The 54,449-nt window shown below is 73.1% G+C and carries 59 protein-coding genes (1 of these 59 running past the window's edge); 17 read left to right on the top strand and 42 right to left on the bottom strand.

Going from position 1 to position 54,449, the window contains the following annotated elements:
* Both O7607_RS12830 and O7607_RS12835 read right to left on the bottom strand, forming a co-directional pair.
* A protein-coding gene (locus O7607_RS12830; RefSeq protein WP_269703390.1) for a glycosyltransferase 87 family protein crosses the window boundary here: on the bottom strand, positions 1–70 show its 5' portion. 1,355 nt of this gene lie to the left of the window's left edge; only the first 70 of its 1,425 coding nucleotides appear in the window; the start codon lies at positions 68–70; the stop codon falls past the left edge of the window.
* A gap of 207 nt (positions 71–277) precedes the next feature.
* Positions 278–823, bottom strand: coding sequence for a DoxX family protein (locus O7607_RS12835; RefSeq protein ID WP_269703391.1), 546 nt, complete (start codon positions 821–823; stop codon positions 278–280).
* Between the two features lie 135 nt (positions 824–958).
* On the opposite strand from O7607_RS12835, the gene O7607_RS12840 reads away from it, so the two are divergent.
* Entirely contained in the window at positions 959–1,507 is a 549-nt protein-coding gene (locus tag O7607_RS12840) for a GNAT family N-acetyltransferase (RefSeq protein WP_269703392.1), read from the top strand.
* Between the two features lie 19 nt (positions 1,508–1,526).
* Here O7607_RS12840 and O7607_RS12845 read toward each other — a convergent pair whose 3' ends face one another.
* Both O7607_RS12845 and O7607_RS12850 read right to left on the bottom strand, forming a co-directional pair.
* Entirely contained in the window at positions 1,527–2,762 is a 1,236-nt protein-coding gene (locus O7607_RS12845) for an ATP-binding protein (protein ID WP_269703393.1), read from the bottom strand.
* A 143-nt stretch (positions 2,763–2,905) separates the two neighbouring features.
* A complete protein-coding gene (locus tag O7607_RS12850; RefSeq protein WP_269703394.1) occupies positions 2,906–3,751 on the bottom strand; it encodes an LppU/SCO3897 family protein in 846 nt (281 codons plus the stop codon).
* Between the two features lie 85 nt (positions 3,752–3,836).
* Between O7607_RS12850 and O7607_RS12855 the strand changes: the two genes are divergently transcribed.
* A complete protein-coding gene (locus O7607_RS12855) occupies positions 3,837–4,844 on the top strand; it encodes an EamA family transporter (protein ID WP_269703396.1) in 1,008 nt (335 codons plus the stop codon).
* An 11-nt stretch (positions 4,845–4,855) separates the two neighbouring features.
* Positions 4,856–5,485, top strand: a complete 630-nt coding sequence (locus O7607_RS12860; protein WP_269703398.1) for a prepilin peptidase — start codon at positions 4,856–4,858, stop codon at positions 5,483–5,485.
* A 51-nt stretch (positions 5,486–5,536) separates the two neighbouring features.
* Here O7607_RS12860 and O7607_RS12865 read toward each other — a convergent pair whose 3' ends face one another.
* The 5 genes from O7607_RS12865 to O7607_RS12885 form a co-directional block, all read right to left on the bottom strand.
* Complete coding sequence (locus O7607_RS12865) at positions 5,537–8,722, bottom strand: UvrD-helicase domain-containing protein (RefSeq protein ID WP_269703399.1); 3,186 nt, start codon at positions 8,720–8,722, stop codon at positions 5,537–5,539.
* A gap of 94 nt (positions 8,723–8,816) precedes the next feature.
* Positions 8,817–10,079 carry a metallophosphoesterase gene (locus O7607_RS12870; RefSeq protein ID WP_269706963.1) on the bottom strand — a complete coding sequence of 421 codons (1,263 nt, stop codon included), beginning with the start codon at positions 10,077–10,079 and terminating at the stop codon, positions 8,817–8,819.
* A gap of 20 nt (positions 10,080–10,099) precedes the next feature.
* The gene (locus O7607_RS12875; protein ID WP_269703400.1) at positions 10,100–10,345 is read right to left on the bottom strand and encodes a MoaD/ThiS family protein; all 246 of its coding nucleotides are present in this window, start codon (positions 10,343–10,345) and stop codon (positions 10,100–10,102) included.
* A gap of 2 nt (positions 10,346–10,347) precedes the next feature.
* Positions 10,348–11,361 carry a GTP 3',8-cyclase MoaA gene (gene moaA, locus O7607_RS12880; protein WP_269703402.1) on the bottom strand — a complete coding sequence of 338 codons (1,014 nt, stop codon included), beginning with the start codon at positions 11,359–11,361 and terminating at the stop codon, positions 10,348–10,350.
* A complete protein-coding gene (locus O7607_RS12885) occupies positions 11,358–12,272 on the bottom strand; it encodes a fructosamine kinase family protein (protein WP_269703404.1) in 915 nt (304 codons plus the stop codon). The genes moaA and O7607_RS12885 overlap by 4 nt, the downstream gene beginning before the upstream one ends.
* A 152-nt stretch (positions 12,273–12,424) precedes the next feature.
* On the opposite strand from O7607_RS12885, the gene O7607_RS12890 reads away from it, so the two are divergent.
* A complete protein-coding gene (locus tag O7607_RS12890) occupies positions 12,425–13,585 on the top strand; it encodes a DUF4192 domain-containing protein (RefSeq protein ID WP_269703406.1) in 1,161 nt (386 codons plus the stop codon).
* 83 nt (positions 13,586–13,668) lie between these two features.
* Here the strand turns inward: O7607_RS12890 and fdhD are convergent, their stop codons facing one another.
* Positions 13,669–14,523, bottom strand: coding sequence for a formate dehydrogenase accessory sulfurtransferase FdhD (gene fdhD, locus O7607_RS12895; RefSeq protein WP_269703408.1), 855 nt, complete (start codon positions 14,521–14,523; stop codon positions 13,669–13,671).
* 126 nt (positions 14,524–14,649) lie between these two features.
* Between fdhD and mobA the strand changes: the two genes are divergently transcribed.
* From mobA to O7607_RS12910, 3 genes are all read left to right on the top strand, one after another.
* Positions 14,650–15,297: a molybdenum cofactor guanylyltransferase gene (gene mobA, locus O7607_RS12900; protein ID WP_269703411.1), complete on the top strand. Its 648-nt coding sequence runs from the start codon at positions 14,650–14,652 to the stop codon at positions 15,295–15,297.
* Positions 15,294–15,551, top strand: a complete 258-nt coding sequence (locus O7607_RS12905) for a DUF6457 domain-containing protein (RefSeq protein ID WP_091415945.1) — start codon at positions 15,294–15,296, stop codon at positions 15,549–15,551. The genes mobA and O7607_RS12905 overlap by 4 nt, the downstream gene beginning before the upstream one ends.
* A gap of 65 nt (positions 15,552–15,616) precedes the next feature.
* Positions 15,617–16,717, top strand: a complete 1,101-nt coding sequence (locus O7607_RS12910) for a T3SS (YopN, CesT) and YbjN peptide-binding chaperone 1 (protein WP_269703413.1) — start codon at positions 15,617–15,619, stop codon at positions 16,715–16,717.
* 7 nt (positions 16,718–16,724) lie between these two features.
* Here O7607_RS12910 and O7607_RS12915 read toward each other — a convergent pair whose 3' ends face one another.
* Positions 16,725–17,681, bottom strand: a complete 957-nt coding sequence (locus tag O7607_RS12915; protein ID WP_269703414.1) for a zinc-binding dehydrogenase — start codon at positions 17,679–17,681, stop codon at positions 16,725–16,727.
* Positions 17,682–17,736: 55 nt separating this feature from the next.
* Positions 17,737–18,195, bottom strand: coding sequence for an Lrp/AsnC family transcriptional regulator (locus tag O7607_RS12920; RefSeq protein ID WP_091413428.1), 459 nt, complete (start codon positions 18,193–18,195; stop codon positions 17,737–17,739).
* Between the two features lie 59 nt (positions 18,196–18,254).
* On the opposite strand from O7607_RS12920, the gene ddaH reads away from it, so the two are divergent.
* Positions 18,255–19,088, top strand: a complete 834-nt coding sequence (gene ddaH / locus O7607_RS12925) for a dimethylargininase (protein ID WP_269703417.1) — start codon at positions 18,255–18,257, stop codon at positions 19,086–19,088.
* A gap of 64 nt (positions 19,089–19,152) precedes the next feature.
* On the opposite strand, the gene O7607_RS12930 is transcribed toward ddaH, so the two are convergent.
* Together O7607_RS12930 and O7607_RS12935 are read right to left on the bottom strand one after the other, a co-directional pair.
* Positions 19,153–20,373, bottom strand: a complete 1,221-nt coding sequence (locus O7607_RS12930; RefSeq protein WP_269703419.1) for an ABC transporter substrate-binding protein — start codon at positions 20,371–20,373, stop codon at positions 19,153–19,155.
* 48 nt (positions 20,374–20,421) lie between these two features.
* Positions 20,422–21,249 carry an alpha/beta hydrolase family protein gene (locus O7607_RS12935; protein WP_269703421.1) on the bottom strand — a complete coding sequence of 276 codons (828 nt, stop codon included), beginning with the start codon at positions 21,247–21,249 and terminating at the stop codon, positions 20,422–20,424.
* 58 nt (positions 21,250–21,307) lie between these two features.
* Here O7607_RS12935 and O7607_RS12940 point away from each other — a divergent pair, with 58 nt between their 5' ends.
* Positions 21,308–21,898 (top strand): bacterial proteasome activator family protein, encoded by a 591-nt coding sequence (locus tag O7607_RS12940; RefSeq protein WP_269703423.1) that lies wholly within the window; start codon positions 21,308–21,310, stop codon positions 21,896–21,898.
* A gap of 37 nt (positions 21,899–21,935) precedes the next feature.
* Here O7607_RS12940 and O7607_RS12945 read toward each other — a convergent pair whose 3' ends face one another.
* The 3 genes from O7607_RS12945 to O7607_RS12955 all read right to left on the bottom strand — a co-directional run bounded on the left by O7607_RS12945 (position 21,936) and on the right by O7607_RS12955 (position 24,471).
* A complete protein-coding gene (locus O7607_RS12945; RefSeq protein ID WP_269703424.1) occupies positions 21,936–22,748 on the bottom strand; it encodes an HAD family hydrolase in 813 nt (270 codons plus the stop codon).
* On the bottom strand, positions 22,748–23,569 hold the full coding sequence (locus O7607_RS12950; protein WP_269703425.1) for an HAD family hydrolase: 822 nt from the start codon (positions 23,567–23,569) through the stop codon (positions 22,748–22,750). The genes O7607_RS12945 and O7607_RS12950 overlap by 1 nt, the downstream gene beginning before the upstream one ends.
* 167 nt (positions 23,570–23,736) lie before the next feature.
* Complete coding sequence (locus tag O7607_RS12955; protein WP_269703426.1) at positions 23,737–24,471, bottom strand: hypothetical protein; 735 nt, start codon at positions 24,469–24,471, stop codon at positions 23,737–23,739.
* A gap of 118 nt (positions 24,472–24,589) precedes the next feature.
* Between O7607_RS12955 and O7607_RS12960 the strand changes: the two genes are divergently transcribed.
* The 3 genes from O7607_RS12960 (at position 24,590) to O7607_RS12970 (ending at position 26,266) form a co-directional block, all read left to right on the top strand.
* Positions 24,590–25,018 carry an OsmC family protein gene (locus O7607_RS12960; protein ID WP_013289315.1) on the top strand — a complete coding sequence of 143 codons (429 nt, stop codon included), beginning with the start codon at positions 24,590–24,592 and terminating at the stop codon, positions 25,016–25,018.
* Positions 25,019–25,106: 88 nt separating this feature from the next.
* Positions 25,107–25,451, top strand: coding sequence for a metallopeptidase family protein (locus O7607_RS12965; RefSeq protein WP_181726620.1), 345 nt, complete (start codon positions 25,107–25,109; stop codon positions 25,449–25,451).
* Between the two features lie 95 nt (positions 25,452–25,546).
* Positions 25,547–26,266, top strand: coding sequence for an AIM24 family protein (locus tag O7607_RS12970; RefSeq protein ID WP_269703427.1), 720 nt, complete (start codon positions 25,547–25,549; stop codon positions 26,264–26,266).
* Between the two features lie 43 nt (positions 26,267–26,309).
* Here O7607_RS12970 and pheA read toward each other — a convergent pair whose 3' ends face one another.
* The 4 genes from pheA to O7607_RS12990 form a co-directional block, all read right to left on the bottom strand.
* The gene (gene pheA, locus O7607_RS12975; RefSeq protein ID WP_269703429.1) at positions 26,310–27,266 is read right to left on the bottom strand and encodes a prephenate dehydratase; all 957 of its coding nucleotides are present in this window, start codon (positions 27,264–27,266) and stop codon (positions 26,310–26,312) included.
* Between the two features lie 10 nt (positions 27,267–27,276).
* A complete protein-coding gene (locus O7607_RS12980; protein ID WP_269703430.1) occupies positions 27,277–27,852 on the bottom strand; it encodes a hypothetical protein in 576 nt (191 codons plus the stop codon).
* 50 nt (positions 27,853–27,902) lie between these two features.
* Complete coding sequence (locus O7607_RS12985; RefSeq protein WP_269703432.1) at positions 27,903–28,352, bottom strand: hypothetical protein; 450 nt, start codon at positions 28,350–28,352, stop codon at positions 27,903–27,905.
* A gap of 144 nt (positions 28,353–28,496) precedes the next feature.
* Positions 28,497–29,234, bottom strand: a complete 738-nt coding sequence (locus O7607_RS12990) for a hypothetical protein (protein WP_269703433.1) — start codon at positions 29,232–29,234, stop codon at positions 28,497–28,499.
* Between the two features lie 162 nt (positions 29,235–29,396).
* On the opposite strand from O7607_RS12990, the gene O7607_RS12995 reads away from it, so the two are divergent.
* Entirely contained in the window at positions 29,397–30,611 is a 1,215-nt protein-coding gene (locus tag O7607_RS12995; RefSeq protein WP_269703435.1) for an arginine deiminase, read from the top strand.
* A 10-nt stretch (positions 30,612–30,621) separates the two neighbouring features.
* On the opposite strand, the gene O7607_RS13000 is transcribed toward O7607_RS12995, so the two are convergent.
* The 12 genes from O7607_RS13000 to O7607_RS13055 form a co-directional block, all read right to left on the bottom strand.
* Positions 30,622–31,506: a DUF5926 family protein gene (locus tag O7607_RS13000; RefSeq protein WP_269703436.1), complete on the bottom strand. Its 885-nt coding sequence runs from the start codon at positions 31,504–31,506 to the stop codon at positions 30,622–30,624.
* 86 nt (positions 31,507–31,592) lie between these two features.
* On the bottom strand, positions 31,593–32,009 hold the full coding sequence (locus O7607_RS13005) for an ATP-binding protein (protein ID WP_433496231.1): 417 nt from the start codon (positions 32,007–32,009) through the stop codon (positions 31,593–31,595).
* 64 nt (positions 32,010–32,073) lie between these two features.
* Positions 32,074–33,528, bottom strand: coding sequence for a sensor histidine kinase (locus O7607_RS13010; RefSeq protein ID WP_269703440.1), 1,455 nt, complete (start codon positions 33,526–33,528; stop codon positions 32,074–32,076).
* Between the two features lie 76 nt (positions 33,529–33,604).
* On the bottom strand, positions 33,605–34,399 hold the full coding sequence (locus tag O7607_RS13015) for a glycerophosphodiester phosphodiesterase (RefSeq protein WP_269703441.1): 795 nt from the start codon (positions 34,397–34,399) through the stop codon (positions 33,605–33,607).
* Positions 34,400–34,415: 16 nt separating this feature from the next.
* Positions 34,416–34,751 carry a rhodanese-like domain-containing protein gene (locus tag O7607_RS13020; protein WP_013289303.1) on the bottom strand — a complete coding sequence of 112 codons (336 nt, stop codon included), beginning with the start codon at positions 34,749–34,751 and terminating at the stop codon, positions 34,416–34,418.
* Between the two features lie 28 nt (positions 34,752–34,779).
* Positions 34,780–35,724 carry an LCP family protein gene (locus tag O7607_RS13025; RefSeq protein ID WP_442929480.1) on the bottom strand — a complete coding sequence of 315 codons (945 nt, stop codon included), beginning with the start codon at positions 35,722–35,724 and terminating at the stop codon, positions 34,780–34,782.
* 170 nt (positions 35,725–35,894) lie between these two features.
* Entirely contained in the window at positions 35,895–37,109 is a 1,215-nt protein-coding gene (locus O7607_RS13030; RefSeq protein WP_269703443.1) for an LCP family protein, read from the bottom strand.
* 203 nt (positions 37,110–37,312) lie between these two features.
* The gene (locus O7607_RS13035) at positions 37,313–38,560 is read right to left on the bottom strand and encodes an LCP family protein (protein ID WP_269703444.1); all 1,248 of its coding nucleotides are present in this window, start codon (positions 38,558–38,560) and stop codon (positions 37,313–37,315) included.
* Positions 38,561–38,634: 74 nt separating this feature from the next.
* Positions 38,635–39,612, bottom strand: a complete 978-nt coding sequence (locus tag O7607_RS13040; protein WP_269703445.1) for an NAD-dependent epimerase/dehydratase family protein — start codon at positions 39,610–39,612, stop codon at positions 38,635–38,637.
* Between the two features lie 67 nt (positions 39,613–39,679).
* Complete coding sequence (locus tag O7607_RS13045) at positions 39,680–41,353, bottom strand: solute symporter family protein (protein ID WP_269703447.1); 1,674 nt, start codon at positions 41,351–41,353, stop codon at positions 39,680–39,682.
* On the bottom strand, positions 41,331–41,699 hold the full coding sequence (locus O7607_RS13050; RefSeq protein ID WP_269703448.1) for a DUF485 domain-containing protein: 369 nt from the start codon (positions 41,697–41,699) through the stop codon (positions 41,331–41,333). Before O7607_RS13050 ends, O7607_RS13045 begins: the two co-directional genes overlap by 23 nt.
* Before the next feature lie 237 nt (positions 41,700–41,936).
* Complete coding sequence (locus O7607_RS13055) at positions 41,937–42,533, bottom strand: flavin reductase family protein (RefSeq protein WP_442929481.1); 597 nt, start codon at positions 42,531–42,533, stop codon at positions 41,937–41,939.
* Between O7607_RS13055 and O7607_RS13060 the strand changes: the two genes are divergently transcribed.
* Positions 42,523–42,780 carry a hypothetical protein gene (locus tag O7607_RS13060; RefSeq protein WP_269703451.1) on the top strand — a complete coding sequence of 86 codons (258 nt, stop codon included), beginning with the start codon at positions 42,523–42,525 and terminating at the stop codon, positions 42,778–42,780. The genes O7607_RS13055 and O7607_RS13060 overlap by 11 nt on opposite strands.
* 21 nt (positions 42,781–42,801) lie before the next feature.
* Here the strand turns inward: O7607_RS13060 and O7607_RS13065 are convergent, their stop codons facing one another.
* From O7607_RS13065 to O7607_RS13075, 3 genes are read right to left on the bottom strand one after another with little or no spacing between them, the layout of a single operon-like run.
* Positions 42,802–43,293: an SRPBCC family protein gene (locus tag O7607_RS13065; protein ID WP_269703452.1), complete on the bottom strand. Its 492-nt coding sequence runs from the start codon at positions 43,291–43,293 to the stop codon at positions 42,802–42,804.
* Positions 43,293–44,987, bottom strand: a complete 1,695-nt coding sequence (locus O7607_RS13070) for an ABC transporter permease (protein ID WP_269703453.1) — start codon at positions 44,985–44,987, stop codon at positions 43,293–43,295. The genes O7607_RS13065 and O7607_RS13070 overlap by 1 nt, the downstream gene beginning before the upstream one ends.
* Positions 44,972–45,736 carry an ABC transporter ATP-binding protein gene (locus tag O7607_RS13075; protein WP_269703454.1) on the bottom strand — a complete coding sequence of 255 codons (765 nt, stop codon included), beginning with the start codon at positions 45,734–45,736 and terminating at the stop codon, positions 44,972–44,974. Before O7607_RS13075 ends, O7607_RS13070 begins: the two co-directional genes overlap by 16 nt.
* Before the next feature lie 151 nt (positions 45,737–45,887).
* Here O7607_RS13075 and O7607_RS13080 point away from each other — a divergent pair, with 151 nt between their 5' ends.
* Both O7607_RS13080 and O7607_RS13085 read left to right on the top strand, forming a co-directional pair.
* Positions 45,888–46,388 (top strand): SigE family RNA polymerase sigma factor, encoded by a 501-nt coding sequence (locus tag O7607_RS13080; protein ID WP_269703455.1) that lies wholly within the window; start codon positions 45,888–45,890, stop codon positions 46,386–46,388.
* Positions 46,381–47,238 carry a hypothetical protein gene (locus O7607_RS13085; protein ID WP_269703457.1) on the top strand — a complete coding sequence of 286 codons (858 nt, stop codon included), beginning with the start codon at positions 46,381–46,383 and terminating at the stop codon, positions 47,236–47,238. Before O7607_RS13080 ends, O7607_RS13085 begins: the two co-directional genes overlap by 8 nt.
* 44 nt (positions 47,239–47,282) lie before the next feature.
* On the opposite strand, the gene O7607_RS13090 is transcribed toward O7607_RS13085, so the two are convergent.
* Positions 47,283–48,923 (bottom strand): sodium/solute symporter, encoded by a 1,641-nt coding sequence (locus O7607_RS13090; RefSeq protein ID WP_269703458.1) that lies wholly within the window; start codon positions 48,921–48,923, stop codon positions 47,283–47,285.
* On the bottom strand, positions 48,923–49,330 hold the full coding sequence (locus tag O7607_RS13095) for a hypothetical protein (RefSeq protein ID WP_269703460.1): 408 nt from the start codon (positions 49,328–49,330) through the stop codon (positions 48,923–48,925). Before O7607_RS13095 ends, O7607_RS13090 begins: the two co-directional genes overlap by 1 nt.
* A 169-nt stretch (positions 49,331–49,499) precedes the next feature.
* Between O7607_RS13095 and O7607_RS13100 the strand changes: the two genes are divergently transcribed.
* Entirely contained in the window at positions 49,500–50,051 is a 552-nt protein-coding gene (locus O7607_RS13100) for a Uma2 family endonuclease (protein ID WP_269703462.1), read from the top strand.
* Positions 50,052–50,073: 22 nt separating this feature from the next.
* Here O7607_RS13100 and O7607_RS13105 read toward each other — a convergent pair whose 3' ends face one another.
* The 4 genes from O7607_RS13105 to O7607_RS13120 all read right to left on the bottom strand — a co-directional run bounded on the left by O7607_RS13105 (position 50,074) and on the right by O7607_RS13120 (position 54,332).
* Complete coding sequence (locus tag O7607_RS13105; protein ID WP_269703463.1) at positions 50,074–50,736, bottom strand: DUF5701 family protein; 663 nt, start codon at positions 50,734–50,736, stop codon at positions 50,074–50,076.
* 66 nt (positions 50,737–50,802) lie between these two features.
* On the bottom strand, positions 50,803–51,570 hold the full coding sequence (locus tag O7607_RS13110; protein WP_269703464.1) for a LytR/AlgR family response regulator transcription factor: 768 nt from the start codon (positions 51,568–51,570) through the stop codon (positions 50,803–50,805).
* Complete coding sequence (locus O7607_RS13115) at positions 51,567–52,790, bottom strand: histidine kinase (RefSeq protein ID WP_269703465.1); 1,224 nt, start codon at positions 52,788–52,790, stop codon at positions 51,567–51,569. Before O7607_RS13115 ends, O7607_RS13110 begins: the two co-directional genes overlap by 4 nt.
* Before the next feature lie 33 nt (positions 52,791–52,823).
* Positions 52,824–54,332, bottom strand: a complete 1,509-nt coding sequence (locus O7607_RS13120; protein WP_064448099.1) for a sugar transferase — start codon at positions 54,330–54,332, stop codon at positions 52,824–52,826.
* Positions 54,333–54,449 lie beyond the last annotated feature (117 nt).

The following is a 54,449-nucleotide window of genomic DNA, read 5'->3' on the forward strand; positions in this document are numbered from 1 at the left end:
CGACGATCCGGCGGTCGACGCGGGAGGTCGGAGCGAGGCGGTTGGTCCGTCTACCGACTGTCGTCGGCATGGCGTGGCCACCCCCGTACCAAGGTCGTCGTACCCGTCCAGGTCCAGCACGGAGCCTAGAACGGCGCCTCACGTTGCTGCCTCCCGCGTTACGCGACCGTGTCCGATCCCACACGTGTTTGCGACATTTCCACCGCGTTAACGGGTCTCGGATGGTTCAGGTGATTGGTGGCCTTGCGGGGGGTGGTGGGCCGTACGAAATGCCTGGTCAGCCGGGCATGCGGCGGGCGGTGGCCGCGGAGCGTACCGCGATCTTCGCCTCGCGACGCGCGGTACGGACCGCGCGCTTGACCGACCGGCGCGAGTGGTCGATCTGGTGGCCGGCGCGCCAGCGCAGGCCCGGCTTGCCCTCGGTGTCGGCGGCGGCGAGGAGGAGGCCACCGAGCAGGCCGACGTTCTTCAGGAAGTGAACCTGGTTGTTGTTGCGGGCGGCCGGGTCGTCGTTGGTCCAGAAGGGGTGACCGGCGGCGGTCGTCGGAACCAGCGTGCCCGCGAGCACCAGCGCGGCCGGGCGGGTGAACCGGCCGGTCGCGAGCATCAGGCCGCCGACGAGCTGGGTGGCGGCGTTGGCCCGGATGAGCGAGACCGTGTCGGTGGGGATGCGGGGGTGCACGTTCCGGATGAGCGGAGCGACCTTCCCGGTGACCGGTTCCGCGGCCTGCACCAGACGTTCCGGGTTGCGCAGGTTGCGGGCGCCGCTGACCACGAAGATGCCGCTCAACATGACTCGGGCGAGGGAGCGCACGGGCTTCATGGCTCAGTCTTACCCCGTCGAGGGCGTCGTCATCCCCGCAACACACGAAAGGTATCGGCCGACGTGGACGTCCGAACGGTATCGATTTCAGCGACCGTCGCGGATGGACCGGTCGCGTTCGGTAAGGTCGCGCGGGTGACGACGCTGCGACTGCGCCCGGAGGGCCCCGCCGACGAGGCGCCGGTGGCCCGGGTGCTGGCCGCCGCCTTCGCCCGCCCCGACGTGGCCACCCCACCGGAGGTCGGCCTGGTCGAGGAGTTGCGGCACAGCCCGGCGTGGATCCCGGAGCTGGCCATGGTCGCCGAGTACGGCGGCGAGGTGGTGGCGTACGCGCTGCTCACGCGCGTGGGCGTACGCACCGACGACGGTCGTACGTGGCCGGCGCTGGCCCTGGGTCCGGTGGCTGTGGCACGGCACCGGCAGCGGCTGGGGCACGGCACGGCGGCGGTGCAGGCGGCGCTGGACGCGGCAGCCGAGTTGGGCGAGCGGCTGGTGGTGGTGCTGGGGGATCCGGCGTACTACCGGCGGTTCGGGTTCGGCCCGGCGGACCGGCTGGGCCTGACCAGCCCCTGGTCCGGGCTGGGTGAGCCGTGGCAGGCGCTGGTGCTGCCGCCGACGGTGAGCGAGGAGCCGCCACCGCCGGCCGGCGAGGTGGTCTTCCCGCCACCGTGGTCGCGCGTCTGAGGCCGTTTCAGAGCAGCCGTCAGGCGGGCTGGGTGCGCAGGTAGCGGCCGAAGTGCGGCACGGTGAACGCCACCGTCCCCCGCTCGCCGGAGTAGATCAGCCCCTTCTTGATCAGCGCGTCCCGGGCCGGGGACAGGCTGGCCGGCTTGCGGCCGAGCGCGCGGGCGATCTCGGCGGTCGGCACCGCCGCGTCCATGTCGTCCCGGCCGCCCTCCTCGCCGTCGACCAGCGCCAGCGTGGCCATCGCGCGCATGTACTCGCGTTCGGCCGGCGTGGCCCGCTCGAACCGGGAACCGAAGAACCCCACCGCCAGCTCGGCCTCGGCCTCGGGCGCGGCGACCCGGACGTCCGCCGCGGTGATCGGCGAGCGGGGCGCGTGGTCCCAGGTTGCCTTGCCGTACGCCTGGACGAAGTAGGGATAGCCGCCGGACTTCTCGTAGAGCAGGTCGAGGGCTTTCTGCTCGTACTCGACCTCCTCCCGCTCGGCCGGGGCGCAGAGTGCCTGGTCGGCGGCGATCCGGTCGAGCCGGTCGATGCGCTGGTAGCGGTAGAGCCGCTCGGAGTAGGACTTGGCGGCGCTGAGGACCGCGGGCAGGTGCGGCAGGCCCGCGCCCACGACGATGAGCGGCGCGCCGAGCTGGGACAGCTCGTGGCAGGCGGCGCAGAGCGCGGAGACGTCCTCGGCGCCGACGTCCTGCATCTCGTCGATGAAGATCGCGATGCCGGTGCCGACGTCGGTGGCGACCGCCGCCGCGTCGCTGAGCAGTTCGACCAGGTCGATCTCGATGTCGCCGGAGTCGGCGCGCCCGCTGCTCGCCGGTACGTCGATGCCGGGCTGCCAGCGGTCGCGCAGCTTGGGCGCCGCGCTGCCGCGCCCGGTGGGGGCGGAGCGTTGCGCGAACGCCTTGAGGACGCCGAGGAACGCGTCGATCCGGTCCGGGGCGCGGTGCCGGGGTGCCAGTTCGCGGACCGCCATGTGTAGCGCGGCGGCGATCGGGCGGCGCAGCGACTGGTCCGGCCGGGCCTCGATCTTGCCGGTGCCCCAGAGGTGGCTGATCGCCTCGGAGCGCAGCGTGTTGAGCAGGACCGTCTTGCCCACCCCACGCAGGCCGGTGAGCATCAGGCTGCGTTCGGGCCGGCCGCGGGCGATCCGTTCCAGCACCACGTCGAAGACGTCCAGTTCCCGCCCCCGCCCGGCGAGTTCGGGCGGGCGCTGGCCGGCGCCCGGTGCGTACGGGTTGCGGACCGGATCCACGAATCGCACAGTATCGGGTTCTCTAGCGACCAGGCTAGATGCGCGTAGAGGCGGCTACCGCGTGTCGGCCTCGATACAAAACTAGGGCTGTCTAGCGTGGATGCTAGACAGCCCTAGTTTTGGTTACCGACATTCGTGGAGGGTCAGCGGCGCTTCAGGCAGAGCACGAAGTCGAGCGTGTCCAGCTCGCTGTCGAAGAAGTACCAGTCGGTGTACCCGGCCACCTTCCCGCACTTGGCCTCCGCGTCCTTCTTGCCGCTCGTCGCGCCGTCGATGCGGCGCAGCACCTCGTACGTCTTCGGGGCGCAGTCGGCGATCACCAGCTTCGGCTGGCCTCCGCCGCCCTCGTTGGCGACGCACTGGCCCGCCTTGACGAAGCGCGGATCGGTCGAGGAGGCCGGGGCCGCCGTCGTGGGCGTCGTGTCGGCCGGCTCGCTCGGCGCGGCCTCACCGGTCGGATCCGCGGCCGGCGCGGTGGCAGCGGTCGTGCCGCCGGTCGGGGTCTGCTCGTCCCGGCCCAGCATCCAGTACGCCCCGGCGCCGCCCAGCAGCAGCACGGCCAGCACGACCACCACCACCACCAGCGGGCCCTTGCCCCGCTTCGGCGGCGGCGTCGGCTCGGCGTACGGCGGAAGCCCACCGCCGTACTGCGGTCCGGCGTAGGGGTCACCCGGTTGGCCCTGCTGCGGGGACCAGGCCGAACCCGGCTCGAAGCGCTGCGTCGGCGGCCCGTACTGATCGGCCGGCGGCCCGTACCGGTCGGCGGGCCCGTACTGGTCGGGCGGCCCGTACTGGTCGGCGGGGCCGTACTGGTCGGCGGGGCCGTACGGCCGTGCGCCCGGCGGCGGGCCGTACCGCGGATCCGGCTGCGGGGCGTAACGCGGGTCGCCCTGCGGGGCGTAACGGGGGTCGGGCTGCGGGGCGTAGCCGTCGTCGGGCCGTCCCCACGGCTCGGGAGAGCCGCCACCCGGTGGACCGAAGTTCGACATGAACGCCTCCTGCGTACGCCAGTGCTGAGAGGCCGGCCACCAACTGGGGACGCCGACGCCGTGGCCACCGTAGCGTGGTCAGACGATGAGCTCACGCCCCACGAGTGCGACGAACGTTGTCGATTCCGCGACGCCGCCCGCCCGCACCGCCCTGATCTGGACCGCACTCGTGCTGGTCTACCTGCTCTGGGGCTCGACGTACCTGGGCATCCGGGTCGCTGTCGAGTCGTTGCCGCCGCTCATTTCAGCGGCGATGCGGTTCGCCGCCGCCGCGGTGGTGCTCGCCGTGGTGCTGCGCCTGCGACGCGGACCCGGTGCGTTGCGGGTGCCCGCGCGCCGCGTCGGCTCCGCCGCGCTCATCGGCGTGCTGCTGCTGGCGGGCGGCAACGGACTGGTGGTGCTCGCCGAGTCCGGCCCGCCCGGGACCGCCGTACCGTCCGGTGTCGCGGCGTTGCTCGTCGCCACCGTGCCGCTGCTCGTGGTGCTGCTGCGCACGGCGGGTGGCGACCGGCCACGACCGTGGACGTTCGCCGGGGTGGCCCTCGGCTTCGCCGGTCTGGTCCTGCTCGTGCTGCCCCGGGACGGTGTCGACGGCGTGCCGGTGGCCGGCGCGCTCACAGTGGTCGCCGCCGCGACGAGCTGGTCGGTCGGCTCGTACCTGTCCGGCAGGATCGCGATGCCCGCCGACCCGTTCGTGGCCACCGTCTACGAGATGGTCGCCGGTGCGACGGTGCTCGCGCTCGTCGGCGTGGCCCGCGGGGAGCTGCGCGGCTTCTCCTTCGCCGACGTGACCGGTCGGTCCTGGGCGGCGATGGCCTACCTGATGGTGGCCGGATCGCTCGTCGCCTTCACCGCGTACGTCTGGCTGCTCGCCCACGCGCCGATCTCCCTGGTCTCCACGTACGCGTACGTGAACCCGGTGGTCGCGGTGGCGCTCGGCGCGTTGTTCGTCGCGGAACCGATCACCTCGCAGGTGCTGATGGGCGGCGCGGTCATCGTGGTCGGCGTGGCGGTGGTGGTGAGCACCGAGCGGCCCCGCCGGTCCCCGCCACCAGCCGTCGACGGGACGGCCGGGGAGCCGGCCGGGCGGTAGCGTCCCGGCCCGTGTCGGCGGTGCTGGTGACGGGGATCGCGCTGCTCGGCGCACCAGCCGGGTGGGCGGCCGTGCCGGTCGGCCGGTCGCTCGTCCCAGGGCACCCTGGCGACGCTCCGCGCCGGAGCACCCTCGCCCTGGCAGGTGTCGTGGTGTTCGGCGGGCTCGCCGCCACCAGGGGCACCGACCCGGCGCTGCCCGCGCTGCTGCTGGTCGCCGCCGTCGGGCTGGTCCTCGGGGTCACCGACGTGACGGCGCTGCGTCTGCCCGACCCGCTGGTCGGCGTGGTCGCGCTCGGCGGCGGGCTCGGCCTGATCGCGGCCACGGCGGCGACCGGCGAACCGCGCCGCCTGGCCGTCGCGGTGGGCGGGGCCGCGCTCTCCTTCGTCGGGTACGCGCTGCTGGCCCTGCTGCCCCGCGCCCGGCTCGGCTTCGGCGACGTGAAGCTCGCCGCCGCGCTCGGGCTGCCGCTGGGCTGGCTCGGCTGGCCGGCACTGCGGCTCGGCCTGTTCCTGCCGCACGTGCTCGCCGGAGTGGCGGTGCTCGTCCTGCTCGCCGCCGGCCGGGTACGCCGGGACACGCCGGTGCCGTTCGGCCCGGCGCTGCTCGGCGGCGCGTGGCTCGCGGCCGTCCTCACCTGATCGCCGCCAACCGGCCCGGCCCGTGTCCGTGGCCCGCCGGACCCGCCGCCGTCAGATCAGCCGGAGCTGGTGGTCCTTCGGGCGGCGGGGTTCGGTCGCGTCCAGGCGCTCGAACAGCGCCGGGTCGATCACGTCGAGGAACGGCGACGGGCGGGTGTCGCGTTCCGCGCCGTGCCGGGCGCGGCGGCCCGCGTGGCTGACGTAGAGCCGGTCCTGCGCCCGGGTCAGCCCGACGAAGAACAGCCGTCGCTCCTCGGCCACCGCGTCGTCGTCCGGCTCGGAGCCGGGCCAGCGCAGCGGCAGCAGGCCGTCCTCGGCGCCGACCAGGAACACCACCGGGAACTCCAGGCCCTTCGCGGCATGCAGCGTGAGCAGCGTGACCGCTTCGGCGCGCGGGTCGAGCGCGTCCACCTCCGCGCCGGTGGCGAGCTGGTTGAGGAACAGCTCCAGGTCGTCGCCGCACCGCCGGGCCAGCGGGGTGAGCAGGTCCACCGCGGTGCGGACGTCCTCGGGGCGTACCGCGCCGGAGCCGTCGAGCGTGGGCACCGCGAACCGCTCGGCGAGGATCTGCCCGGCCTGGCGTACCCGGGCGGTGAGCGAGCCGTCGAGTCCGGCGTGGCGCAGTTCGCGGGCGATCGCCGGTACGCCGGGACGGTCGCGCAGCCGGTCGTGCGAGCGCTTCTGCACCGGGATGTTCGCCCGGGCCAGCGCGTCCACGATCGGTGCGGCCTGCGCGTCGGTGCGGTACAGCACCGCGATGTCGGAGAAGGACAGCGAGGTGGCCCGCCCGTCGATCCGCCCCGAGTCGAGCGAGCGGTGGGACAGGCCGCCGACCAGTTCGTCCACGGTACGGACCACGAAGTCGGCCTCGTCGTGGGGAGAACTCGCCGCGTACCGGCCGACGAGCGGCGCCTCCGGGTCGAGCCGGGCCGGGTCGAGGCGCCGGCCGCGCACCAGCGACGACGGCGCGATGGCCTGCACGGCAGCGGCCAGGATCGGCGCCGAGGAACGGTAGTTGCGGTTCAGCCGGACCAGCCGGGCGTCGGTGAAGTCCTGCGAGAAGCGCAGGAAGTAACCCACGTCCGCACCCCGGAACGAGTAGATCGCCTGGTCCGGGTCACCGATCGCGCACAGGTTGCCGTCCGGCGGGCTGAGCAGCCGCAGCAGGTCGTACTGCACCGCGTCGACGTCCTGGTACTCGTCGACGAAGATCCACTTCCACCGCTCGCGGTACTCCCGCACCAGCTTCCGGTCCCCCTTGAGCAGGGCCACCGGCAGCGTCAGCAGCTCGTCCAGGTCGACCAGGTCCCGCTTGCGCAGCAGTGCCACGTACCGCTCGTCGTCGTCACCGGCCTCGGCGCGCGCCGCCGCCCGGTCCGCGTCGTCGGCGATCCGGAAGTCCGCCGGCAGCCCGGCCGCCGCCGCGTTCTCCCGCAGCACGGTCAGGCCGAGCGAGTGGAACGTGCCGACCGTGACGTCCTCGGCGACCGGCCCGAGCAGCCCGTCCAGCCGGTGCCGCAGCTCCTCGGCCGCCCGCCGGGTGAACGTGATCGCCAGGCACTGGTCGGGGAAGACGTTCAGCTCCGCGCAGAGGTACGCGATCCGGTGGGTGAGCGTCCGCGTCTTGCCGGTGCCCGGACCGGCCACGATGAGCAGCGGACCACCCGGCGCCGACGCGGCCACCCGCTGCATCGCGTCCAGCCGGTCCAGCAGGCCGGTGCCGACCTCCTCCATCCCGGCGAGCATCGGCTCGAACGGTTCGTGCGGAGACGGCGGCGGCGCGATCGGAGGCGCGGGCGGCGGCGTGCGCTTCGGCTCCGGCCGGGCCGCCGCCGGGCGCTTGGCCTTCGGCTTCGGTGCCGGCTCCGCGGGCCGCCGCTGCGCGGGCACCGGTACGTCGAACAGCGTCTCCTGCCCGGCCCGGCCACCCGAGGCGCCCAGTTCCGCCGGATCGAACAGGGTGATCACGCCGTACTCGCCGTCGTAGCCCGGCACCCGGCGCACGTCGCCGCGGCGCAGCCGGCCGATGCCCTCCGCGAGCAGCTCGCCGCCGACCCGGCCGATCTCCTCGATCGGGGTACGCGTCAGGATCTCCAGCTCCGGGCCGAGCGCGGCGATCAGCTCGTTGAGCTTGCCCTCGACCTTCTTCGACCGCGCGCCGACCCGGTTCAGCTCACCCAGGATCTCGGCCAGCGGCACCAGGTGCGCCACCTCGCGCGCGTGCGCCGGACGGTGACCCACCGGCCGGTCCGCCAGCTCCTCGACCCGGCTGAGTACGCCCACCGTCAGCGGTTTGCCGCACTCCGGGCAGCGTCCGCCCGCCTCGCGGGTCCGCTCCGGCGACCAGTTCACCCCGCACAGGCGGTGCCCGTCAGCGTGGTACTTGCCCTCCTCCGGGAAGAACTCCACGGTGCCCGCGAGCCCGTCGCCGGTCCGCAGCGCCTCCCGGATGGCGAAGTAGTCGCGCGCGGCGGTGAGGACCGTGGCCTCCCGGGCCAGCGCGGGCGGCGAGTGCGCGTCCGAGTTCGACACCAGCTGGTAGCGGTCCAGGCTGCCGACCCGCCAGTTCATCTCCGGGTCGGACGACAGACCGGTCTCCACCGCGAAGATGTGCTCGGCCAGGTCGGCGTAGCAGTCCGCGATCGCGTCGAAGCCGGACTTCGAACCGAGCGCGGAGAACCAGGGCGTCCAGATGTGCGCGGGCACCAGGTAGCCGTCCGGGCTCGCCTCCAGCGTGATCTCCAGCAGGTCGCGGGAGTCCAGCCCGAGGATCGGCCGGCCGTCCGAGCCGAGGTTGCCGATCCGGCCCAGCGCGGTGTTGAACCGGGCCACCGCGTCCAGGTCCGGCAGGTAGATCAGGTGGTGCACCTTGCGGGTGCGGTCGTCGCGCTTGTAGATCGTGGAGATCTCCACGCTCAGCATGAACCGGACCGGGTCGGCCTCCGCCTCACTCGCGAGGCGGGGCGGCAACCGCCGGGCCACGTCCCGCTCCGCCTCGGGCGAGAGGCGGTACAGGCCCGGCTCGGCCGGGTGCAGCGTCTCGCGCAGGTGGTCGTACCAGGCGGGATGGGTGAAGTCGCCGGTGCCGAGCACGCCGATGCCCTTGCGCCGGGCCCACCAGGCCAGGTTCGGCAGGGTCAGGTCGCGGCTGCACGCGCGGGAGTACTTCGAGTGGATGTGCAGATCCGCGACGTACGGCGGGAGGCCACCGGGGGGTGCGGCGCTGAACGGAGGCACGCCGCATCCTGTCACGTCCGGTCCACCGCCCGCCCGTCGCCACGCGTACGGGTGACCTGAGCAATGCGGTGCTGGACTCGGCGGCCCCGGCACGCTATTGCGCGCGCAGCTCGACGAGCGTCACCTGGGGAGGCGCACCCACCCGTACCGGCGGGCCCCAGAAACCGGCGCCGTTCGTGACGTACACCTTCGTGCCGTCGACCTCGCCGAGACCGGAGACCACCGGCTGTTCGAGCTTCACCGCCAGGTTGAACGGCACCATCTGGCCGCCGTGGGTGTGCCCGGAGAGCTGGAGGTCGACGCCGAACTTCGCCGCCTCCTGCGCGGCCACCGGCTGGTGCGCCAGCAGCACCACCGGCCGGCTCGGGTCACGGTCGCCGAGGGCGGCGGCGTAGTCGGCGGGCCCGGCCACTCCGGTCCCGGCGGCGCTCACGTCGTTCACCCCGGCCAGATCCAGCACGCCACCCCGGGCCTGGATCTCCTGCCGCTCGTTCTGGAGCACCCGCAGGCCGAGCCGGTCCACCTCGCGGACCCACTCCTCCACGCCCGAGTAGTACTCGTGGTTGCCGGTGACGAAGAAGTTGCCGTACCGGGACCGCAGGTCGCGCAGCGGCTCGGCGGCCTCGCCCAGCTCGGCCACCGTGCCGTCGACCAGGTCACCGACCACGGCGACCAGGTCGGCGTCCATCCGGTTGATCATCGCGACGATCCGCTCGGTGTGCGCCCGGCCGCGCAACGGCCCGAGGTGGATGTCGGAGACGGTGGCGATACGCAGGCCGTCCATGCTCCGGGGCAGCTTCGCCAGCGGGATCTGCACCCGGTCGAGCTGCGGCGGACCCATCGCGGTGCGGACGCCGTACCCGGTGACGCCGGCGGCGGTGAGCCCGGCGAAGATCGCCGCCCCGCGGGCGAGCAGCAACCGCCGGGAGGGGTCGTGGTCCGGCGCGGGGGTGCCGGCCGGCGGCACGTCGGCGTTGTCGACCGGCGGCGTCGTCGCACCCTCCGCCGTCGCCGCGCCCACGAGTGCGGGCTCGGGCTCCGGGCCGGCGGCGACCGCCGAGCGGGCCCGGCGGCGCAGCACCAGCCGGACCACCGCGGTCGGCACTTCGAGCACCAGCAGCAGCACCAGCAGGTAGAACATCAGCGCGACCCAGAGGTAGCCGGGCCAGGCGAGCCAGTACCAGCCGTTGCGCGTGCCGGCCATGGTCACCGGTACGAGCACCGCCAGCGCCGCGATCGCCACCGTGCCCGCCCGGCGCCACCGCCCCGGGCGCGTGGTGTCCCGAACCAGCCGCTTCCACAGGTAGAAGTGGATCAGGCCGATCACGAGCACGACGAAGCCCAGGAATGCCGCCATGGCCAGCACGTGTGCCCTCCTCAGCCGCCCGCGAAGGGCGGCAGCACGTCCACCGTCACCCCGGCCGGCAACAGTGCCCGTCGATCATGACAGGCCACGCCGTCGACCAGAAAACTCGCCGCCTTCAGCACCACCGCGAGGCGTTCGCCGTGCCGGGCGGTCAGGTCATCGAGGAGTTCGTCCAGAGAGCGGCCGGCGGATGCGGTCTCCTCGGAGCGACCGGCGGCAGCCCGGGCGCCGGCGAAATAGCGGACCGTGAGTTCCATCCTCAGCCTCCGATCGCCGACATCGAGCGCGCGGGCTGGAGGAACGTCGGATCGTCGATGCCGTGCCCGGCCCGCTTGGCCCACATCGCGGCGCGCCAGCGGCGGGCCAGTTCCTCGTCGTCGGCGCCGTCGCGCAACGCGCCGCGCAGGTCCGACTCCTCGGTGGCGAACAGGCAGTTGCGCACCTGGCCGTCGGCGGTGAGCCGGGTGCGGTCGCAGTCGCCGCAGAACGGCCGGGTCACGCTGGCGATCACCCCGACCCGGGCCGGCCCACCGTCCACCAGCCACGTCTCGGCCGGTGCCGCGCCCCGCTCGGAGGGGTCCGGCGTCAGCGCGAACGCGGCCTGCAGGGAGGCCAGGATCTCGTCGGCGGTGACCATCGTCGAGCGGTCCCAGCCGTGCTGCGCGTCGAGCGGCATCTGCTCGATGAACCGCAGCTCGTAGCCGTGCGCGAGCGCGAACCGGAGCAGCGCGGGCGCCTCGTCGTCGTTCGTGCCGCGCATGAGCACCGAATTGATCTTCACAGGGGTCAGCCCGGCCTCCGCGGCCCCGGCCAGCCCGGCGATTACGTCGGCGAGCCGGTCCCGGCGGGTCAGCGCGGTGAACCGGTCCCGGTCCAGCGTGTCGAGCGAGACGTTGACGCGGTCCAGCCCGGCTTCGCGCAGCGCGGACGCCATCCGGGCCAGGCCGATGCCGTTCGTGGTCAGCGAGATGCGCGGCCGGGGCGTGAGCGCGGCGACCGCCGCCACGATGCCGGGCAGGCCGGGCCGGATGAGCGGCTCACCGCCGGTGAAGCGCACCTCGGTGATGCCGAGCCGGGACACCGCGACACCCACCAGTCGGACGATCTCGTCGTCGGTGAGCAGTTGCGGATTGGCCAGCCAGGGCAGACCCTCCGCCGGCATGCAGTAGGTGCAGCGCAGGTTGCACTTGTCGGTGAGCGAGACCCGCAGGTCCCGGGCGACACGGCCGTACCGGTCGGCGAGGACGCCGTCGGCCGTCCGGGGGGCGCTCATCTGTCGACCGTAGCGCGGTCGGGCCCCCGGAGGGCGGCACGGGCGGTGGAGCGTACGGCGTCCGCGTACGCGGCACCGAAGATCGCGGTGTGCACGAGCAGCAGATGCAGCTGATGCAGCGGCACCCGTTCCCGCCACCCGTCGGCCGGTGGCCACGCCTCCCGGTAGGCGGCCATGATCCGATCCAGGTGCGGTGGGCCGCCGAACAGCGCGAGCTGCGCCAGGTCGGTCTCGCGGTGACCGCCGTGCGCGGCCGGGTCGACCAGCCACACCCGGCCGTCGGCGCCCCAGAGCAGGTTGCCCGGCCAGAGATCGCCGTGCAGCCGGGCGGGCGGCTCGTCACCGCCGAACTCGCCGATCCGGTCGACGACCTGCTCGACGAGCGCCGCCCCGGCGCCGTCGAGCGCGCCGCCGTCGACCGACATGCGCAGGTAGGGAAGGAGTCGGCGCCGGGCGAACCAGTCCGGCCAGGGACCGGGGTCGGGCGTGTTGTCCTGCGGCAGCGCGCCGATGAACCCGGCCCGGTCCGCGCCGAACGCGGGCGCCCCGGCGCGGTGCAGCCCGGCCAGGTCGCGGCCGAACGCCTCTGCGGCCTCCGGCGTGGGCTCGCCGGGCTCCACCCAGTCGAGCGCCAGCAGGTCGGGCAACGCGACCAGCACGTCCGGTACGGGCACCGAGCCGGCCTCGCGCAGCCAGTGCAGCCCGGCCGCCTCGGCGGCGAAGAAGCCCTCCGGCAGCGGACGCGTGGCCCGTTCCGGCCACGTCTTCGCGAACACCGAGTGCCCGTCGTCGAGCGTGAGCCGGGAGGCGGCGCAGATGTCACCACCGGAGACCGGCGTCTCCCGGATCCGCTGGTGGGTCAGGAAGGTAGGCAGGTGCTCCGGGTGTGCCCGCAGGTATGCCAGGTCCATGTGCGCAAGGTAGCGGTTACCTCGGACATCCGTGTGCCGAGAAGCGCCGCCGATTGCCGCTGACCTGGACCGATACGCTCCGTATCTGTGGACGGACGGCGTGTCGTCCACAGGGGCGGACGCGGTGGTCCGCCACCGCCCACGCTCCCGGCATGAACTCCACCGAGCCAGCGCGCCTCTCCGTCCGCTCACCGGCCGACATGGTCGCGGCCGTGCCCTACCTGCTCGGCTTCCATCCCGCCGACAGCGTCGTGGTGGTCGCGGTACGCGGCCGGCGCGTCGTCTTCGCCGCCCGCGGCGACCTGCCCGCACCCGGCGCCGACCCCGGCCCGGCGGCCCGGCACCTGGCACAGGTGGTGGCCCGGCAGGACGCCGACGCCGCCACGGTCGTCGGCTACGGTCCGGCCGCCCGGGTGACAGGGATCGTGGACGCGATCGGCGACGCGCTGACCGCCACCGGGCTGGTCGTGCTCGACGCGCTGCGCGTCACCGAGGGCCGCTGGTTCTCGTACCTCTGCGCCGAGCCGTCCTGCTGCCCGCCCGAGGGCACCCCGTACGACCCGGCCGCCAGCCAGGTCAGCGCGGCTGCCGTGTTCGCCGGTCAGGTCGCGCTGCCCGATCGGGCTGCGCTGGTCGCGCAGGTGTCCCCGCTCGATGGGCCGGTCCGGCTCGCCATGCGCCGGGCCACCGGCCGGGCGCGCCTCCGCCTGGCCGCGCTCACCGGCCCTCCGTCCGCGTCGTCGGGCGGCCCGGTGGGCGGCGCGCCGATCGACGGCTCCGAGCCGGGCAAACAGTCGCCGGTCCCGGCGGACGGCCCGGCGACGGACGGACAGTCGCTGGGTCCGGCCGACGGCCCCGCATCGGGTGCGGCGCCGCGTGCGGTGCGGACGGCGGGCACGGCGGCAGTGCGTGCCGCCTTTCGCCGGCAGCGGCGCGGCGAGCGGCTGGACGACGACGAGGTGGCCTGGCTGACGGTGCTCCTCGTCCACGTGGCCGTACGCGACCACGCCTGGTCCCGCACCGACGGCCGGGACGAGGACATCAGCCTCTGGACGGACGTGCTGCGACGCGCCGAGCCGGACCTGATCGCCGCGCCGGGCTGCCTGCTCGCGTTCGCCGCCTGGCGCTGTGGGCACGGGGCACTGGCCGCTGTCGCCCTGGAGCGGGTGCTGTCCGCCCACCCCGGCTACTCGCTCGCGGTGCTGCTCGACGAGGCGCTCCGGCGCGGCCTCGCCCCGGCCGCGCTGGACGGGTGGCCCGGTCCGGACGACGGCGCGGTGCTGCGGCGCCGCCGACGCCGACCCCGCCGGTGACCGCTCACCCGTCCGCCGGGCCGACCCGGCCGGAGACCGCTCACCCGTCCGCCGGGACGGCCACGTCCGCGACGCCGGTGCCGTCAGCTGCCGACGCGCGCCGCCCCGGTGTAGACGTTCATGGTCGGCCCGCGCAGGAAACCGACAAGCGTCATCCCGGCCTCCTCGGCCAGCTCGACCGCGAGCGTGCTGGGTGCGGACACCGCCGCGAGCAGCGGCACCCCCGCCATCCACGCCTTCTGGGTGAGTTCGAAACTGGCCCGCCCGGAGACCAGCAGCACGTGCCCGGCCAGCGGCAGCCGCCCCTCCCGGGCGGCCCAGCCGAGCACCTTGTCCACCGCGTTGTGCCGCCCGACGTCCTCGCGCAGCACGACCAGCTCCCCGTCGGGGGTGAAGAGGCCGGCGGCGTGCAGGCCGCCGGTGCGGTCGAAGGCGCGCTGCGCGGCGCGCAGCCGGTCCGGCAGCGCGGCCAGCAGTTCGGCGGTGACCACCAGCGGGTCGTCCCGCACCGCGAACTGCGAGCGGGTCCGTACGGAGTCGATGCTGGCCTTGCCGCACACGCCGCACGAGCTGGTGGTGTAGAAGTTGCGCGACGGGTCGGTGACGGGCTCCGGCACACCGGGCGAGAGCACCACGTCGACCACGTTGTACGTGTTCGGCGTCTCCGCCCCGGCGCACAGCTGCGCGGTGTGCACGTCCTCCGCCGACCGGATCAGCCCTTCGGTGAGCAGGAAGCCGATCGCCAGGTCGAGATCGTCGCCGGGCGTACGCATGGTCACCGCCAGCGGCCGGCGTCGGCCCGGACCGGCCGCGCCGACGCGGATCTCCAGCGGCTCCTCCACGGCCAGGGTGTCCTGCCGTCGGATCCGCCCCCGGCCGTCCCCGGCCGCGTCGAGGTCGATCCGCAGCACACCACGCCGATCAGTCGCCCGTCCCATGCCGCCATCCTCCCCGGGCGTCCCACCGGCCGCACGTCGCCCCACGTCTTCCCACCCGGCCCCGGCCGCCGCGACGAAACCTCGTCGACCAACGATGGAGGGCGGGCACGTGGCTACTGTGAGGCGATGACGGGGTACGCGGCCATCCTGCTCGCCGGTGGTGCGGCCCGGCGGATGCGCGGAGTGGACAAGCCGGCCCGTGCGGTCGGCGGCCGGCCGATGCTGCACCGGGTGCTGGACGCGGTGGCCGACGCGGACCAGCGGATCGTGGTCGGCTCGTCCGGCCCGGTGCCGCAGGGGGTCCGGACGACGCGGGAGGAGCCGCCCGGGGGCGGTCCGGTGGCCGCCACGGCGGCCGGGCTGGCGCTGCTCGACCCCGGTACGACGACTGTCGCGGTGCTCGCCGCCGACCTGCCGCTGCTCACCCCCGCCGCGGTGGCCGAGCTGCGACGCGCGCTCGCCGCAGGGCCGGCCAACGCTCATCCCGCCGGCCGACCCGACGTGGTCGACGGGCGGAAGCCCGCGCTCGCCTGCTACGTGGACGGGGACGGCCGCCGCCAGCACCTGTGCGCCGTCTGGCGGCTACCGGCCCTGCGGACCGCCCTCGACCGGCTCGCCGCGGCGCGGGGCGGCTCGCTCGACGGGGCGCCGGTACGCGGGCTGCTGGCCGGTGTCGCCGTACGCGACGTGTCCTGGTCCGGGTCCGGGCCGCCGCCCTGGTTCGACTGCGACACTGACGAGGACGTACGCCGGGCGGAGGAGTGGACGAGATGACGGTGCTGGACGACTGGGTCACGGCGGTCTGCGCCGAACTGGACCTGGATCCGGCGGGGGTGCCCGTGCCGACAGTGCTCGACGTGGCCCGGGACGTGGCCCACCAGGTGGTCCGGCCGGGCGCGCCGGTCACCGCGTACCTGCTGGGGCTGGCGGTGGGGCGCGGCGCGGACCCGGCCGCGGCGGCCGAGCGGCTCAGCGCGCTGGCCGGTTCCTGGCCGGTGGATCTGGGTGGTTCCACACCTGGGGATTAGCGCCTCGCGCGGGATTCGGTCTCCCTCGCGCGTGGGTAGGGTGGCGGGAACGGACGGAGGCGATCATGACGGCAGACCACCCCTCGGCGCCGGTCGACAAGCCTGCCGGCGGCACGCCGGAGCACCACGAGTCGATCCTGCTCGACGAGCCGACCACAGCCGATCTGCGGGCCAAGGTCACCGAGGCGTGGCGGGAGTTCGCCCGGGCGCTCGCCGACCAGCTCCGCGCCCTGCCCGCCGGTGGGCACCTGGAGGTCACGCTCGACCCGACCGCCTCGGGCACCGGGGACGCCGTCTACTCGGTGAGCGTGGACGCGGGCGAGGAGGGGCGCCTCTCGGCCCGCGCGGTCGGCAACGCCACGCTGCCGCAGGGCTACCGGCTGGACCGGGCGGCGGTGGCCGACATGGTGGCGCTCGGCTGGTCGCCGCCGGGCGTGGTGCCGGGTTCCGGGGAGCAGTTCGGGCTGGACTGCGGCACCGACGAGGCGACCCGGCTGGCCGCCGTGCTCTCCCGGACGCTGCGTGACGTCTACGGCGCGCCGCATCCGGCCTTCCTCGTCTACCTGGTGCACGACACCGAGGGCGAGCCGTTGCCGGCGGAACCGCTCGGTACCGCGCGCAGCGAGTTCGGCCCGGACCGGGACGTCGAGGCCGACCTGGACGAGGCGCTGGCCGCGGCGGCGGCCGCGCAGTCGGGCGAGAACGACGTGCTGGCCCTGGAGGAGCGGGTCCGCACCGTCGTGTCGACCATGCTGAAGTCCGCGTCCGACCAGCTTCAGGTCGACTCCGACGGGGACATCAACATCCGGGCCGGCTCGGCCATGGTCTTCGTGCGGGTGCGGGACAATCCGCCGCTCGTGGACGTCTTCTCGCCGGTGCTGACCGAGGTGGAGCCGACCGAGCGCCTCTACGTGAAGCTCTCCGAGCTGACCAACCGGATGCCGATCGGCCGGCTCTACTGCGCCGACGACACGGTGTGGGCCTCCATCCCGGTGTTCGGCCGCAACTTCCAGCCCACCCACCTGATGCTCGCGGTGCAGGTGATGACCGGTCTCGCCGACGAGCTGGACGACCGTCTGCACGGCGAGTTCGGCGGCAAGCGCTTCTTCGGCGAGGGCGACAAGCCGGCCCGGGCCGAGGAGCATCGCACCGGCATGTACCTCTGAGCGCTGCTCAGCGTACGTCGAGCAGGGTCTTGCCCAGGGTTTCCCGGGCCTCGATCGCGGCATGCGCGGCGGCGGCCCGTTCCAGCGGGAAGCGCTGCCCGATCAGCGGCCGCAGCCGCCCGGCCGCGCCCTCGGCGAGCGCCGCCTCGGTGAGGGCGCGCAGCTCGTCCGGGCCGGGCCGGGGGCTCAGCAGCGTCACCCCGCGTGCGGCTGCCGACTCGGCCGGGATGTCCGCCCAGGTGCCGCCGGCCAGCCCGAAGCTGAGCATCCGTCCGCCGGGGTCGAGCAGGTCGAACGCCTCCCGGGCGAGCGGCCCGCCGACGCCGTCGAACACCACGTCGACGGCGCCCACGGCTTCCCGGACCCGGTCGGTCCAGCCCGCCTGCCGGTAGTCGACGACCACGTCGAGGCCGGCGGCACGGAGCACGTCCACCTTGCGGGAGCCGCCGGCGGCGGCCACCACAGTCGCCCCGGCCGCCGCCGCGAGCTGCGTCAGCAACGACCCGACGCCGCCGGCCGCCGCCTCGACCAGGACGCGGTCACCCGCCCGCAGCCCGGCCGCCCGGGCCAGCATCAGGGCGGTCCGGCCGTCGGCCATCAGCGCCACCGCCGCGTCCAGCGGCAAACCCGGGGGTACGGGGACAGGCGCACCCCGGTCGACCACGACGCGCTCGGCGTACCCGCCGGTGCCGCCGGTGGCGGTGACCACGACGCGGCCGGCGAGCGCCGGGTCGACGTCCGGTCCCAGCGCGGTGATCGTGCCGCCGACCCCGTTGCCGGGGATCACCGGCAGTTCGGTGCCGAACGGCCCGAAGCCGCTGGCCCGGAACATCGTCTCGACGAACGTGATGTTCGCGTGTGCCACGTCGACGAGGACCTGGCCCGGTCCGGGTGCCGGGTCGGGTGCCGTCCCGGGCACGAGCACCTCCGGTCCGCCGAACTCCCGCAGCCACACCGCACGCATACCGCCCCCTCGCTTCACGCTGGTCACCAGTGCACGACATGAAGCCGGGTTGAGGTCAAACCGTTGACGGTCCCACGCCGGGGGACTCGACCAGCCGGGAGAGCACGATGGTGCTGCGGGACGAGGTGACGAACGATTCGGCGCGCAGCCGTTCCAGCGCCTCCTCCAGGTGGGAGATGTCCGCGGCGCGCAGGTGCACGAGCGCGTCCGCCTCGCCGGAGACGGTGTACGCGCCCACCACCTCGGGGTGCCGGCGGGCGGCGGCGCCGATCTGCGCCGGGGTGGTCCGGCCGGCGCAGAACAGCTCGACGAACGCCTCGGTGGTCCAGCCGACGGCGGCCGGGTCGACCACGGCGGTGAACCCGCGGATCACCCCGGCGGATCGGAGCCGGTCGACCCGTCGCTTGACGGCGGGGGCGGAGAGTGACACCCGGCTGCCGATGTCCGCGTACGAGGCGCGGGCATCCGCCACGAGTAACGCAATGATTCGCTGGTCGACCGCATCTATCTGCAACGTTCTGCTCCTGGGAAGCAATGCTTGTGGCTGTTACCAAAGTTGTACCGTACCTACTCTTGGTGACCGTGAACCAGCAGCGAGTCTCGCGAAAGCGGACATATCTCATGTGCTCGCCCGAGCACTTCACGGTCGAGTACGCGATCAACCCGTGGATGGACGTGACCACGCCGGTCGACGCCGACCTGGCGGTCAAGCAGTGGGACCGGCTGCGGGAGACGCTCGTCGGGCTGGGGCACGAGGTGCACCTGCTGACTCCCGAGGCGGGCCTGCCGGACATGGTGTACGCGGCCAACGGCGCATTCGTGGTCGACGGCACCGCCTACGGCGCCCGGTTCAAGCACGAGCAGCGGTCCGCCGAGGCCGCCGCGCACCGGGCGTTCTACGAACAGCAGGGCTGGCGGTTCATCGCGCCGAGCGAGACCAACGAGGGCGAGGGCGACTTCGCGTACCTGCCGGAGGCGCACGGCGGGCTGGTCCTCGCCGGGTACGGCTTCCGGACCGAGCCGGCCGCGCACGCCGAGGCGCAGGAGGCGCTCGGGCGGCCGGTGGTCTCGCTGCACCTGGTCGACCCGCGCTTCTACCACCTCGACGTCGCGCTGGCCTCGATCGACGACGAGAACGTCGTCTACTACCCGGGAGCCTTCTCCGCCGCCAGCCAGAAGGTGCTGGCCCAGCTCTTCCCGGACGCGATCGTCGCGGACGACGAGGACGCGCTGGCGTTCGGCCTGAACCTGGTCAGCGACGGGCTCAACGTGGTGCTGAACAACGAGGCGACACGGCTCGCCGGCAGGCTGAAGGCGGCCGGCTACCACCCGGTCCCGGTGGAGCTGGCCGAGCTGAAGAAGGGCGGTGGCAGCGTGAAGTGCTGCATCGCCGAGCTGCGGCACTGAGCCACGCCTCGACGCGAAGGGCGGCCTCCCGGTGGGGAGACCGCCCTTCAGCGTCAGGGGCCGGTCAGCCCAGCGTCGCCAGCTCGTTGATCACGACGTTGGAGAGCAGCCGGCCGTCGGTCTGCACCCGGCGCAGGTACCACTTCTGCTGCGGGGTACGGGTCTGGTTGAACTGCCAGGTGCCGCGCGGGCTGTCCACCTGGCCGACCTTGCCGAGCGCCAGGTTGACCTGCTGCGGCGAGGGGTTCCCCCCGGCCAGCCGGATCGCCTTGTCCAGCACCAGCGCGGCGTCGTAGGAGGCCATCGCGTACGTGGTGGGCGCCGAGTTGAACGTCTTCCGGTACGCCGATGCGAAGATCCGGTTCGCGGTGTTGTTGAGGTCGGCCGAGTAGTTCAGCGCGGTCTCGATGCCGTACGACTCGATGAGCTTGCGCTCGCGGCCCTTCTCCCCGTCGTCGAGCTGGTCGAGCGCGGTGCCCTCGGTGAGGAAGCCGGGGGCGTAGATCGGCCCCCGGTAGCCCGCGGCGTAGAGCTGCTTGACGAACTGCACGGCCTGCGCGCCGGAGTAGTGGCAGAACACCGCGTCCGGCTTGCGCCCGAGCGCCTTGCGGATGGGCCCGGAGTAGAGCGACCGGGACGGGTTGGGGTCGTCCTCGGTGAAGATCGGGTCCTCGGTGAGCCGGCGGCCCCGCTCGTACGCGCGCCGCAGCCCTTCGATGACGTCCTGGCTGCCCGTGCCGCGGGTGCCGAAGATGGCGATCCGGCTGGAGGCGTCCAGCTTCTGGCGCAGGTACTCGCCGAGCGCCTCGCCGGGCTCGGTCAGCACGTACGACGTGCGCCAGATGTAGACGACGCCCTGGAGCGTCGCCGGGGAGGCGTTGGAGCCCAGCAGGGGCACCCGGGCCTCCTCGACCGCGTCCTTGATGCCGGTCATCACGGTCGGGCTGACCACGCCGGTGAGCGCGAGCACGCCCTCCTTGAGCAGCCGGTCGACGGCGGCCTTGCCGGTGGCGGCGGTGTCGCCCTCCTCGGCGGTCACGAGCGTGACCGGGTGGCCGGCGATCTGCTGACCGCGCATGCTGAGGAAGAGCTGGAAGCCGTTGGTGATCTCGTCGCCGATGGCCTTGTTCGCCCCGCTGCCGGGCACGATCAGTCCGACTTTGATCGGGCTGCCGGATCCGGTCTGCTCCCCGGAGTCGTCCCCCGAGCCGCACCCCGCCGCCAGTCCGGTGGTGCCCAGCGCGGCCAGCAGTTGCAGGGCCCGCCTGCGGTTCATCTGTGCCACCGACTTCCTTCCCGACGGGGCGGCCATGGTGCACGCCCCTTCGGCGTTCTACCTGGTCGACGACGCTGCGTCAATGCCCGGAAGATCATCGTGAAGCGACCGCAACGCCTCGACGACCTGCGGCCATGCGGTGGAGCCGGGTGCGATCAGCCCGAAATGCTCGCATTCGGGCAGCTCAACAAGCGTGGCGGAGCCGCCGGCGGCCCGATCGGCCGCTACCCAGGACCTGCTGATCGTGACCGGGACCTGTATATCTTGATCACCGTGAATGACTACTGTACGTGTTTGGATGGGTACCAATACCGATGGATCGGCCGCCGCGTACCGGTCCGGCACGTCGTCCGGGCCGCCGCCGAGCAACGCGGCCACCGCCCCCTCGTCCAGGTCCAGCCGGTACGCCTGCGCGAGGTCCGCCACCGGCGCGAGCGCGAGCACCCCGCCGACCGTTTCCGGGGCGTGCGCCGCCACGTACAGGGCCAGGTGCCCGCCCGCCGAATGACCGACCAGGATCGGCGGCACGGGCGCCACCCGGCCGGGCAGCGCGGCGGCGGCGAGTTCCGGCAGCGCGGCGATCCCGGCGCGGACGTCGGTGAGCGTGTGCGGCCATCCTCCGCCCGGCCGGCCGGTCCGGCGGTACTCGATCTGCGCGACCGGGTGGCCGAGCGCGGCGAACGCCGCCGCCATCGGGCCGGTGTGCCTCCGGTCGTACTCCGCCCGCCAGAAACCGCCGTGCACCACCACCACGAGCGGCCGGGGCGGTCCGTCGCCGGCCGGCCGGCGCAGGTCGGCGAGCTGGTCCGGGTGGTCGCCGTAGGGGACCGTGGCATCCGGGGGCGGGGACGGGCGGGTCAGCACCTCGCGCGGGTCGGAGAGCATGCGGCGACGGTAGCGTCCCGGAGGTCCGGCCGCGTGCGCATGGTCGGCGTGGGTAAAGATGGGTGCCATGACCGAAGCGCACTCCGCCGGACACGACGACGAACAGGGCAACGATGGCATCCCCGGCACCGTGGTGGTGGTCGGGCCGGACGGCCGCCCGGTCGGCACGGTGCAGACCGAGGAGGGCAAGGGCGAGGACCCGACCCGCCTGGTCGAGCAGCCGGCCAAGGTGATGCGGATCGGCAGCATGATCAAGCAGCTGCTGGAGGAGGTGAAGGCGGCGCCGCTGGACGACGCGAGCCGGAACCGGATGCGGGAGATCCACGAGCGCTCGATCGTCGAGCTGAAGGAGGGCCTCGCACCCGAGCTGCGCGAGGAGCTGGAGCGGATCTCGCTGCCGTTCACCGAGCAGCAGACGCCGAGCGAGGGCGAGCTGCGCATCGCGCATGCCCAGCTCGTGGGCTGGCTGGAGGGCCTGTTCCACGGCATCCAGGCCGCGCTGGTGGCCCAGCAGATGGCCGCCCGCGTCCAGCTGGAGCAGATGCGCTCGGGCCGTCAGGCGCTGCCCAGCGGCCCCGGCGGCGTGATTCCGGGCATGCCCGGGATGCCCGGCGGCGGCGAGGGCCACGCGCCCGGCCAGTACCTGTGACCCGTCGGCCGGGGCGCGCCGCACGCGCCCCGGCCGCTCAGTCCAGCTCGAAGACCTTCTCCAGGTACGCCGCGACGCCGTCCTCGGTGTTCGGCCCGGTGACCTCGTGGGCGATCTCCCGTACCGCCGGGTGGGCGTTGGCGACGGCCACCGCACGCCCGGCCCAGGCCAGCATCGGCACGTCGTTGGGCATGTCGCCGAAGGCCACCACGTCCCGCTCGTCGACGCCCAGCCGCTCCGCGTACCAGGCCAGGCCGGCCGCCTTCGTCACGCCGGCGGCCGAGATCTCGATCAAACCGCTGTACGACGAGTGGGTCGCCTCGGCCAGCCCTTCCAGCGCGCCCGCCACCACCCGCACGAACACGTCCGGATCCTGCTCACCGGCCCGCGCCAGCAGCTTCACCGCGGGCGCGGCCAGCAGCTCCTCGGGCGACTCGACGGCCCGGATCGCGTCGAGGTCGGCGTCCCAGCGCAGCGGATAGTGCGCCTCGTGCCGCATCTGCCGGCTGTCCACGATCTCCACGGCGAGACTCACGCCGGGTACCTCGGCGCGCAGTCGCCGGGCCACCTCCGCCAGCAGTTCCGGGGCGAGCGGATCGGCCCGCAGCACCTGGTCGGTGACCGGGTCGTACACCACCGCGCCGTTGGCGCAGATCGCCGGCAGCGGCGCGGCGAGCTGCTCGTACACGAGTTGGAGCCAGCGGATCGGACGGCCGGTGACCAGGACCACCGGAGTGCCGGCGGCGGCGATGCGGGCCAGCACCGCGGCGGTACGCGGGCTGAGCGTCCGATCGTCGCGCAGCAGCGTGCCGTCGATGTCGGAGGCGACGAGCCGAGGTGGATCTTCCATCACCGCGAGAGTAGCCGGTCCAGGTAGACCGCGACGCCGTCGTCGTCGTTGCGCAAGGTCACCTCGTCCGCCGCGGCGCGCACCTCCGGGTGGGCGTTCGCCACCGCCACCCGGGCCCATCCGGCCCAGTCGAACATCGGCAGGTCGTTCGGCTGGTCGCCGAAGACCAGCACGTCGGCCGGGTCCACCCCGAGCCGTTCGGCGACGACGCTCAGCCCGCTGGCCTTGTCGGTGCGGGGCGGGCAGATCTCGATGAACCCCAGCCCGGCCTGGGTGAGCGTGGCCACCTCCGGCGGCACGATCGCCCGTGCCGCCGCCAGCAGCTCGTCCACGTGGTGGTCGGCGGTCCGGGCGAACGCCTTGATCACGTCGCAGGACAGGCATTCCGTCCGGCTGCGCGCCTCGAACCGGTCCGGGTAGGGCCAGCTCGGGTGGTAGTCGCCCCACAGCGGCGCGTCGTGCTCGTCCGACGCCTCCACCATCACTGTCAGCGGGCCGACCGCCTCCTCCAGGTCCGTGAGGAGCCGGGCCAGCACCTCGCCGGGCAGCCGCTCGTCGCGCAGCACCAGCGGCCCGTCGGGGTCGCTCTGGTCCACCACCCGGCCGCCACCGGCCATCACCAGGAAGTCGGCGGCCCGGATGTCGTTGCGGGTGAGCTCGGTCAGGCGCGGTCCGCGTCCGGTCGCGCCGACCACCGGAATCCCGGCGGACCGCACCCGGTCCAGCACCCGATGGGTGTACGCGGAGACGGTCTCGTCGCTGCGGACGAGCGTCCCGTCGAGGTCGGTGGCGATCAGCTTGGGCAGTCCCGGGCGGGTCATGGTTCCTCCTTCGCCCGCCGCCGTCACGCCGGCCGTCCAGGTCTTCGGTGCCGCGACCATGGGACGGCGGGCAGCAACCGTATCTCGCGGAACAGGCGGCAACCACGGCTTTCCGGCGAATCGGCGGCGAAGCTCCGGTGGCCGTCGTCCGCGCTGCCGGAGCTGGATCAGTACGACCGTTCGGGGCCGGCGAACGGCACCGTGGGCTGCACCGTCAGGTCCGCCGGGGCCGGGGGCAGGTCGTCCTCGTCCACCCGGCGGCGACGGTCCGGCCGGTCGTCGTCCGGCTCCTTGTCGACGGGCGACCCGCCGGCCGCCCGGCCAGCCAGGTGCAGCGCGGCCGCCAGCAGCGCGACGGCGAGGAACGCGCTGACCAGGCCGCGGCCGTGCTCGACCTCCAGGCGCTGCTCGCCGACGAAGAACAGGATGCGCCGGGCCAGCTGTTCGAGGGAGGCGGCGGTCGCGACGAGCAACCCGAGCACACCGGCGGCGAGACCCAGCCCCGCCAGCCGGGCGTGCTGCCGCACCGCCGGGGCGCCGCGCAGCGCCAGCACCACCGCCACCGACAGCCCGAGCAGACCCATCAGGTACGCCGTCCCGAAGCCGCCGATCTCGGAGATGCCGCTGGTCAGCCGGGCCGGCGCGTCGTCGCCCCGGGTGTCGGCCGGCACCGTGATGGTCAGCCACTCGCCGATCAGCGAGGCGATCGCGGCCACCGCGCCCAGCCCGGTGAGCACTGTCGGCAGGCGGCGGTCCCGGCCCAGCGCGGCGAGCGAGCGCGCGGCCCGGCCGGACGGCTCCGGCTCGGCGTCGCCCCACTCGACGATCGTGGTGTCGTCGGACCGGTTGTCCTGCAGGGGGATTCGCTTGTCCTGCCGGGGAACGGGGAGATCCTGCGACATGGCCACCCTTCCCGTGCGCGGGCCTGGGTCGAATCATGGCACAGCCCGCTCCCGCCGGCCGGGATCGCGACCCCGAGGTGCGGTGCGGGGCGGCGCGCTTTCGGTTAGCGTCGGTGCCATGCCTATCCGTACCGCATCCGCTCGCTGGCAGGGCAACCTCACCGAGGGGTCCGGCACCGTCCGCACCGGCAAGGGCGGCCTGTCCGGCAACTACTCCTTCAAGTCGCGCTTCGAGGAGGGCGAGGGGACCAACCCCGAGGAGCTGATCGGCGCCGCGCACGCCGGCTGCTTCTCGATGGCGCTCTCCAAGCAGCTCGCCGACGCCGGCGCCCAGGAGACCGCGGTGGAGACCACCGCCAAGGTGCACTTCGACAAGACCGACGCCGGCATGACCGTGACCCGCATCGACCTGGAGACCGTGGGTCAGGTTCCGGGCATCGACCAGGCCGAGTTCACCAAGCTCGCCGAGGCGGCCAAGGAAAACTGCCCGATCTCCCGGCTGCTGTCGCCGGGCGCGCAGATCACGCTGAACGCCCGTCTGGCCTGACATCGCGTACGCCACGGCGGGGGTGTCCTGCGGGACGCCCTCGCCGTGCGGCGTGCCCACCGGGAGGGAGTGACCGGGCCGCGTGGCCGTGGAGATGAGCCGGGACCGGTTCGAGGAACTGGTCGGCGAGGCACTCGACGAGGTGCCCGAGGAACTGCTCGGGTTGATGAGCAACGTGGTCATCCTGGTGGAGGACGACCCGCCGCCGGGTGAGGACCTGCTCGGCCTGTACGAGGGGCACTCGCTCACCTCGCGCGGCTGGGACTACTCCGGCGTGCTGCCCGACCGCATCCTGATCTACCGCAACCCGATCCTGGCGATCTGCGACACCGACGACGACGTCGTCGACGAGGTCGCGATCACCGTGGTGCACGAGATCGCCCACCACTTCGGCATCGACGACGAGCGCCTGCACGCCCTGGGCTGGGGCTGACCGGCCCTCGGCGCGTCCCCGCTCGGCTGATCCCGGCGGTTGCGCAGGTCCCCTAACCTGCGGATCAGGCAGAACCCGATGCAGGAGGAAGACCCATGCGTAGCGCGCTGTTCTCCGCGGAGAACCTCGAGAAGGAGTCCCAGCAGCCGGGCATGCGGTTGCAGAACTCCAAGATGCTGAAGATCGAGCTGAACGGCGAGGCCATGGCCCGGGTCGGGTCGATGGTCGCCTACCAGGGGCAGGTGCAGTTCCAGGCACTCGGCTCCGGCGGCATCGGCAAGTTCATCAAGCAGCGGCTCACCGGCGAGGGCGTGCCGCTGATGAAGGTCTCCGGGCGCGGCGACGTCTTCCTCGCCGACTTCGCCAAGGACGTGCACGTCATCGACCTGGAGCCGGGCGACGCGCTGTCCATCAACGGCTCCAGCGTGCTGGCGTTCGACTCGACGCTCCAGTACGACATCAAGATGGTCGGCGGCGCCGGTTTCGCGTCCTCATCCGGCCTGTTCAACTGCGTCTTCACCGGGTACGGCCGGATCGCCATCACCACCAAGGGCACCCCGGTGGTGCTCAACGTGGACGCGCCGACGTACGTGGACCCGCAGGCGGCGGTGTGCTGGTCGGCGAACCTCCAGACCGGCTACCACCGGGCCGAGCAGCTCGGCCTCGGCACGCTGCTCGGCCGCAGCACCGGTGAGGCGTTCACGATGAGCTTCGCCGGTCAGGGCTTCGTGGTGGTCCAGCCCTCGGAGGAGCCTCCGGTGGCCGGCAGCGGCTCCCAGCAGCAGGGCGGCGTGCTCGGCGGCCTGCTGCAGTGACCTCCCGGTGCCCGGGGCGTCCGCCGAGGTCGCCCCGGGCCGGTCAGGTCAGCTCGCCGGACCGCAGCCGGGCCACCCAGGCCGCCGCGTCGGCGTAGTCGGCATCGGTGAGCCCGGGCGGCACCGGCGTCTGCTGGTCACCCGCCGCCGTGCTCCAGCGGTGCCGGGGGTACGACCCCAGGAACCGCACGTCGGCGCAGACCCGGCGCAGCCCCTGCAACGCCTCGCCGAGGCGTACGTCGGCGACGTGTCCGGCGCAGTCCAGGAAGAACACGTAGCGGCCGAGCGCCTCGCCGGTCGGGCGGGACTCGATCCGGGTCATGTTCACGCCGCGTACCGCCAGCTCCATCAGCACCGCCAGCAGCGCGCCCACCCGGTCGTGCGCGAGGCACACCGCGAGCGAGGTGAGGTCGTCGCCGGTGGGCGGCGGGGGCGGCCCGGGGCGGGACACCAGCGCGAAGCGGGTCACCGCGTCCGGGTGGTCGGCGATCTTGTCGGCGAGCGCCGCCAGCCGGTGCCGGGTCGCGCCGATCGGGGCGCAGATGGCGGCGTCGTACTCGCCGCCGGCCGCCCCGGCCGCGGCGGCGCCGTTGGAGAGCACGTCGACCACTGTGGCGTCGGGCAGATGCTCCCGCAGCCAGCCGCGGCACTGGGTGGACGCCTGCGGGTGTGCCGCGACGGAGCGGACGTCGGACAGCGTGGTGCCGGCGCGGGCGGCGAGCACGAAGTCCACCGGGAGGACCACCTCGCGGGTGATCACCAGCGGGTCGCCCTCGACCAGTTCGTCGAGCGTCACGCCGACCGCGCCGCCGATGGAGTTCTCCAGCGGCACCAGCGCCGCGTCCGCCTCTCCGGCGCGTACCGCGTCGAGCGCCTCACCGACGCTGCGGGCCGGTGTACGGTCCCCGCGCTCGGCGGCGGGCACCGTACGCAGGGCCTGCTCGGCGAAGGTGCCCTCGGGGCCCAGGTAGACGAAGCGGGTCGGCGGTGTTCCGGGCATGCCGACCAGCCTACGCACCTGGCGTGCCGTCGCAGGCCAGGGTACGGATGCCGACCGGCGCCAGGGTCCGCACCTCGACGCCGCACACGTCGGTGCCGGCGGTGACCAGCCTCGGCGTGCCGGTCTCGCCGCGCGTGACCACCTGCAACTCCTCGTGCCCGGTGACCGCCAGCACGGTGTACTGCCAGCCCTCGGCGCACAGCGGACCGGTCGCCACGGTCACCTTGACGTCGCGGGGCAGTACGCCGGCGGATCCGCGCAGCAGCGCGACGATCCGGTCGCCGGACGGCCGTCCCCGGCAGGGCGCCGCCGACACCGGCACGGCCGGCGAGAGCGTGGGTGCCGGCGGTGGCACGGGTGCGGCCGAGGTCGCGCTCGGCGTGGGCGTGGCGGACACCGACGGGACCGGGAGCGGCGTGGCGGCGGCGGACGGCGCGCGCAGCTCGGGCGGGGCGCCGCAGGCGGTGAGGGCGAGCAGCGTCAGCAGCGCCAGCGGGCGGTGGCGGCGCCGGGGGTGTGGGGTGCGGGGCACGGGGGCGTCCTCGGGGCATCGAGGGGTGTCGTCGTGTGGTGGGGCCGAGGCCATCGTAGGAGGATGAACCGGCCCGGGTGAAGGGCGCCGGGTCCGGTCGCGGATCAGACCGCGGAGAGGAAGGTGAGCGAGCCGGCCACCGTGCCGTCGGTGAGCACCGGCGTGGAGATGGCGTCGACCGTCCTTCCGGCGTCGGAGCCGGGCCCCTGCACCCGCAGCAGACCGCGGGCGAGCCGCCCGGAGTGCAGCGCCAGCAACGGCGGGATCTTGTCGGTCTCCTGCTCGGTCAGCTCGCTCGGGCTCGCCGTGAAGTCGACCAGGCGCAGGCCGCCCTCCAGCAACGGCAGACCGATCACGTCGTCCGGAGCGCCCAGGCAGAGCAGGTCACAGCCGGACGAGGAGATCGCCACGACAGTGGTGCCGGCGTCGATCAGCAGGCACGGCTCGGCGGCCCGGGAGACCATGCCGGACCAGTGCCCGAAGTTGTCGGACTCCTGCTCGGTGGATGCCGCGGGCGCGAACACTTCCGAGAGTGAGAGTTCGACGTGGGCCACCGCGCCTCCTATGTACACCGACGGTCTGTCCACGCTAGCCGGTCGGTGCGGCGGAAGCATCGGCTGCCGGGCGGCCGGCGACGGCGCGGACCGACGGAACCAGTCGGGGGCGGTGCCGTGGGCCGCGTGGCGTCGCCGGAGACGTTACCGGCGGGCGGCCCGCTTGTCAGCGGCCGTTCGGCCCTCGTCATACCACCGGTAGTCGGCGGTTGGACGGTACGTGCCGTTGAACCACGTGGCCGGCGCCTGGGCGACGCGGGAGAGCTTCTCGGCGGTGGCCGGACTGATCCGGTTCCCGCCGGCCACGAGCAGGCGGTCCAGCTCGCGGTGGGTGGCCATGAGGCAGTCCTTCGGCAGGCCGTAGACGCTGATCACCCCGGAGCCGACGAACGTCAGCACCGGGGTGACCGGGATCGGCAGGCCGACCGCGTCGGAGAGCGCCTTGCTGGCCCGCTTGGCGTCCCGGCGCGCCTCCGCCACGTACGGCGGGCGCTTGCCGTTGATCTGCACCACGTCGCCGGCGACGAGCACGCGGGCGCGGCCGTGGTCGGCGATGGTGACAGCGAACAGACCGCTCGGGCCGATCGCCAGGAAACCGGCCCGGTCGTCCCGGGCGCGGTCGAACAGCATGTCGGCGGGATCCGTCCGGGGCCACTCGATGACGTGCCAGGCGGGACCGAGGTGGTCGAGTTGGCCCAGGGCGCGGGCCCCTGCTGCTTCCAACCGGCGGGCCCCCCGCTCCGCCCGGCGACGCCGGGCCCACTCCAATGGAGTCGGTCGGGCCGGCTCGAGCACCGAAGTGGCCTCGACCCGGGAGTGCGGCACCGTGCGGGGCGGCAGTGCCCTGCTCGGTACGGCCTGGCGAGCGGGAAAGACAGTCATCGCGACCTCCGGCAAAAGGTCTCTCGAAGTTATGTCTCCACTACCCTACGTTGCGCCCCCGGGGGCTCGGCAAGTTGGACCGCCGGAGTGAGTGCGGATGAATGCCATATTCATTCACACTTCTTTTCCGGATGGTGCGCAAGCCTGCCCTAGGCTGCGGAGGTGACCCACTATGTGGACAGCGAAGTCGCCCGACTCGGGACGGTACTGCTGCACCGCCCGGGACCGGAACTGGCCCGCCTCACCCCACGCAACAACGACAGTCTCCTGTTCGACGCTATCCCATGGGTGGGACGCGCGCAGGAGGAGCACGACGCGTTCGCGGCGGCGCTGCGCTCCCGCGGGGTGGAGGTGCTCTACCTGGCCGACCTGCTGGTCGAGACGCTCGCCGTGGCGGACGCCCGGGCCGAGCTGACCGAGCAGGTGCTGCGGTCCCGCCGGCTCGGCCACACCCTGCGGCGCCGGGTCGCCGACCATCTGACGTACCTCGACCCGGCCGGGCTGGCCGACGTGCTCACCGCCGGGCTCGCCCACGAGGAACTGCGCATCGGCGCGGACCGGCCCGGCGGTCTGGTCTGGACGCTGATGGACCGGCACGACTTCGTCATCGACCCGCTGCCCAACCTGCTGTTCACCCGGGACTCGTCGGTCTGGATCGGCGACCGGGTCGGCGTGACCAGCCTGGCCATGCCGGCCCGGCGGCGGGAGACCACGCTCACCGACGCGATCTACCGCTACCACCCGCGCTTCGTCGGCACCGAGTTCGTCTACCACCCCCGGCTGGAGCACCTGGAGGGCGGCGACGTGCTGCTGCTCGCCCCGGGGGTGCTCGCGGTCGGCGTCGGCGAACGCACCACCCCGGCCGGCGCGGAACGGCTGGCCCGGCAGGTGTTCGCGGCCGGCCTGGCACACACCATCCTGGTGGTGCCGATCGCGCAGGAACGCGCCACCATGCACCTGGACACGATCTGCACGATGGTCGACGTCGACGCCGTGCTGATGTACCCGAACGTCGCCCACGAGCTGTCCGCGTACACGGTCATCGCCGGCGCGGACGGCGACGACCTGCGGGTCGACGGCCCGGCGCCGTTCCTGCGGGCCGCCGCCGACGCGATGGACATCGACCAGCTCCGGGTGATCGACACCGGCCTCGACCCGGTCACCGCCGAACGCGAGCAGTGGGACGACGGCAACAACACGCTCGCTATCGCGCCCCGGCTGTGCGTGGGCTACGAGCGCAACGTGGAGACGAACGCGCACCTGGAACGGGCGGGCATCGAGGTGATCGCGATTGCCGGGTCCGAGCTGGGGTCCGGGCGGGGCGGCCCGCGCTGCATGTCCTGCCCGCTGGTGCGGGAGAAGGGCGGGGCCGCCTGACCCGGAGGCGTCAGCGCAGCGTCAGCTGGCGGCCGAGCAGACCCTGGCGGGCCCGGCGGCCGGCGGCGTCGAGCGGCTCCTTGTCCGCGACCGCCTCGGCGTAGCGCTTGGCGAACTCCGCCACCGGCGCCTCCCACTCGGCGGCCGGGGTGTCCTCCGGCAGGTCCCAGACCGGCGCCAGCCGTCCGTGCGCCCGGAACATGCCCGCGAACTTCGTGTCGTCGCCGAGCGTCAGGGCCCCCGCGGCGGCGAGGCGGGACAGCGCATCCAGCGCGGTGTCCTCGTCCTCCGGCAGGACCAGGCGCACGTGGGCCTTCTCCGGCACCTGGCACCAGTACGCGGCCCGCGCGGCGGCCAGCTTCACGGTCGGGTAGATCGCCGAGTTGGCCCGCTCCAGGGACGCCTGCACGTTCGGGTCGTCGGCGGCGCCCGGGTCCAGCCAGAAGTCGAACCCGTCGTGCATGGTGATCTCCAGCGGGCCGTCCACCAGGATGTCCTGGAGGCGGGGGCCCGGCCCGGGCAGCGGCGGCACGCTCACCTGGCCGCCCGGCTCGGTCCGCAGCGCGGAGATCAGCGCGTCGGCCAGGTCACGGGAGACGTCGCCGGACTGCTGGTGCCGCTGCAGGCCGATGAAGACCCGGCCGTCCGGCTTGGTCATCGCCGGGGCGGCCATCGGCAGCACGGTGGCCAGCGTGACCGGGCGGTCGCCGTACTCCTCGATCAGCTCCGGGGTCAGCCGCAGCGGCGCGGACGCGGCCGGGACCAGCTCGCGCAGGGCGATCCACTCCGGCTCGTCGGCCAGGCCCTCGAACGGCCGGGGGACGAAGACGTCGCGCACCTTCTCCCGCTTCGGGGTGGCCTCGCCGGCCCGCTGGTTCTTCCGACGCTTGCTCATGCGCCCGCTCCGCTCCGCTCGCCCATGGCGAGACAGCCTAGATGCCGGGCCTCGGCGGCGGGGGCCGGACCCGCCCGCCGCGTCGGTCAGCCGGCGGTGACCAGGTCCGGCCGGTGCGCCGGGACCGGGTCGAACCGGGCCCACACGCTCTGGCCCAGGCCGTCGCGCTCCACGCCCCAGCCGCTGGCGAGCCCGGCGACGATGTGCAGCCCGCGCCCGTCGGCGGCGTCCGGCGCGGCGGTACGCATGCACGGGCCGGCACCGGATCCGCCGTCGGTGACCCGGAGCTCGACGCTCGGCCCCTGCCCGGTCGGGTGCAACCGCCAGGCGACCCGCACCACGCCGCCGGGCAGGGCGTCGGCGTGCCGGACCGCGTTGCCCACCAGTTCGGCGAGGACCGCGACCAGGTCGGCCAGCAGGACCGGGGGTACGACACCGGTCAGCTCGTCGGCGAGCCGGTGCCGGGCCAGACGCGCGCCGGTGGGGTCGTGGGGCACCACCACGCACCACGACCGTTCGGCCGAACCAGTCGACACGTCGTTCCTTTCCCGCCCGTGAGCGCCCCGGTCAACCCCGGGGCAGCCGCACCTCTGCGACCGTACCGCCACCGGCTCTGGGCCGGAGGGATACCCATCCGTTCTGCTGTTCAACGATCTGGCGGACGAGATAGAGACCGAGTCCGGCGCCGGGGTAGCGCCGGCGGTCGCCGGACTCCCCCTGCCAGAACCGGTCGAAGGCCCGCTCGACGTGTTCCGGACGGATGCCGATGCCCCGGTCGGCCACCCGGAACGAGACGGTCCGTTCGTTCGCCTCGGCGGTGATCTCGATCGGCGTGTCCGGCAGCGAGTACTTTCCGGCGTTGGTGCCCAGTTCGGTGAGCACCGTGGCGAGGCTGTGCCGGTCGCCGAGCGCCTTGGGCAGGTCGGTGGGCAGGTCGAGGGCGACCCGGTGCCGGACGTCCGCCGGCAGGTCGGCGACCGCCGCGCGCAGCGCGTCGACCAGGTCGAAGGGCGCGGCCGGCTCGCCGCCGGGACGGTTCTCGGTGGCGGCGGTCAGCAGCCGGTCGACCAGGCGGGCCAGTTCGTTCGCCCGTTGGCCGATGATCCGGGCGGCCTGCCTCCGGTCGCTGTCGCTCAGCGAGTCCCAGTGGTCGGTGAGCGTGTCCGCGTACCCCTTGATCACGGTGACCGGGGTGCGCAGCTCGTGGCTGGTCACCGCGACGAACAGATCGCGGTCGTGGTCGCGGCGCTGCTGGTCGGTGGTGTCGCGGAAGCTGACCACCCGCAGCGCGTTCGGGCCGGGCAGTTCGCCGGAGGTGATCCGCAGCCAGCGGCCGTCCGGCAGCCGGTGGTCGAGCACCTGGCCGGGAGGCGGCAGCGGGAACGGCAGCGGACGGCTCAGCGCCTCGTCCGCGGGCCGGCCGGTCACCTCGACCGCGGCCGGGTTCCAGAGCCGGACCCGCCCGTCCCGGTCCACCACCGCCAGTCCGTCGGCGAGCGCCGCCACCACCGGGCCGTCCCCGTGTACGGGCAGGCCGGTCTGATCGCCGTACATGTGGGCGATGCACGCGGCGACGTAGCCGATGACGGCGCGTTGCGCCGGCTGCGGCGGCTCATCGAGCGGGTAGAGCGCGTGCAGGCTGCCGACGGTGAGCCCGCCGATCTCGGCGCGCGCCACGATCATCCGGCAGAGGCCACGGCCGACGACCTCGTCGGCGAGCGCGCCGGGGATCGCGTCGACCCGGACCTCCCGCACCGGCGGACCGGCGAGCAGGCAGACGGTGGCCGGGTCGCTGGGGGGCAGCGGACGGCCCAGCACGAACTCGGCTCTGCCGGTCGCCGCGATCACCCGGCCCCCGGCCGGGGTGAACTCCACGAAGACCAGGCCGGCCGCGCCGACCGCCGGTTCGACCTCGCGGAGCAGGCGGGTGAGCACGGCGAGACCGGACTCGCCCGAGTTGATCATGTTGATCACTGCGGTGTGGCCGGCGATGAAGGCGGGGTAGTCGGTTCGCTCCGGCATGTCCCGAGTGTGCCGCGCCGTCCGCGTCCGGGACACCCCCGGCCGGTCGACCGTTCCCGGTACCGATCGACGGGACTCACCGGCCCAACCGGGCCAACGCGTGGGCCGGCCGGTCCGTGATCACCCCGTCCACGCCCGCTTCCAGCACGAGTTCCAGATCCTCCGGCTCGTTGACGGTCCAGACGTACACCGCGTTGCCGGCGGCGCGCAGCGCGGGCACCAGGCGCGGGCGGGCCCGGACCAGGTCCACGCCGGGGCCGGCGATCCGGGTGCCGAACGGCAGCCGGCCCAGCGGCAGCAGGAGGCGCGGCAGCACCTCCAGCAGCAGCACCGTGGGCAGGGCCGGGGCGAGTTCCCGGATCCGGCGTACGGCGAGCGGCGAGAACGACATCACCGTCACCTGGACCGGATGGTCCGGGCGGGGCTCGGCCAGCCCGTACCGGCGCAGCATCTCGACCAGGCGGCGCTCGACCTCGCCCCGGTAGCGGGACGGGTGCTTGGTCTCGATCAGCAGCCGGACCGGCCGCCCGGCGCCCAGCACCGCGTCGAGCAGCCGCTCCAGCGTGAGCAGCCGGGTGTGCGACTCGTCCAGCGGCGCGTCGTCCTCGGCGAGCGTCGCGGCGCGGTGCCAGGAGCCGAAGTCCAGCGCCTCCAGCTCGGCGAGCGTCCGCGCGCTGACCAGCCCACGGCCGTTGCTGGTGCGGTCCAGCCGACGGTCGTGCACGCAGACCAGATGCCCGTCGCGGGTCAGCCGGACGTCGCACTCCAGCCCGTCCGCGCCCTCGTCGAGAGCGCGCAGGTAGGCGGCGAGCGTGTGCTCCGGCAGGTCGTACGAGGCGCCGCGGTGGGCGAAGACCAGGGGGACGGTCATGGCCGCGTCACCCGGCTCAGGCGACCCGGCCCGGCTGCCCGTCGTCGGTGACCACCGGACGGCCGGCGGCGGCCCAGTCGCCCATCCCGCCGTCGACGTTGCGGACCTGGTCCCAGCCGTTGCGCATGAGGTAACCGACCACCTGGGCGGACCGGCCGCCGGAGCGGCAGATCACCGCCACGTCGCGGTCCTGCGGGATCTCGGCGATCCGGGCGGGCAGCTCGGTCATCGGCAGGTGGTGGGCGGCCGGCGCGTGGCCGGCGGCCCACTCGTCGTCCTCGCGGACGTCGAGCAGGTAGACGTCGTCGGGCACGGCCGACGCGGGGACGCTGGGTAGTGAGGCTCCGAACACGGTGACCAAGCCTAGTCGCACACGCCGCTCACAGCCGGTTGACCCAGCGCGGGTTGGCGCCGGCCCATTCCGGCACGCGCGTGTCGCGCAGCGCGGTGAACAGCCCGCCGCCGCCGTTGTCCAGGACCACGTACGAGACGCCGTCGATGGTCTGCGGGTAGGAAGGCACCTGGACCCCGCGCAGGGCGTCCGCGGGCAGGCCGCGCAGCGCGAACAGCAGCTCGTCCAGGGGTACGCCGTTGGTGTCGACAGTCAGCGCCCCGCCTGCCGCGCGCAGCACCCGGTCCAGCTTGACCGGGTCGCTGCGCAGTCGCGTCTCGCCCGCCCGGTCGAGCATCGCCCGCAGCATCTGCTGCTGGTGCCGCTGCCTGTCGAAGTCGCCGCCGGGCAGGTCGTAGCGCTGTCGCACGTAGTCGAGCGTCCGCGCGCCGTCCATCTGCTGGCAGCCGGTGTCGAACTGATGCCGGGTGTGGATCGAGCGCACCGGCGTGTCCACGCACATCCGGATGCCGCCGAGCTGGTCGATCACCTGCTTGAAGCCGGAGAAGTCGACGAGCGCGGCGCCGTCGAAGCGGACCCCGGTGAGCCGGCTCAGGGTGGCGCTGAGCAGCCGCGCGCCGCCCTCGCCGCCGCCGCCGTGCTCGTACGCGGCGTTGACCTTGTCCTGGCCGCCGGGGAAGCCTGGCGCCGGGGGGAGCGCCACCAGCAGGTCGCGCGGTACGGAGATCAGGTACGCCTGCCGCATCCCGGCCGGTACGTGCACGATCAGGATGCTGTCGGAGCGCTGGTCCTCCGGGTTCGCGCCGGGCCGGTGGTCCGAGCCGATCAACAGGTAGTTGAGCGCGCCGTCCAGGTCTGTCCGCTTCTTCCGGGCGGCCGGGTCGAGCAGTTGCTCCTTGGCGACGGTGCTGTCGTAGCGCGAGGTGAGCCAGTGCAGCCCGGCGACGCCGAGCGTGGCGAGCAGGACCAGCACGAGGCCGGTGCCGAGCAGGAACCGGGCCCAGCGGGCGGGTCCACCCCGCCCGCGTCGGTTCCGTGCTGGCCTGGACGTGACGATCCCCCCGTAGCCGCGACATGAGACCCGCTCACGTCAGGCTACGGGGGGATCGGCCGACCGTTACCGCTTTCGCGCAGGTCAGCGGGTCATTTCCGGGTGGAGAGGACGTCCGGGTTGTTCACCACGAAGTCGGCCAGCTTGTCGTTCTTGACCGCCTTGAACATGTCCATCGTCGTCTCGTTGAACGTCTCCCGGCCGTTGTCGTTGCCCGCGAAGGTGCCGCCGTTGGTCCGCAGGGTGACCAGGTCGTTCCCGTTGAGGTTCTTGAGCGTGAAGATGAAGTTGGCGATCGGCACGCCGCCGGTGTCCAGGACGAACGCCTTGCCCGCTGCCTTCATCAGCGAGTTCAGCTTCAGCGGGTTGGTCAGCATGCCGCCCTCGGTGGCCTTCTTGGCCATCGCCTTGATCAGCTGCTGCTGGTTCTGCTGCCTGTCGTAGTCGCTGTTCGGCAGGCCGTAGCGCTGGCGGGAGTAGTCGAGCGCCTCCCAGCCCTCCATCTCCCGGCAGCCCTTCTTGTGCACCACTGCCTTGTACGGCTTGCCGGTCTTCTTCGCGTCGGCGTTCCACATCGGCTTGCCGTCGACGTACGACATGTGGTGCGACTTGACCTCGTGGCTCACGCAGATCCGCACCGAGCCGAGCGCGTCGATCACGCTCTTGAAGCCGCCGAAGTTGATGATCGCGGCGCCGTCGAAGCCGATCCCGGTCATCGACTTGATCGTCTTGGCCATCAGCTGCGCGCCGCCCTCCCAGCCGCCGCCGTTCTGGGCGCCGTGGAAGAAGGCCGCGTTGATCTTGTCGGTGCCGCCCTTGTAACCGCTCTTCTCGAACGCCGGGATACGCGCCTCGGTGTCCCGGGGGATCGAGATCAGGTACGCCTGGTCGTGGCTGGCCGGGATGTGCAGGATGATGATCGTGTCCGACCGGACGTCGTCGGCGGCCCAGCGCTCGCGGGCGTCCACACCGAGCAGCAGCATGTCGATCGGGCCTTCGAGGCTGTTGCCGCCCTCGGCCTCGCTCTTGCCCGCCCCGCCGAGCAGGTTGCGCTGGGCGATGTTGTCCGTGGCCTGGCCGATGACCGCCTTGCTGCCGACGATCGCGACGCCACTGGTCACCATCAGCACGGCGCCGAGCACGAGCGTGAGCTTCGCCCAGAGCGGGTCCTTGCGCTTGGTGCGCTTCTTCTTGCCACCGCCGGGACCGCGACCGCCGGAACCAGGCTGTGTGGGGATGACCGGAGGGACCCGCCCGGATGATCCGGGTGCCGGTGACTGCGGGCGACGGCTGGTCTGGACCGACATGCGTGCTCCAGCTCGGTGATCGGGGGCGGGACCACTTTACGTATCTGTTCCCGTTCTCGCGACCTCGTAGGCTCGCAATTCCCGTCAATACCGGCCACCGTTCCCGGGTTGTGGCCGAACGGGCAGGGGTAAGGAGCCGGTCGGCGGTTGGCCTCCGTGGTGGCGAGGCTCTAACGCGCGGTACCGGTCGTGTCGTGCCGGCGTCAGCCGCCCGCGTTGTCGCCCGAACCCTTCTTGTTGGCCTGCATCCACTCGGCCATCCGGTCCGCGGCGATCGCCTTGTACATCGCCAGCGCCTTCTCCCGGTCGGAGACCACCACCGACTGGCCGTCGATGGTCTGGCCGCCCAGGTGCGGGCTGGTGACGAACGTCAGGTTGTCGCCCCGCAGGCTGCGGAACTGCACTGCCATGTCGGTCAACGAGAATCCCTGGTCGACCGTGACGGCGGCGGTCACCGCCTTGAGGAAGTCGTTCAGCTTCTTCGGGTTGGTCAGCGTCCCGGTGCTGGCCGCCTTGTCCATCAGCGCCTTCAGGAACTCCTGCTGGTGCCGCATCCGGGCGAAGTCGCCGTCCGGGAACTGCTTGCGCTGCCGGACCCAGTCCAGCGCCTCGGCGCCGTTCATGTGGTTCACGCCCTTGGTGAACGTCCGGTACGGCTTGTGGATCGAGGTGATGGTCCGCTCCACCTTGAGGTCGACCCCGCCCAGGGCGTCGGTGACCTCCTTGAAACCGCCGAAGTCGATGGCCATGACGTGGTCGATCCGTACGTCGGTGAAGCACTCCACGGTCTTCACCGCGAGCGGCAGGCCGCCGAACGCGAACGCCGCGTTGATCTTGTTGCGTGACCCGGAGTCACAGGACGCGCCGGCGCTCTCCGGGATCGGCACGTACAGGTCACGCGGCACCGACACCAGGTAGGCGCTCTTGTGGTCGGACGGGATGTGCATGACGATCACGGTGTCCGCGCGCCACTTGCCGGAGCCGTCGACAGGGGCGTCCGGATCGCGCGAGTCGCTGCCGACGAGAAGGATGTTGAACGCGCCGTCGACCTGCTTGGCCGGCCGTCCCCCGGTGATCCCGGCGAACGGGTCGGTGCGGGCCAGGTCGTCGTCCAGGTTGCGGGCGTAGAACCAGGCGCCGAGGCCGCCGAGCAGCGCCAGCACCAGCACCGCCACCCCGGCCACCAGGCCGATGCGCCCCCAGCGCGGCCGAGGTCCACGCCGCCCGGACCCGCCCGGCCCACCGCCACCCGGGCCACCGGGACCGATCGGGCCGGCCGGGCCGCCGGGACCGCCGGAGCGGGGCGCCTCGTCGTGTGCGGGGTACCACCTGGCTTCCGAGGGGCGGGCGCGCCCGGTGGCGGCCCGGTCGGAGCCGGGAACCGAGGCGCGGCCCGCGCCCCGGCTGAGGTGTCGGGGGATCGGGGCGCCGGCAGACGAGGTCGCTGACATGTAACCGAGGGTAGGTCGGCCGGGCCACCGACGCCCTCGTACGCGCGCCGATGTCAGCCGCGTCCCCGGCGGGTTCAGTACCCGAGACGCCCGCGGAAGTACTCGATCGTGCGCCGGAGGCCGTCTTCGGGCGTGACGCTCGGCTCGTATCCCAGCAGTTCGCGGGCGAGGGTCAGGTCCGGGCGCCGCATCTCCGGGTCATCGGAAGCACGCGTGATGTAGCTCACCTCGGACGTGCTTCCGGTGAGTGACACGATCGTCTCGGCGAGTTGTCGCATCGACATCTCGTGCTCGGTGCCGCAGTTGATCGGCCCGGTCTGGGTCGAGTCGAGCAGCAGCAGGATGCCGCGCACCAGATCGTCGACGTAGCAGATCGAGCGGGTCTGGTTGCCGGTGCCGTGCACCGTGATCGGCTCGCCGCGCAGCGCCTGGGAGATGAACGTCGGGATGGCCCGGCCGTCGTCCGGGCGCATCCGCGGGCCGTACGTGTTGAAGATCCGCACGATCGCGGTGTCGGTGCCCCGGCTGCGGTGGTACGCCATGGTGGCCGCCTCGGAGAAGCGCTTCGCCTCGTCGTAGACGCTCCGGATGCCGATCGGGTTGACGTTGCCCCAGTACGTCTCGCGCTGCGGGTGCTCCTTCGGGTCCCCGTACGCCTCGGACGTGGAGGCCATCAGGAACCGCGCGCCGTCGTCGGTGGCCCGCTCCAGCAGCGCCAGCGTGGCCACCGAGCCGACCCGGAGGATCTCCACCGGCAGCTTCTCGAAGTCGGTGGGGCTGGCCGGGGACGCCATGTGCAGGATCGCGTCGAACCGCTCGGCCATCGCCGGGTGCTGCGGCAGGCCGTCGGAGATGTCCGCCTCGACGAGCGTGAAGGTCGGCTTGTCCAGCAGGTGGGCCACGTTGTCCTTGGACCCGGTGACGAAGTTGTCCAGCACCACGACCGTGCAACCGCGCTCGACGAGCCGGTCGACCAGGTGGGACGGGACGAAACCGGCGCCGCCGGTGACGAGGATGCGGTGTCCGGTACCGAAGCGGGGAGCGACCTTCATGGCGGTCAGCCTATACACGCGAGGCGGGGCCCCCGCGCAAGGCAGGGGCCCCGGTCGAGCGTGGTGATCAGTGCGCGCCGGCTCCGGTGAGCGAGCGCACCTCCAGCTCCGCGTACTTCTCCTCGTCGCTCTCCTTGGACAGGATCGTGCCGAGCCAGCCGCACAGGAAGCCGAACGGGATCGAGATGATGCCCGGGTTCGACAGCGGGAACCACTGCCAGTCGTGGTCGGGGAACATCGCCGTCGGCGCGCCGGAGACGACCGGCGAGAAGAAGACGAGCACCACGGCGGCGAGCAGGCCGCCGTAGATCGCCCAGACCGCGCCCGAGGTGTTGAACCGCTTCCAGAACAGGCTGTAGAGGATCGCCGGCAGGTTGCCCGAGGCGGCGACCGCGAACGCCAGCGCGACCAGGAACGCCACGTTCAGGTTCTGCGCGAAGATCGACAGGACGATCGAGACCGCGCCGATCACCAGCGCGGAGATCCGGGCGACGTTCACCTCCTGCCGCTCCGACGCCTCACCCTTCTTCATCACGTTGGCGTAGAAGTCGTGCGCCAGGCTCGACGACGACGCCAACGTCAACCCGGCGACCACGGCGAGGATCGTGGCGAACGCGACCGCCGCGATGATCGCCAGCAGTGTCGCGCCGCCCAGGTTCCCGCCGAGGAAGTCCACGCCCAGCGCCTCGGCCAGCTGTGGCGCCGCCGTGTTGCCGGCCTTGTCCTGCTCGGTGATCGCCTGCCCGCCGACGATGGCCGCCGCGCCGAAGCCGAGCGCCAGGGTGAGCAGGTAGAACGAGCCGATGATGCCGATCGCCCAGAGCACGCTCTTACGGGCCGCCCGCGCGGTCGGCACGGTGTAGAAGCGGATCAGGATGTGCGGCAGGCCGGCCGTGCCGAGGACCAGCGCGATGCCCAGCGAGAGCAGGTCCATCTTGCTGTAGAACGTCTTCAGCGCGTCGCCGGGTGTCTCCACGCCGTAGCGCAGCCCGGGTTCGAGGAACGCCGCTCCCTTGCCGGAGGCGCTGGCCGCGTCGCCGAGCAGCGAGGACAGGTTGAACTTGTACTTGGCGAGCACCAGCAGCGTCATCACCAGCGCGCCGCCCATCAGCAGGAACGCCTTGACGATCTGCACGTAGGTGGTGCCCTTCATGCCACCGACCGTCACGTAGATGATCATCAGGGCGCCGACCAGGATGATGGTGGCGACCTTGGCGGTGTCGGCGTCCATGCCGAGGAAGGTGGTGCCCGGCTTGATGCCGAGCAGCAGCGCGACGAGCGCGCCGGCGCCGACCATCTGGGCCAGCAGGTAGAAGATCGACACGGTGATGGTGGAGACCGCCGCCGCGGTCCGGACGGGCCGCTGCCGCATCCGGAACGCCAGGACGTCCGCCATCGTGTACCGGCCGGAGTTGCGCAGCAGCTCGGCCACCAGCAGCAGCGCCACCAGCCAGGCGACCAGGAAGCCGATCGAGTAGAGGAAGCCGTCGTAGCCGTAGAGCGCGATGATGCCGGCGATGCCCAGGAAGGACGCCGCCGACATGTAGTCGCCGCCGATCGCCATGCCGTTCTGGAAACCGGAGAACGACCGGCCGCCGGCGTAGAAGTCGGTGGCGGTCTTGGTCTGCCGGCTGGCCCAGACGGTGATCGCCAGCGTGATCGCCACGAAGACCAGGAACAGCGTGATGGTGAGGTTCCGGGCGGTGGTGCTGCCCGCCTCAGCCGCGAGGACCGTGTTCATGGGTCACCTCCCCGATCTCGTCACGGATCTTGTCGGCGACCGGGTCGATCCGGCGGTTGGCGAACCGGGAGTAGAGCCAGGCGATGACGAACGTGGAGACGAACTGGAGCAGGCCGAAGACCAGGGCGACGTTGATGTTGCCGATCAGCTTCGTGCCCATGAATCCCCGCGCGTACGCGGAGAGGATGACGTAGAGCGCGTACCACAGGAAGAACGCGACGGTCATCGGGAAGACGAAGCCGCGCAGCGCGCGACGCAACCCGGCGAACTCGTCCGACCGCTGGACGGCGAGGTACCGTTCCGCCGCCGACTCGGCGGGTGCGGACGCGGGTGTGTCCGTGGACATCTGTGGATCACCACCTTCGCAAGGCGTGGGGGAGTTTCGCGCACGGTAGAGAGGGCGCTCCCGGCCCGGGAAGGCTCCGCCGAGGGCCGGTCGACGCTTGCGCCGAACGGCACCCCCACTGCGCCCAGTGACCCACGTCACTCCGCTAACCGGTCACCCCAACCCCGTTGATCATGAAGTTGACGGCGACAAATCGGACGCCGAATGCGGCCAACTTCATGATCGTCGGAGCAGGGGTCAGCCGGGGAGGTTGTGGTAGCGGCCGCGGTAGTGCAGCAACGGAGGGGTGTCCGCAGGTAGGGCCACCGACTCGATGGTGGCCTCGACCAGCAGGGCCCAGCCGTACTCGCGGGCGGTGTCCAGGCGGCACCCCGCCCACCCGCCGGCGTCCGCCGGCACCGGGCCGTACGGCGTCTCGGTCCAGGCGTCGAGCGCGAACAGGCCGCCGGGCGACGGGAACAGCCCGGCGAAGCGGTCGGCGAGCTGGCGGTGCTGCGGGCCCAGCGGGGCCACCGCGAACCGTCCGGCCTCCTCGATCGCCGCCCACAGGTCCGACTCCGGATCGATCAGGCCGAGCAGCCGGTCCGGCTCGCCCTCGGCCACGAGCGTGGACGAGACGGTCAGCCCGGCCGGTCCGGGCGCGGTCCAGAGCGTCACCGGTGCGGCCAGCCGGCCGCGCAGCCGCCGCACCGGCGAGCGTTGCCCGGCCGGCGCCGCGAACGGATCGGTGGAGTGGATCTGCGCGCCCGGATCTGGATTCACGTGAAACATTGTGCCGCCCGCCGTCGGGCGAGGTTCGACGGAACGCCCTACCCTGCCGGGCATGAATCTCATCCCCCCGCAGCAGCTCGCCCAGGAACGGGTGGTCGCCGCCGACGCCGTCCTCGGCGGCCAGGTCGACCTGCGCGCCTATCCACACCGGCACCTGCTGGTGCGGGCGAACAACACCTGGGGTCGCCGGGCGTTCCAGCCGCTGATGGAAGCGGTCGAGCACCTGTCCAACTACGGTTGGGAGCTGGTCACCATGACCAGCGTCGGCGACGGCCACCACGTCTACGCGGCGATGCGCCGCACCGCCTGACGGCGGGCCGGGACGCGCGGATCAGTCGTCGGCGAGCAACCGGCGGGCGGCGGCCAGCACCTCCGGATCGGCGCAGCCGGCCGCGTACCCGGCGATCCGGCGCCGGATGTCGCGCCCGAGCAACCACCCCCCGATCCGCTCGGCGACCGGGCGCAGAAACGCGGGCCGGCAGCGGAAGTTGTACCGCCACGTCGCGATCGTGGTGTCCGGCTCCGGACCGGGCGCGAAGCGCCAGCCGCCGCCGAACCGTTCGAAGAACCACGGTCCGCGCACCATCTTCATGCCGACGTTCGTCGGCGGCGACCAGGAGACGTACTCGCTCACCATGACCAGGCCGTGCCGGGACCGGGTGAAGGTGCGTACGCCCCGGCCGGGCCGCGTCGCACCGTCGACGAAGTGCTGCTCACGGACGAACGGGTCCCAGCGGTACCGCACCGGTGCGGTGGTCTGGGAGACGGCGAACGCCAGCTCCGGGGGAACGGGGACGGTGGTGACCGCCTCGACGACAGGCATCAGCGCCTCGGGGTGACGTTCGCCAGCAGCTCCGGCTGCCGGTGATCCAGTGTGTCCCCGGCCATGTACGCGCCGAGCAGCGCCGCGCCCCCGCCGTACGCCAGGCCGAGCGGCAGCGCCAGCCAGAGCCACACGTCGCCGAGCAGCGCGGCGGCCAGCACGAACGGCACCGCCACCACCGCCGAGCCGACCATGGAGACCAGGGTGAGCAGGCCCTTGGTGAAGCCCGCGCCGCTGTTCAGGGCGAACGGGTTGCTGGACTCGGGCAGCGAGTACGCGCCGAGCACGGAGACGAACGCGTTGATCGCCAGCCCGCAGCCGTACGCGGCGAACAACGCGCCACCCATGACACCGAGCCATGCGGGCCGGCCGAGGACGACGGCGAGGGCGACCGCGATCACGAGGAGCATCGGCACCACGTAGATCGAGAACGCGGCCATCCGGGCCCGCAGCTCCACCCGCCCGGGCACCCCGGCGACCACGTTCGCGGCGTACGAGCTGCCGTCGAAGCCGAACTGGTTGGCGAGCGTCAACGACGCGAGCGCCCCGACGAAGATCATGGTGAGGCTGACCATCGCCGGTGAGGAGTCGGCGGTGGCCTGGTCGAACGCGGCACCGCCCTCGGACAGGAACGCCGGGCCACCCAGGTTGACCATCAGCGGCACGAACACGCCGACCACGGCGACGGTGATCAGGTTCGCCCGGCGACGGGCGTCCCGCCACCAGTAGCGGCACTCCCGGGCGACGATCGCGCCGAACCGGTCCCGCCGGGCCCAGCCCACCGCGCGGGGGAAGAGCTGCGTCACCGCGCCGCCGGCCACCCCGCGTGGCGCCCGCGCGGGGCCGCTGCTCGCCGCGCCCACCATCGCCGTCTCCAGCGACCGGGACCACCAGAACAGGAGTACGCCGAGCGTCGCGACCGCGATCAGCAGCTTCACCACCGCGGCGCCGGCCCGGCCCTGGGCCACGTCCACACCGACGGTCCACGGTGCGCCGAACGGCGTCCAGCCGACCACCCGGGCCACACCGTCCAGCCGGTCCCAGTCGGTCTGCCGTACCGCGGCGAGCACCAGCAACTGCAACGGCCCGAGCAGTGCGGCCAGCACCGCGAGCAGCACGGCGGCCAGGTCACGGACCCGGCGGGAGCGCAGCATCGTCGCGAACGCGCTCGTCAGCGCGCGGGCGCCGGCCAGGCAGACGAGCAGCCCGACGACCACGCCGACCACGCCGACGAGGGCGGCCGGCCATCCACCGAGCGCGCCGGCGGTGACCACCAGCCCGGCCGCCGTGATCGCCGTCGCCAGCGCCGGCACGCTCACCAGCGCGGCGGCGAGCAGGCCGGTGACCAGGGTGCGGCGGGACAGCGGCAGCAGCGCGAACCGGGCCGGGTCGAGCGTCTCGTCCACGCCGAAGAAGACGAGCGGCAGGAGCAGCCAGCCGAGCGTGAGCAGGCCACCGCCGAAGGCGGCGATCATCAGCGCGTACCGGGACTCGCCGGCCAGCCCGGGCGCGGCCAGCAGGAAGAACCCGACGGCGGCGAACCAGAGCCCCAACAGCAGGCCGAGCACGAACAGCGCGACCCGCCACTTCTGGCCGCGGAAGTTGTTGCCGAGCACCCGCAGCTTGAGACGGACGAAGTGCCACGGCGACACGCGCCGGGCGGGCCGCTCGGGGACGGTCACCGGGACAGCCACGACAGCTCCTCGCCGGTGGCGGTCCGGCCGCCGACCACCTCCACGAAGACCTCCTCGAGCGACCGGTCGCCGCGCACCTCGGTGAGCGTGCCCACCCGCTTGATCCGGCCCTCGGCCAGGATCGCCACGTGCGAGCAGAGCCGCTCGACCACCTCCATCACGTGGCTGGAGAAGATCACCGTGCCGCCGCCGCTGACGTACCGGTGCAGGATGTCGCGGATCAGCGCCGCCGAGACCGGGTCGACCGCCTCGAACGGCTCGTCCAGCACCAGCAGGCGCGGACCGTGCAGCAGCGCGCAGGCCAGCCCGATCTTCTTCTTCATGCCCGCCGAGTAGTCGACCACGAGCGTGCGGCCGGCGTCGGAGAGCGCCAGCACGTCGAGCAGCTCCGCCGCCCGCTGGTCGACCACCGCCGGGTCCATACCGCGCAGCAGACCGTGGTACGCCAGCAGCTCCGCCCCGCTCAGCCGGTCGAAGAGGCGTACGCCGTCCGGCATCACGCCGAGCAGGCTCTTGGCGCGTACCGGGTCGGCCCAGACGTCGTACCCGAGGACCCGCGCCTCACCGGCGTCGGGCCGCAGCAGGCCGACGGCCATGGAGAGGGTGGTGGTCTTGCCCGCGCCGTTCGGTCCGAGCAGGCCGTAGAACGAGCCGGTCGGCACGGCGAGGTCGACGCCCGCCACCGCGACCTTGGTGTCGAAGCGCTTGGCCAGACCACGAAGGGAGAGTGCCGGCTGCTGATCGGTCATGGTCCGACCGTATCGGGCCCCGGCGAACGGCCGCTCGGACGGCAGGATGATCTCGCATCATCCCTGAGAGCTACGAGTCGCATTGCCGACGGCCTGCAACCGACGACCGGGTCGGTGGGTGTCAGTCCCAGGGACGGCAGCGGGGAGAGACATGGATGCGGACAGTGCGTTCGAGGAGTTCTACCGGAGCAGCAGACAACGCGTGGTGACGGTGCTGTACGCGCTCGGCGGTGACCGGGCCGAGGCGCAGGACGCCGCCCAGGAGGCGTACGCGCGGGCCTGGCAGCGCTGGTCGCAGGTCAGCGAGTACGACGATCCGGAGGCGTGGGTCCGTACCGTCGGTCACCGCCTGCTGGTCAACCGGTGGCGCAAGGTGCGCAACAGCGTCGTCGCCTACCGGAGGCACGGGCCACCACCACCGGTGCGGCCCCCCTCGGAGAACACAGTGGCTCTGGTCGCCGCACTGCGGCAGCTCTCCTCGGACCAGCGGCAGGCCGTCGTCCTCTATCACCTGGCCGACCTGTCGGTCGCGGAGATCGCCGCGCAGACCGGCGTACCCAGCGGCACGGTCAAGGCTCGCCTCTCCCGGGGTCGCAAGGCCCTCGCCGCCCTGCTCGACATGACCCTGCCGGAGGAGATCCGCAATGCCTGATCCGATCTTCTCGGACCTGTACCGGGACACCGATGACCTCGTCTGGCCACCCACCGAGCAGGTGCGGCGCCGAGGTCGGCAGCGGACGCGGCGTACCCAGATCGCCGCCGGCCTGGCCACGGTGGTCGCGGTGGGTGTCGTCGCGTCGGGTGTGGCGCTGGCCCGTCCGGACGTCGCGCCGCCACCCGTGCCCCCGGCGACCGTCGAGCCCACCACGCCGACTCCCACGCCCACGCCGAGTTCCACGCCGTCGGCCGAGCCGTCCGCGAGCGGGGCGGCGACACCGAGTCGCACCACCGGGCGGCCCGTAGGCAGCACCGGCGGCGGGTCGACCAGCCGTGCGCCGAGCCGGACGATTCCGGCGGCGGCGATGCTCCAGCTCGCCGACCTCCCGTCGGGCTTCACGATCGAGACGGAAGGGGTGGAGGGTGACTGGTCCCTGGAGTCCGTGACCCTCTTCTGCAAGAACGAGTCGCCGACGCTGGCCGACGGGCAGATCGCCACCCGGTCGGTGACGTTCGACTCGCCCACCGACTGGCTGACCCAGCGGGTGACCCGGCACTCGGGCACCTCCGCCACCACGGTGATGAAGAATCTCCGCAAGTTTGTCGCGGGCTGCGAGATGGAGCAGCCGGACGACTCATTGTCGATCATGGCCGAGTCGCTCGGTGGCGACGACGGGGTGCTGGTGGGCAGCGACATCGGGGGGAAGCCCGGCCGCTGGCTCTTCGTCCGGCAGGGCGATCTGGTGGCGCAGCTACGCCTCGACTCCCAGACCACGCCCACCGAGGCACGTCGGCTGGCCCGGTCGGTGGCGAACCGGCTGTGCGCCGGCACGGACACCTGCTGACGGGTGCTCGGGTGTGCGGCGGGGCCGAGCGGGCGGGCCCCGCCTCACAGGCGCAGCGACTCCGGGGTGTGCAGACGGAGCATGGTGGCGCGGACGTCGCGGGGCAGCCGCCGCCGGCTCGCCATCGACACGACCACCATCACGGTGAACGCCAGCGGCACCGTCCACGCGGCCGGCTGCGTGGTGAGCGTCGCCGGCCACCCGGTCAGCGGCGGGCCGAGCACGGTGAGCAGCACCGCGCCGACCGCCGCGCCGCCGCCGACCAGCACCCCGGCGGCGGCGCCCAGGTCGGTCAGGCCGCGCCACCAGATGCCGAGCACCAGCAGCGGGCAGAAGCTGGACGCGGCCACCGCGAACGCCAGCCCGACCACCTGCGACACGTCCAGCCCGGAGACGTTCAGGGAGAGCACCGCCGGCACGCCGCCGGCGATCACCGTGGCGAGCCGGAAGCCGCGTACCGATCCGCGGCCCAGCACGTCCGTGGAGATCACCCCGGCCACGCTGGTGAGCAGGCCGGACGAGGTGGACAGGAACGCCGCGAACGCGCCGGCCGCGACGAGGGCGGCGAGCAGCCGTCCGGTGGTGCCGTCGCCGAGCGCCGCCCCGGGCAGCAGCACCACCACCGCGTCGGTCTGGCCGCTGACCAGCAGTTGCGGGGTGTAGATGCGGCCCAGCACGCCGTAGACGGTGGGCAGCAGGTAGAAGACGCCCACGAGCGCCAACACCACGAGCGTGGTGCGGCGGGCGGCGGCGCCGTCGGGGTTGGTGTAGAAGCGGACCAGCACGTGCGGCAGGCCCATGGTGCCGAGGAACGTGGCCAGGATCAGCGAGTACGTGGCGAACAGTCCCCTGTCGTCCTCGCCGGCGGTGTCCGGCAGCAGCCATTCGGTGGCGCCGGTCGCCGCGCCGGACACCTCCGGCACCGGGTCACCGGCGGCGAACTCGAGGCGGTCGCCGGGGCGTACCTCCCGGATGTCGCCGTCGGGCAGGGTGAGCGTCGCGCGGTGCTCGACCACGACGGTGGTCGCGGTCCGGAACGTCGGTCCGTCGGGCGGGGTCACCGCGGGGCGGGCGTCGGCCTGCCACTGCAACGCCAGGAAGATCGCGGGTACGGCGAGCGCGGTGAGCTTCAGCCAGTACTGGAACGCCTGCACGAACGTGATCGCCCGCATGCCGCCCAGCGCCACGTTCGCGGTCACCACCACGGCGACCAGCAGTGCGCCGAGCGGGTACGGCGAGCCGGTGAGCGTGGCGAGCGTCAGCCCGGCACCCTGGAGCTGCGGCACCAGGTAGAGCCAGCCGATGAAGATCACGAAGACGGTGGCGAGCGTGCGCAGCCGGCGCGAGCCGAGCCGTACCTCGCAGAAGTCGGGCAGCGTGAACGCGCCGGAGCGGCGCAGCGGCGCAGCCACGAACAGCAGCAGCGCGAGGTATCCGGCTGCGAACCCGACCGGGTACCAGAGCACGTCCACGCCGTACTTGAGGATCAGGCCGGCGACGCCGAGGAAGCTCGCCGCCGACAGGTACTCCCCACCGATCGCGGCGGCGTTCCAGGTCGGGCTGACCGCCCGGGACGCGACCAGGAAGTCCGAGGTCGTGCGGGCCAGCCGCAGCCCGTAGAAGCCGATGCCGACGGTGACCAGGGTGACGGCGACGATCGCCGGGACCACGTAGCCGTTGGACATCAGCGTTCCGGCCGTCGGATCAGGTCGACGAAGTCCTGCTCGTTGCGTTCGGCCAGGCGCACGTACGCCCAGCCGACCACGATCAGGAACGGGAACGACACCACACCGAGCAGCAGCCACGGCAGGTTGACCCCGAGCACGGTGACCCGGCCGACGGTGGGTGCGATGGCGAACAGCCACGGCAGACCGCCGAGCGCGACCAGCACCAGCAGGCTGAGCCGCAGCGCGAGCGAGAGCTGGGCACGCATCAGCCCCTGCACGAGCGTCTCGCCGACCGGGGTCTGCTGGGTCAGCTCGGAGCGGGTGCGGTCGGCCGGGCTGCCGGAGCGGGAGACCTCGGCCAGCACGATCCGGGTCCGCTGCGGCGCAGGCTGCCCCGGTGGATGCTGTTCCTCGGCTCCGGTCACCCCCGGGAGTCTCGTTCGCTCAGCGGGATTGTCAAGAGCACGGTCTCAGGCCCTGTGCACAACCTGTGGATAACGCTTCATGCCTGTGGAAAACCCGGTGGACGGCGCGGAGTCGTTGTGGACAACCGAACGGGGTGTCACTGTGAGCCGGTAGAGAGGAGGTGTGACAGTGACCAGCCCGGCACGGCCCGGCACCGGCGACGTCTGGACTGTGGACGACCTCCAGGACCTCCCCGAGGACGGCCAGGACTACGAGATCTTCGACGGGAGCCTGCTCGTGTCCCCACACGCCGACGTCCGGCACGGCGCGATCGCCAACCGTCTCCGCCGGCTCCTCGACCGGCAGGCTCCGGCCGGTCTGCTCGTCGGGCAGGACGTCGGCGTCAGCGCGAAGCGCTCCTCCTACTTCGTGCCGGACGTCTTCGTCGCCCGCGAGGAGGCACTGGAGCGGGGTGGCCCGGCCCTCGCCCCGGCCGACGTGCTGCTCGTGGTCGAGGTCGTCTCGCCCGGCAACGCCGGTCGTGACCTGGTCCTCAAACGCCACGAGTACGGCGTGGCCGGCATCGCGCGTTACTGGCTCGTCGAGCCGCGCAAGGAGACCCTGACGGTGCTGGAGAACGTCGGCGGCCGCTACCGCGAGGCCGCGGTGCTGTCCACGGCCGACGTGTACCGCGCCGACCAGCCGTTCGCGCTCGTCCTGCCGGTCGCCGAAATCTTCTGAGCGCCCTGCCCCAGCCCCGGCTTCAGCCGAGTCCCACCCGTACCGGGTTCGCTGTCGCCGAGCCGAGCCAGGTGTGCGGGTTGCCGAACCAGCACCAGCCGAGCTTCGGCGCGCCCTGGCTGATCCAGAGCGCGGGCACCCGCCGGTCGCCGCAGCGTGACCCGACGAGCGAGAAGCACCTGTTGCTCGCCAGCGCCGCCGGGTGCAGCGTGACGAACGCCAGTCCTTCGTCGATGGTGATCGGCAGTCGGTCCTTCGTCGTCATGTCCTCCAGCGCGGCCGACGGCGGCACGTTGCGGTACTCCTCGCCCCGGTCCACGTCGAAGAGCAGGTACGCGGGCCCGGCGGGCACCTCCAGCTCCTTGATCGGATCGAAGGTGGGCAGGTCGCCGACGGGGAAGTTCCGGTCGAGGACGCCGGTCCTGCGCTTGCCGGCGAGCGTGGTGAGCGCGATCCGCTCCGGCACCGGCACCAGCTCCCGCGTGGTCACCAGCAGGAACGGCACCCGCGCGTCGGTGGGGCCGGCCAGCTCGGCGGCACCGGTCACCGCCGCGTCGCGCAGTGGGGTGAGCAGCGCCCGGAACTCCTCCTCGGTCTGCCCGGCCAGCGCCGGGTAGCCGAGCTGGACGAGGCGGTCGAGCTGGCGGTCGAATTCGGTAGCGGCGTCGAAGCGGTCGTCGGACATGCGGTCCCCCACCCTGTCGTACGGTCTGCCGTACATTGTACGTCAGGGTTTTCGGTGGCCCCTCCCTCAGCGGCTCCAGTCCTGCTTCGCGGCGCGCACCAGCTTGTCCTTCAGCTCCCGGGTGTGCCGGCGGCTCACCGGCAGCTCCGATCCGTCGATCACCACCACGTAACCTGAGTTGACCAGCCGCAGCTCGGCGATGAGCCGCAGCTGCACCAGGTACGAGCGGTGGATCCGGACGAACCCGGCATCAGCCCAGCGCTCGGCCAGCGTGGCGAGCGAGACCCGGACCAGGTGCGAGCCCTCCGCGGTGTGCAGCCGCGCGTAGTCGCCCTGCGCCTCCACCCACCGCACCGCCGAGCGGGGCAACATCCGGGTGGTGCCGGCCAGCTCGATCGGAATGCTCGGGTCCTCCTCCGCCCGGGCCAGCGCGGCCGGGTGCGACGGCACCACCCGGGAGCCGATCACCCGGCGCAGCGACTCGGCCAGCCGCTCGGCGCGTACCGGCTTGCGCACGTAGTCGGTGGCGCCCAGGTCGAACGCGTCCACCGCGCCGTCGTCGTACGCGGTGACGAACACGATCGCCGGGGGCCGGGCGAAGCGGCGCAGGACGCGGGCCAGCTCCATGCCGTCCAGCCCGGGCATCCGGATGTCGAGGAACACCACGTCCACGTCGTCGTCGCGCAGCACGCGCAGCGCCTCGGTCGCGTCCCCGGCCGTGTGCAGCCGGGCCACCCGGGGATCGGTGCGCAGGTGGTACGCCAGCTCGTCCAGGGCGGGCGGCTCGTCGTCCACCGCCAGCACCCGGAGGAATCCGGTGCCGGTGACTGTCACGACGTCGCCCGGACGCCGGGGTGGAACTTCGGCACGCGCATGCTGACCTTCGTACCCGAACCCAGGCCCGTCTCCACGACCAGGCCGAACCCGTCCCCGAAGACCGACCGGAGCCGTTCGTCGACGTTCGAGAGGCCGACGTGCTGCCCCGGGTCGTCGGCCGGGTCGGCGGCCGCGCCGGACACCTCGGCGATGCCGGCGGTAAGCGTCGTCGGATCCATCCCCACTCCGTCGTCCTCCACCGTGATGTGACACTCCGCGCCCGCGTCCCGGGCCTCGATGCTCACCATGCCGGTGCCCGGCTTGCGGGACAACCCGTGGCGGACGGCGTTCTCCACGAGCGGCTGGAGGCAGAGGAAGGGCAACGTCACCGGCAGCACCTCGGGTGCGATCTGGAGGCGCACCTGGAGCCGCTCGCCGAAGCGCGCCCGCTCGATGGTCAGGTAGCGGTCGATCGAGCGCAGCTCCTCGGCGAGCGTGGTGAACTCGCCGTGCGCCCGGAACGAGTAGCGGGTGAACTCGGCGAACTCCAGGATCAGCTCCCGCGCCCGTTCCGGGTCGGTGCGCACGAACGAGCCGATCGCGGTCAGCGCGTTGTAGATGAAGTGCGGGCTGATCTGGGCGCGCAGCGCGCGTACCTCGGCCCGGGCGAGCCGTTCCCGCGACGACTCCAGCTCGGCCAGGGCGAGCTGGTCACCCGCCCAGTGCGCGGTCTCCAGCGTGGCCTGCACCAGACCCGGGGCCGGCCGCTCGCCAGCCACCGCCACCAGCGCGCCGACCACCCGGCCGTCCGCGCGCAGCGGCGCCACCACCGCGCCGCGGACCGGGCAGTCGACCAGGTCGCAGCGCAGCTCCGACTCGCCCAGCACGGTGGAACGCCCGCTGCCGACCGCGCGCCGGGCCGCCGCGACCAGTTGATCGCCGTGGTGCGCGCCCTGCCCGTCGACGGCGAGCAGCGTGTCCCGGTCCGTCAGCGCCAGCCCGGCCGCGCCCACCAGGGCCCGCAGATGGCGTACGGCCTTCGCCGCGTCCGCGGCGGTCAGCCCGGCGCGCAGCGGCTCGGCGGCGAGCCCGGCGGTGTGCAGCACCTCGTACGTGGCGCGCTGCGTCGCCGTGGCGATGCCCCGTCGGCCACGCAGCCGCAGCACCGCCCAGAGCGCCGCCGCCAACGCGGTCACGAGCGAGACGACGGCGAAGACGGCGGAGAGGTTGCCACCCACGCAGCGATCCTGCCGGGTGCCGGCCCGGTAGCGCTAGTACGCGCCCTTGCGGGCCAGCACCACGCCCACGGTCCGCCACAGGATGCTCAGGTCGTACGCCAGCGACCAGTTGTCGACGTAGTAGAGGTCGAGCCGGACCGCCTCGTCCCAGGACAGGTCGGAGCGGCCGGACACCTGCCACAGCCCGGTCATGCCCGGCCGGACCAGCAGCCGGCGGCGTACGTCGCCCAGGAAGTCGCCGTCGTCGGCGGGCAGCGGGCGCGGGCCGACGAGCGACATCTCGCCCCACAGCACGTTGATCAGCTGGGGCAGCTCGTCCAGCGACGTGGCCCGCAGAAAGCGGCCCACCGGGAAGACCCGGGGGTCCTGCTTCATCTTGAACAGCATGCCGTCGGTCTCGTTCCGGTCGACCAGACCGGCGAGCCGCTCCTCGGCGTCGACGTACATGGTCCGGAACTTCCAGACCCGGAACGTCCGCCCCTCGTGCCCGACGCGGGGCTGGCGGAAGAAGACCGGCCCGGGGTCCGAGATCCGGATGGCCAGGGCGATGGCGGCGAAGAGCGGGACCAGCATCAGCAGGCCCAGGCCGGCGGCCACCCGGTCCATCAGGTTCTTGACCAGCAGCGCCGGCCCGGACAGGGTCGGCTCCTCGACGTGCAGCAGCGGCAGGCCCTCGATCGGGCGGATGTGCACCCGGGGACCGGCGATGTCGGTGAGCTGGGGCGCGACCACCAGGTCGACGCCGGAGCCCTCCAGCTGCCAGGCCAGGCGGCGCAGCTCGCCCGGCTCGGCGCTGGCCGAGCCGCAGACCGCGATGGTGTCGCCGCCGACCTCACGTACCAGGGCGAGCACGTCGCGGCCCGCGTACACCGGCACCGGGGTCTCCAGGCCGCGGGCGGCGGCGTACCCGTCGGTGAGGTGGATGGCCACCGGGATCAGGCCGACCGACGGGTGCCGGGTGACCGTGGTGTAGACCTCCAGGCACTCGGGCAGCGTGCCGACGAGCACCATCCGGTGCCCGGCGTGCCCGAACCGGCGGCGCAGCCCGTGCAGGGCGGCCCGGGCGATCATGCGGCCGAGCACGATCAGCAACATCGCGCCGAGCAGCGCGAAGCCGACCGTCCACCGGGACAGGGAGTAGGTCTTCGTGGCGAAGGCGATGAACGAGACCGCCGCCGCCACCGCCACGCCGGCCCGGATCACCCGCTTGAATTCGTCCGGGCCGAGCCCCAGGTAGCGCCGGTCGTAGGCCCGGTTGCCCCAGAGGAAGAGCAGCCAGCCGAGCGGCAGGAGCACGAACGCCACGGTGTAGAACCAGGCTTGCGGGGAGTTGCGGAAGCCCGAGTCGGCCTGCTCGAAGATCTGCACGGCCAGGAAGCTGGCCAGAGCCGCCGCGCCGAAGTCGAGCAGCAGCAGGAACAGGATGTAGGGCCGGTGCCACCGGGAGACCCGGCGCCGGGCGCGGGCCCACGCCGACCGGGGTACGCCGTTGTGCGACGGCGGAGTCGGCGGCTGGATCTCAAAGCTGTCGACGTGCCGCACGCTCTTGCTCCGGCCTCTGTCGGTTACCGGGCGCTGGAGGCTTGTCGTCACCTCAACCCATGTCCTCCCGCATGACCCGCACCCTCACTCGCCGTGAGGATCCGGGTCGCTCACCGT

The sequence above is a fragment of the Micromonospora sp. WMMA1949 genome (assembly GCF_027460145.1).
Lineage (GTDB): Bacteria > Actinomycetota > Actinomycetes > Mycobacteriales > Micromonosporaceae > Micromonospora.

What these genes read in the sequence shown, in the direction of transcription:
- O7607_RS13105 (WP_269703463.1), bottom strand. Translation starts at nt 50,736, where the DNA reads ATGTCCGACGACCGCTTCGACGCCGCTACCGAATTCGACCGCCAGCTC.
- pheA (WP_269703429.1), bottom strand. Translation starts at nt 27,266, where the DNA reads ATGCCCGGAACACCGCCGACCCGCTTCGTCTACCTGGGCCCCGAGGGC.
- mobA (WP_269703411.1), top strand. Translation starts at nt 14,650, where the DNA reads ATGACGGGGTACGCGGCCATCCTGCTCGCCGGTGGTGCGGCCCGGCGG.
- O7607_RS12945 (WP_269703424.1), bottom strand. Translation starts at nt 22,748, where the DNA reads ATGGAAGATCCACCTCGGCTCGTCGCCTCCGACATCGACGGCACGCTG.
- O7607_RS13000 (WP_269703436.1), bottom strand. Translation starts at nt 31,506, where the DNA reads ATGAGCAAGCGTCGGAAGAACCAGCGGGCCGGCGAGGCCACCCCGAAG.
- O7607_RS12935 (WP_269703421.1), bottom strand. Translation starts at nt 21,249, where the DNA reads ATGCTCTCCGACCCGCGCGAGGTGCTGACCCGCCCGTCCCCGCCCCCG.
- O7607_RS13035 (WP_269703444.1), bottom strand. Translation starts at nt 38,560, where the DNA reads ATGTCAGCGACCTCGTCTGCCGGCGCCCCGATCCCCCGACACCTCAGC.
- moaA (WP_269703402.1), bottom strand. Translation starts at nt 11,361, where the DNA reads ATGAGCGCCCCCCGGACGGCCGACGGCGTCCTCGCCGACCGGTACGGC.
- O7607_RS12890 (WP_269703406.1), top strand. Translation starts at nt 12,425, where the DNA reads ATGAACTCCACCGAGCCAGCGCGCCTCTCCGTCCGCTCACCGGCCGAC.
- O7607_RS12855 (WP_269703396.1), top strand. Translation starts at nt 3,837, where the DNA reads ATGAGCTCACGCCCCACGAGTGCGACGAACGTTGTCGATTCCGCGACG.
- O7607_RS12910 (WP_269703413.1), top strand. Translation starts at nt 15,617, where the DNA reads ATGACGGCAGACCACCCCTCGGCGCCGGTCGACAAGCCTGCCGGCGGC.
- O7607_RS12885 (WP_269703404.1), bottom strand. Translation starts at nt 12,272, where the DNA reads ATGGACCTGGCATACCTGCGGGCACACCCGGAGCACCTGCCTACCTTC.
- O7607_RS13055 (WP_442929481.1), bottom strand. Translation starts at nt 42,533, where the DNA reads ATGAGATTCATGCCCGGCAGGGTAGGGCGTTCCGTCGAACCTCGCCCG.
- O7607_RS12990 (WP_269703433.1), bottom strand. Translation starts at nt 29,234, where the DNA reads ATGACTGTCTTTCCCGCTCGCCAGGCCGTACCGAGCAGGGCACTGCCG.
- O7607_RS13050 (WP_269703448.1), bottom strand. Translation starts at nt 41,699, where the DNA reads ATGTCCACGGACACACCCGCGTCCGCACCCGCCGAGTCGGCGGCGGAA.
- fdhD (WP_269703408.1), bottom strand. Translation starts at nt 14,523, where the DNA reads ATGGGACGGGCGACTGATCGGCGTGGTGTGCTGCGGATCGACCTCGAC.
- O7607_RS13085 (WP_269703457.1), top strand. Translation starts at nt 46,381, where the DNA reads ATGCCTGATCCGATCTTCTCGGACCTGTACCGGGACACCGATGACCTC.
- O7607_RS12835 (WP_269703391.1), bottom strand. Translation starts at nt 823, where the DNA reads ATGAAGCCCGTGCGCTCCCTCGCCCGAGTCATGTTGAGCGGCATCTTC.
- O7607_RS12870 (WP_269706963.1), bottom strand. Translation starts at nt 10,079, where the DNA reads ATGGCGGCATTCCTGGGCTTCGTCGTGCTCGTGATCGGCCTGATCCAC.
- O7607_RS13065 (WP_269703452.1), bottom strand. Translation starts at nt 43,293, where the DNA reads ATGCCTGTCGTCGAGGCGGTCACCACCGTCCCCGTTCCCCCGGAGCTG.
- O7607_RS12950 (WP_269703425.1), bottom strand. Translation starts at nt 23,569, where the DNA reads ATGACCCGCCCGGGACTGCCCAAGCTGATCGCCACCGACCTCGACGGG.
- O7607_RS13030 (WP_269703443.1), bottom strand. Translation starts at nt 37,109, where the DNA reads ATGTCGGTCCAGACCAGCCGTCGCCCGCAGTCACCGGCACCCGGATCA.
- O7607_RS12875 (WP_269703400.1), bottom strand. Translation starts at nt 10,345, where the DNA reads ATGGAACTCACGGTCCGCTATTTCGCCGGCGCCCGGGCTGCCGCCGGT.
- O7607_RS13090 (WP_269703458.1), bottom strand. Translation starts at nt 48,923, where the DNA reads ATGTCCAACGGCTACGTGGTCCCGGCGATCGTCGCCGTCACCCTGGTC.
- O7607_RS12970 (WP_269703427.1), top strand. Translation starts at nt 25,547, where the DNA reads ATGCGTAGCGCGCTGTTCTCCGCGGAGAACCTCGAGAAGGAGTCCCAG.
- O7607_RS12905 (WP_091415945.1), top strand. Translation starts at nt 15,294, where the DNA reads ATGACGGTGCTGGACGACTGGGTCACGGCGGTCTGCGCCGAACTGGAC.
- O7607_RS12850 (WP_269703394.1), bottom strand. Translation starts at nt 3,751, where the DNA reads ATGTCGAACTTCGGTCCACCGGGTGGCGGCTCTCCCGAGCCGTGGGGA.
- O7607_RS13015 (WP_269703441.1), bottom strand. Translation starts at nt 34,399, where the DNA reads ATGACCGTCCCCCTGGTCTTCGCCCACCGCGGCGCCTCGTACGACCTG.
- O7607_RS12960 (WP_013289315.1), top strand. Translation starts at nt 24,590, where the DNA reads ATGCCTATCCGTACCGCATCCGCTCGCTGGCAGGGCAACCTCACCGAG.
- O7607_RS13060 (WP_269703451.1), top strand. Translation starts at nt 42,523, where the DNA reads ATGAATCTCATCCCCCCGCAGCAGCTCGCCCAGGAACGGGTGGTCGCC.
- O7607_RS12955 (WP_269703426.1), bottom strand. Translation starts at nt 24,471, where the DNA reads ATGTCGCAGGATCTCCCCGTTCCCCGGCAGGACAAGCGAATCCCCCTG.
- O7607_RS13075 (WP_269703454.1), bottom strand. Translation starts at nt 45,736, where the DNA reads ATGACCGATCAGCAGCCGGCACTCTCCCTTCGTGGTCTGGCCAAGCGC.
- O7607_RS12940 (WP_269703423.1), top strand. Translation starts at nt 21,308, where the DNA reads ATGGGTGCCATGACCGAAGCGCACTCCGCCGGACACGACGACGAACAG.
- O7607_RS13045 (WP_269703447.1), bottom strand. Translation starts at nt 41,353, where the DNA reads ATGAACACGGTCCTCGCGGCTGAGGCGGGCAGCACCACCGCCCGGAAC.
- O7607_RS13010 (WP_269703440.1), bottom strand. Translation starts at nt 33,528, where the DNA reads ATGCCGGAGCGAACCGACTACCCCGCCTTCATCGCCGGCCACACCGCA.
- O7607_RS13040 (WP_269703445.1), bottom strand. Translation starts at nt 39,612, where the DNA reads ATGAAGGTCGCTCCCCGCTTCGGTACCGGACACCGCATCCTCGTCACC.
- O7607_RS12980 (WP_269703430.1), bottom strand. Translation starts at nt 27,852, where the DNA reads ATGGCCTCGGCCCCACCACACGACGACACCCCTCGATGCCCCGAGGAC.
- O7607_RS12915 (WP_269703414.1), bottom strand. Translation starts at nt 17,681, where the DNA reads ATGCGTGCGGTGTGGCTGCGGGAGTTCGGCGGACCGGAGGTGCTCGTG.
- O7607_RS13080 (WP_269703455.1), top strand. Translation starts at nt 45,888, where the DNA reads ATGGATGCGGACAGTGCGTTCGAGGAGTTCTACCGGAGCAGCAGACAA.